Annotated in this window: 55 protein-coding genes and 4 pseudogenes (2 of these 59 only partly in view); 28 read left to right on the forward strand and 31 right to left on the reverse strand. The window is 60.2% G+C overall.

The window, feature by feature from the left end; all coding sequences use genetic code 11:
• From RG540_RS27115 to RG540_RS27160, 10 genes are all read left to right on the forward strand, one after another.
• Positions 1 to 109 carry the end of a hydantoinase/oxoprolinase family protein gene (locus tag RG540_RS27115; protein WP_051909836.1) on the forward strand. The gene continues 1,955 nt to the left of window position 1, outside the view, so only the last 109 of its 2,064 coding nucleotides appear in the window; the start codon falls outside the window, past its left edge; it ends in the stop codon at positions 107 to 109.
• Between the two features lie 4 nt (positions 110 to 113).
• Complete coding sequence (locus tag RG540_RS27120; protein ID WP_051909838.1) at positions 114 to 1,823, forward strand: hydantoinase B/oxoprolinase family protein; 1,710 nt, start codon at positions 114 to 116, stop codon at positions 1,821 to 1,823.
• Between the two features lie 10 nt (positions 1,824 to 1,833).
• Positions 1,834 to 2,946 carry a M24 family metallopeptidase gene (locus RG540_RS27125; protein WP_162182826.1) on the forward strand — a complete coding sequence of 371 codons (1,113 nt, stop codon included), beginning with the start codon at positions 1,834 to 1,836 and terminating at the stop codon, positions 2,944 to 2,946.
• Entirely contained in the window at positions 2,943 to 3,998 is a 1,056-nt protein-coding gene (locus RG540_RS27130) for an aminopeptidase P family N-terminal domain-containing protein (protein WP_041365130.1), read from the forward strand. Before RG540_RS27125 ends, RG540_RS27130 begins: the two co-directional genes overlap by 4 nt.
• A complete protein-coding gene (locus RG540_RS27135; RefSeq protein WP_041365131.1) occupies positions 3,995 to 5,281 on the forward strand; it encodes an MmgE/PrpD family protein in 1,287 nt (428 codons plus the stop codon). The genes RG540_RS27130 and RG540_RS27135 overlap by 4 nt, the downstream gene beginning before the upstream one ends.
• A 64-nt stretch (positions 5,282 to 5,345) precedes the next feature.
• Positions 5,346 to 6,329 (forward strand): ABC transporter substrate-binding protein, encoded by a 984-nt coding sequence (locus RG540_RS27140; protein ID WP_041365132.1) that lies wholly within the window; start codon positions 5,346 to 5,348, stop codon positions 6,327 to 6,329.
• Positions 6,330 to 6,392: 63 nt separating this feature from the next.
• Positions 6,393 to 7,187, forward strand: coding sequence for an ABC transporter ATP-binding protein (locus RG540_RS27145; protein ID WP_041365134.1), 795 nt, complete (start codon positions 6,393 to 6,395; stop codon positions 7,185 to 7,187).
• Positions 7,184 to 7,999: an ABC transporter permease gene (locus tag RG540_RS27150; RefSeq protein ID WP_041365137.1), complete on the forward strand. Its 816-nt coding sequence runs from the start codon at positions 7,184 to 7,186 to the stop codon at positions 7,997 to 7,999. The genes RG540_RS27145 and RG540_RS27150 overlap by 4 nt, the downstream gene beginning before the upstream one ends.
• A complete protein-coding gene (locus RG540_RS27155; protein WP_041365139.1) occupies positions 7,996 to 8,775 on the forward strand; it encodes an ABC transporter permease in 780 nt (259 codons plus the stop codon). Before RG540_RS27150 ends, RG540_RS27155 begins: the two co-directional genes overlap by 4 nt.
• 18 nt (positions 8,776 to 8,793) lie before the next feature.
• Positions 8,794 to 9,804 carry an amidohydrolase family protein gene (locus RG540_RS27160; protein WP_041365140.1) on the forward strand — a complete coding sequence of 337 codons (1,011 nt, stop codon included), beginning with the start codon at positions 8,794 to 8,796 and terminating at the stop codon, positions 9,802 to 9,804.
• An 11-nt stretch (positions 9,805 to 9,815) separates the two neighbouring features.
• Here the strand turns inward: RG540_RS27160 and RG540_RS27165 are convergent, their stop codons facing one another.
• The 4 genes from RG540_RS27165 to RG540_RS27180 form a co-directional block, all read right to left on the reverse strand.
• Positions 9,816 to 11,054, reverse strand: coding sequence for a D-arabinono-1,4-lactone oxidase (locus RG540_RS27165; RefSeq protein WP_041365142.1), 1,239 nt, complete (start codon positions 11,052 to 11,054; stop codon positions 9,816 to 9,818).
• Between the two features lie 14 nt (positions 11,055 to 11,068).
• Positions 11,069 to 11,836 (reverse strand): SDR family NAD(P)-dependent oxidoreductase, encoded by a 768-nt coding sequence (locus RG540_RS27170; RefSeq protein WP_041365144.1) that lies wholly within the window; start codon positions 11,834 to 11,836, stop codon positions 11,069 to 11,071.
• Between the two features lie 201 nt (positions 11,837 to 12,037).
• Complete coding sequence (locus RG540_RS27175; RefSeq protein ID WP_041365146.1) at positions 12,038 to 13,399, reverse strand: sigma-54-dependent transcriptional regulator; 1,362 nt, start codon at positions 13,397 to 13,399, stop codon at positions 12,038 to 12,040.
• Entirely contained in the window at positions 13,396 to 15,249 is a 1,854-nt protein-coding gene (locus RG540_RS27180; protein WP_244446712.1) for a sensor histidine kinase, read from the reverse strand. Before RG540_RS27180 ends, RG540_RS27175 begins: the two co-directional genes overlap by 4 nt.
• Before the next feature lie 209 nt (positions 15,250 to 15,458).
• Here RG540_RS27180 and RG540_RS27185 point away from each other — a divergent pair, with 209 nt between their 5' ends.
• Positions 15,459 to 16,805: a dicarboxylate/amino acid:cation symporter gene (locus RG540_RS27185; protein ID WP_155414829.1), complete on the forward strand. Its 1,347-nt coding sequence runs from the start codon at positions 15,459 to 15,461 to the stop codon at positions 16,803 to 16,805.
• Positions 16,806 to 16,906: 101 nt separating this feature from the next.
• Here the strand turns inward: RG540_RS27185 and RG540_RS27190 are convergent, their stop codons facing one another.
• From RG540_RS27190 to RG540_RS27215, 6 genes are all read right to left on the reverse strand, one after another.
• The gene (locus RG540_RS27190; RefSeq protein WP_041365150.1) at positions 16,907 to 17,128 is read right to left on the reverse strand and encodes a hypothetical protein; all 222 of its coding nucleotides are present in this window, start codon (positions 17,126 to 17,128) and stop codon (positions 16,907 to 16,909) included.
• Between the two features lie 127 nt (positions 17,129 to 17,255).
• On the reverse strand, positions 17,256 to 18,467 hold the full coding sequence (locus RG540_RS27195; protein WP_041365152.1) for a mandelate racemase/muconate lactonizing enzyme family protein: 1,212 nt from the start codon (positions 18,465 to 18,467) through the stop codon (positions 17,256 to 17,258).
• Positions 18,464 to 20,206, reverse strand: coding sequence for an ABC transporter ATP-binding protein (locus RG540_RS27200; RefSeq protein WP_041365154.1), 1,743 nt, complete (start codon positions 20,204 to 20,206; stop codon positions 18,464 to 18,466). The genes RG540_RS27195 and RG540_RS27200 overlap by 4 nt, the downstream gene beginning before the upstream one ends.
• A 7-nt stretch (positions 20,207 to 20,213) precedes the next feature.
• Positions 20,214 to 21,335 carry an ABC transporter permease gene (locus RG540_RS27205; protein WP_041365156.1) on the reverse strand — a complete coding sequence of 374 codons (1,122 nt, stop codon included), beginning with the start codon at positions 21,333 to 21,335 and terminating at the stop codon, positions 20,214 to 20,216.
• A 10-nt stretch (positions 21,336 to 21,345) separates the two neighbouring features.
• Positions 21,346 to 22,332, reverse strand: a complete 987-nt coding sequence (locus RG540_RS27210; RefSeq protein WP_041365158.1) for an ABC transporter permease — start codon at positions 22,330 to 22,332, stop codon at positions 21,346 to 21,348.
• A 130-nt stretch (positions 22,333 to 22,462) separates the two neighbouring features.
• Positions 22,463 to 24,412, reverse strand: a complete 1,950-nt coding sequence (locus RG540_RS27215; protein ID WP_041365159.1) for an ABC transporter substrate-binding protein — start codon at positions 24,410 to 24,412, stop codon at positions 22,463 to 22,465.
• 194 nt (positions 24,413 to 24,606) lie between these two features.
• Between RG540_RS27215 and RG540_RS32990 the strand changes: the two genes are divergently transcribed.
• From RG540_RS32990 to RG540_RS27240, 6 genes are all read left to right on the forward strand, one after another.
• Positions 24,607 to 24,768, forward strand: coding sequence for a hypothetical protein (locus tag RG540_RS32990; RefSeq protein ID WP_174479307.1), 162 nt, complete (start codon positions 24,607 to 24,609; stop codon positions 24,766 to 24,768).
• Entirely contained in the window at positions 24,768 to 25,502 is a 735-nt protein-coding gene (locus tag RG540_RS27220; protein WP_041365161.1) for a FadR/GntR family transcriptional regulator, read from the forward strand. Before RG540_RS32990 ends, RG540_RS27220 begins: the two co-directional genes overlap by 1 nt.
• A 36-nt stretch (positions 25,503 to 25,538) precedes the next feature.
• A complete protein-coding gene (locus RG540_RS27225; protein ID WP_041365163.1) occupies positions 25,539 to 26,369 on the forward strand; it encodes an NAD-dependent epimerase/dehydratase family protein in 831 nt (276 codons plus the stop codon).
• Complete coding sequence (locus tag RG540_RS27230; protein WP_041365165.1) at positions 26,366 to 27,247, forward strand: SMP-30/gluconolactonase/LRE family protein; 882 nt, start codon at positions 26,366 to 26,368, stop codon at positions 27,245 to 27,247. Before RG540_RS27225 ends, RG540_RS27230 begins: the two co-directional genes overlap by 4 nt.
• Positions 27,248 to 27,428: 181 nt before the next feature.
• Positions 27,429 to 27,776, forward strand: a complete 348-nt coding sequence (locus tag RG540_RS27235) for a hypothetical protein (RefSeq protein WP_041365167.1) — start codon at positions 27,429 to 27,431, stop codon at positions 27,774 to 27,776.
• Positions 27,777 to 28,151: 375 nt separating this feature from the next.
• Entirely contained in the window at positions 28,152 to 28,907 is a 756-nt protein-coding gene (locus tag RG540_RS27240; protein WP_041365169.1) for an SDR family oxidoreductase, read from the forward strand.
• A gap of 178 nt (positions 28,908 to 29,085) precedes the next feature.
• Here RG540_RS27240 and RG540_RS27245 read toward each other — a convergent pair whose 3' ends face one another.
• Together RG540_RS27245 and RG540_RS27250 are read right to left on the reverse strand one after the other, a co-directional pair.
• Entirely contained in the window at positions 29,086 to 32,226 is a 3,141-nt protein-coding gene (locus RG540_RS27245) for an efflux RND transporter permease subunit (RefSeq protein WP_046601843.1), read from the reverse strand.
• 1 nt (position 32,227) lies between these two features.
• Entirely contained in the window at positions 32,228 to 33,385 is a 1,158-nt protein-coding gene (locus RG540_RS27250; protein WP_041365172.1) for an efflux RND transporter periplasmic adaptor subunit, read from the reverse strand.
• Between the two features lie 183 nt (positions 33,386 to 33,568).
• Between RG540_RS27250 and RG540_RS27255 the strand changes: the two genes are divergently transcribed.
• The 4 genes from RG540_RS27255 (at position 33,569) to RG540_RS27270 (ending at position 37,814) form a co-directional block, all read left to right on the forward strand.
• On the forward strand, positions 33,569 to 34,240 hold the full coding sequence (locus RG540_RS27255) for a response regulator transcription factor (RefSeq protein WP_041365174.1): 672 nt from the start codon (positions 33,569 to 33,571) through the stop codon (positions 34,238 to 34,240).
• Positions 34,240 to 35,571, forward strand: a complete 1,332-nt coding sequence (locus RG540_RS27260) for a sensor histidine kinase (RefSeq protein ID WP_407668984.1) — start codon at positions 34,240 to 34,242, stop codon at positions 35,569 to 35,571. Before RG540_RS27255 ends, RG540_RS27260 begins: the two co-directional genes overlap by 1 nt.
• A 108-nt stretch (positions 35,572 to 35,679) precedes the next feature.
• Positions 35,680 to 36,567 carry a DUF3313 domain-containing protein gene (locus RG540_RS27265; RefSeq protein WP_041365179.1) on the forward strand — a complete coding sequence of 296 codons (888 nt, stop codon included), beginning with the start codon at positions 35,680 to 35,682 and terminating at the stop codon, positions 36,565 to 36,567.
• 422 nt (positions 36,568 to 36,989) lie between these two features.
• The gene (locus tag RG540_RS27270; protein ID WP_244446784.1) at positions 36,990 to 37,814 is read left to right on the forward strand and encodes a MipA/OmpV family protein; all 825 of its coding nucleotides are present in this window, start codon (positions 36,990 to 36,992) and stop codon (positions 37,812 to 37,814) included.
• A 102-nt stretch (positions 37,815 to 37,916) separates the two neighbouring features.
• Here RG540_RS27270 and RG540_RS27275 read toward each other — a convergent pair whose 3' ends face one another.
• From RG540_RS27275 to RG540_RS27295, 5 genes are all read right to left on the reverse strand, one after another.
• A complete protein-coding gene (locus RG540_RS27275) occupies positions 37,917 to 38,639 on the reverse strand; it encodes an amino acid ABC transporter permease (protein ID WP_041365181.1) in 723 nt (240 codons plus the stop codon).
• A gap of 3 nt (positions 38,640 to 38,642) precedes the next feature.
• Entirely contained in the window at positions 38,643 to 39,311 is a 669-nt protein-coding gene (locus RG540_RS27280) for an amino acid ABC transporter permease (RefSeq protein WP_041365183.1), read from the reverse strand.
• A 61-nt stretch (positions 39,312 to 39,372) separates the two neighbouring features.
• Positions 39,373 to 40,218 carry a transporter substrate-binding domain-containing protein gene (locus tag RG540_RS27285; protein WP_080725090.1) on the reverse strand — a complete coding sequence of 282 codons (846 nt, stop codon included), beginning with the start codon at positions 40,216 to 40,218 and terminating at the stop codon, positions 39,373 to 39,375.
• Between the two features lie 96 nt (positions 40,219 to 40,314).
• Entirely contained in the window at positions 40,315 to 41,085 is a 771-nt protein-coding gene (locus tag RG540_RS27290; RefSeq protein ID WP_041365185.1) for an amino acid ABC transporter ATP-binding protein, read from the reverse strand.
• 26 nt (positions 41,086 to 41,111) lie between these two features.
• Positions 41,112 to 42,260 (reverse strand): NAD(P)/FAD-dependent oxidoreductase, encoded by a 1,149-nt coding sequence (locus RG540_RS27295; protein WP_244446713.1) that lies wholly within the window; start codon positions 42,258 to 42,260, stop codon positions 41,112 to 41,114.
• A gap of 167 nt (positions 42,261 to 42,427) precedes the next feature.
• Here RG540_RS27295 and RG540_RS27300 point away from each other — a divergent pair, with 167 nt between their 5' ends.
• The 3 genes and pseudogenes from RG540_RS27300 to RG540_RS27310 form a co-directional block, all read left to right on the forward strand.
• On the forward strand, positions 42,428 to 43,546 hold the full coding sequence (locus RG540_RS27300; RefSeq protein WP_046601848.1) for a LacI family DNA-binding transcriptional regulator: 1,119 nt from the start codon (positions 42,428 to 42,430) through the stop codon (positions 43,544 to 43,546).
• A 110-nt stretch (positions 43,547 to 43,656) separates the two neighbouring features.
• On the forward strand, positions 43,657 to 43,953 hold the full coding sequence (locus RG540_RS27305; RefSeq protein WP_041365189.1) for an ROK family protein: 297 nt from the start codon (positions 43,657 to 43,659) through the stop codon (positions 43,951 to 43,953).
• 83 nt (positions 43,954 to 44,036) lie between these two features.
• A pseudogene (locus RG540_RS27310) lies at positions 44,037 to 44,569 on the forward strand (IS6 family transposase); the annotation flags it as partial.
• 347 nt (positions 44,570 to 44,916) lie between these two features.
• On the opposite strand, the gene RG540_RS27315 reads toward RG540_RS27310, so the two are convergent.
• Positions 44,917 to 45,342: a type II toxin-antitoxin system VapC family toxin gene (locus RG540_RS27315; RefSeq protein WP_041365191.1), complete on the reverse strand. Its 426-nt coding sequence runs from the start codon at positions 45,340 to 45,342 to the stop codon at positions 44,917 to 44,919.
• A complete protein-coding gene (locus RG540_RS27320; protein ID WP_041365193.1) occupies positions 45,342 to 45,596 on the reverse strand; it encodes a type II toxin-antitoxin system Phd/YefM family antitoxin in 255 nt (84 codons plus the stop codon). The genes RG540_RS27315 and RG540_RS27320 overlap by 1 nt, the downstream gene beginning before the upstream one ends.
• 195 nt (positions 45,597 to 45,791) lie before the next feature.
• On the opposite strand from RG540_RS27320, the gene RG540_RS31910 reads away from it, so the two are divergent.
• Positions 45,792 to 46,145 (forward strand): PAS domain-containing protein, encoded by a 354-nt coding sequence (locus RG540_RS31910; protein WP_080725091.1) that lies wholly within the window; start codon positions 45,792 to 45,794, stop codon positions 46,143 to 46,145.
• Here the strand turns inward: RG540_RS31910 and RG540_RS27330 are convergent.
• The 8 genes and pseudogenes from RG540_RS27330 to RG540_RS27365 form a co-directional block, all read right to left on the reverse strand.
• On the reverse strand, positions 46,126 to 46,401 hold the full coding sequence (locus tag RG540_RS27330; RefSeq protein WP_041365197.1) for a hypothetical protein: 276 nt from the start codon (positions 46,399 to 46,401) through the stop codon (positions 46,126 to 46,128). The two genes, RG540_RS31910 and RG540_RS27330, sit on opposite strands and share 20 nt — an antisense overlap.
• A 99-nt stretch (positions 46,402 to 46,500) precedes the next feature.
• Positions 46,501 to 46,830, reverse strand: coding sequence for a hypothetical protein (locus tag RG540_RS27335; RefSeq protein ID WP_407668929.1), 330 nt, complete (start codon positions 46,828 to 46,830; stop codon positions 46,501 to 46,503).
• A gap of 29 nt (positions 46,831 to 46,859) precedes the next feature.
• Entirely contained in the window at positions 46,860 to 47,084 is a 225-nt protein-coding gene (locus tag RG540_RS33300) for a hypothetical protein (RefSeq protein WP_041365199.1), read from the reverse strand.
• A gap of 133 nt (positions 47,085 to 47,217) precedes the next feature.
• Entirely contained in the window at positions 47,218 to 47,427 is a 210-nt protein-coding gene (locus RG540_RS27345) for a cold-shock protein (RefSeq protein ID WP_041366448.1), read from the reverse strand.
• 238 nt (positions 47,428 to 47,665) lie between these two features.
• Complete coding sequence (locus RG540_RS27350) at positions 47,666 to 48,724, reverse strand: sensor histidine kinase (protein ID WP_041365201.1); 1,059 nt, start codon at positions 48,722 to 48,724, stop codon at positions 47,666 to 47,668.
• Positions 48,721 to 50,163, reverse strand: a complete 1,443-nt coding sequence (locus tag RG540_RS27355) for an ATPase domain-containing protein (protein ID WP_041365203.1) — start codon at positions 50,161 to 50,163, stop codon at positions 48,721 to 48,723. Before RG540_RS27355 ends, RG540_RS27350 begins: the two co-directional genes overlap by 4 nt.
• A gap of 85 nt (positions 50,164 to 50,248) precedes the next feature.
• Complete coding sequence (locus RG540_RS27360; RefSeq protein ID WP_041365205.1) at positions 50,249 to 50,791, reverse strand: RES family NAD+ phosphorylase; 543 nt, start codon at positions 50,789 to 50,791, stop codon at positions 50,249 to 50,251.
• An 8-nt stretch (positions 50,792 to 50,799) separates the two neighbouring features.
• Positions 50,800 to 51,114 (reverse strand): annotated as a pseudogene (locus tag RG540_RS27365) (antitoxin Xre/MbcA/ParS-like domain-containing protein); the annotation flags it as partial.
• Here RG540_RS27365 and RG540_RS27370 point away from each other — a divergent pair.
• Both RG540_RS27370 and RG540_RS32595 read left to right on the forward strand, forming a co-directional pair.
• Positions 51,091 to 51,540: pseudogene (locus tag RG540_RS27370) on the forward strand (transposase); the annotation flags it as partial. The pseudogenes RG540_RS27365 and RG540_RS27370 overlap by 24 nt on opposite strands.
• A 136-nt stretch (positions 51,541 to 51,676) precedes the next feature.
• Complete coding sequence (locus RG540_RS32595; protein ID WP_155414830.1) at positions 51,677 to 51,829, forward strand: hypothetical protein; 153 nt, start codon at positions 51,677 to 51,679, stop codon at positions 51,827 to 51,829.
• Positions 51,830 to 51,884: 55 nt separating this feature from the next.
• Here the strand turns inward: RG540_RS32595 and RG540_RS31915 are convergent.
• Positions 51,885 to 52,788 (reverse strand): IS630 family transposase gene (locus tag RG540_RS31915; protein WP_155414878.1). Its coding sequence is split into 2 segments (ribosomal slippage): positions 51,885 to 52,451 and positions 52,453 to 52,788, totalling 903 coding nucleotides; the frame shifts between segments, so codons are not numbered across the junction.
• Between the two features lie 330 nt (positions 52,789 to 53,118).
• Here RG540_RS31915 and RG540_RS27385 point away from each other — a divergent pair.
• Positions 53,119 to 53,474 (forward strand): annotated as a pseudogene (locus tag RG540_RS27385) (DinB/UmuC family translesion DNA polymerase); the annotation flags it as partial.
• Positions 53,475 to 53,837: 363 nt separating this feature from the next.
• On the opposite strand, the gene RG540_RS31460 reads toward RG540_RS27385, so the two are convergent.
• The 3 genes from RG540_RS31460 to RG540_RS31920 all read right to left on the reverse strand — a co-directional run.
• On the reverse strand, positions 53,838 to 53,984 hold the full coding sequence (locus RG540_RS31460; RefSeq protein ID WP_065814453.1) for a DUF1127 domain-containing protein: 147 nt from the start codon (positions 53,982 to 53,984) through the stop codon (positions 53,838 to 53,840).
• 220 nt (positions 53,985 to 54,204) lie between these two features.
• Positions 54,205 to 56,103 (reverse strand): diguanylate cyclase, encoded by a 1,899-nt coding sequence (locus RG540_RS27390; protein WP_046602114.1) that lies wholly within the window; start codon positions 56,101 to 56,103, stop codon positions 54,205 to 54,207.
• A gap of 440 nt (positions 56,104 to 56,543) precedes the next feature.
• Positions 56,544 to 56,906, reverse strand: the 3' portion of a protein-coding gene (locus RG540_RS31920) for an acyl-CoA thioesterase (RefSeq protein WP_157884699.1). Its footprint extends 72 nt past the window's final position; 363 of the gene's 435 nt are visible here — the last part of the coding sequence; the start codon falls outside the window, past its right edge — the gene reads right to left on this strand; it ends in the stop codon at positions 56,544 to 56,546.

Raw genomic sequence — 56,906 nt, forward strand, 5'->3', positions numbered from 1 at the left:
CGTCATCGAGGAACCGAATTCCACCATCCTGATCCACCCCGGCGACGAAGTGGTCGTCCACGAGGCAGGCCATCTGCTGGTGACGCTCGCCAAGCAGAGCGAGGAATAAGAACATGACCCTCCAGAAAAACGATCCAATCACCGTTGAAGTCGTCCGCAATGCGATCGTCGCCTATGCCGACGAGATGGCCGAGGCGCTCTGCAAATCCGCCTACAACATGATGATCTACGAAGTCCGCGACTATTGCTGCGGCCTGATCGACACGACCGGCCGGATGATCTCGCAGAACCGCGGCGGCCTGCCGATCTTCCTCGCCGACCTCGGCATCGCTGTCGAGGACGGCATCAAGAAATACGGGCTGAAGGGTTTCGAAGAGGGCGACGTCCTCGTCATGAACCATGGCCATATTTGCGGCCAGCACCTGAACAACGTCGTCGTCTACGCGCCCTGCTTTCACGAGGGCGAACTGATCGGCTTTGCGGCCAACCGCGCCCACTGGGTGGATATCGGCGGCAGCCGCCAAGGTTTCGGGTCCAACGCGACGACCGACATCTACTCCGAAGGCCTGCAGATGCGGTCCCTGAAGATCTACAAGGCCGGCGAGCTCAATGACACGCTCTATCAGATCATCCAGGACAATATCCGTTATCCGGATGCCAGCCTCGGCGATCTGCGCGCCCAGGTCGCGTCCTGCCAGATCGGCGCCAAGCGTTATGCCGAACTGGTCGCCCGTTATGGCCGCGGCGTGGTGGAAAGCTGCGTCGAGACCATCTGGGACCAGACCGACAAGGCCGCCCGCCAGGTGATTGAACGCATTCCGGACGGCACCTATTCGGCCGAAAGCTTCCTCGACAATGACGGCCGCGATCTCGCGACGCCGCTTAGGATCGCCGTCAAGGTGATCGTGTCCGGCTCGACCATCACGGTCGATTTCCATGGCATGCACCCGCAGGTGAACGGCCCTTTGAATTCCGGCCGTTCGGGCGGCATCGCGGCCGCCCGTGTTGCCTTCAAGGCGCTGACCTCGCCGGAACTCGACGTCAACGAAGGCTGTTTCCGCGCGCTCAACGTCGACCTGCCGGACGGTACGATCCTCTCGGCCCGTCCGCCGGCCGCCCTCGGCCAGTGGAGCATCGCGCTGCCGACCGTGATCGACACGATCCTCAAGGCGTTGGCGCCGGCCGTGCCGGAGCTCATCCCGGCCGCCCATAAAGGTGACATGGGCGGATGCTCCTTCTTCGGCTTCTACGACGACGGTTCGCGCTTCCTGCTGATGAACATCTTTGGCGGTGGCTGGGGTGGTCGCCCGCATGAGGACGGCGAATCCGCAGCCGTCTCGGTCTGCCAGGGCGACGTGCGCAACACGCCGGTCGAGCTACAGGAGATCAAGTATCCGTTCATCGTCGAGAAGCACACCCTGCGGCCGGATTCCGGCGGCGCCGGCGAGCATCGTGGCGGCCTCGGCATCGAGCTCACCTATCGCTGCCTGCGCGCCTGCCGCGGCAACATCAATTTCGACCGCACCGTCACCCCACCCTGGGGTCTGCATGGCGGCCATACCGGCGAGGTCAGCGTTGCGATCATCGACCGTGCCGACGGTACTCAGCTGCGCGTCAACAAGGCCACTGACGTTCACTTCACGCCGGGCGACCGGATCACCTTCCTTACCGCCGGCGGCGGCGGTTACGGCGACCCCAGAAAGCGCTCGCGCACCGATCTGGACGAGGACATCGCCAATGGTCTGGTCTCCAGAGAAGCGGCTGTCCGCGACTACGGCCATGCCGAACCGCAGATGCCGCGTCGTATCGTAGTGAACGGCTGAGGACATGGCGATGATCGGCGAAATCCGCAAGAAACGGTTGATCGAGGCGATGCTGGAGGCGGGGCTCGACGGCCTCGTGCTCTACGGCAATGCCTGGCAGAACGACTACCTACGTTATGCCGCCGATTTCGGCATTCTCGAAGGCGAGGGTCTGGTCGTCGTCACCCGCGACGGCAATGTGACCCTCTATCTCGACGACGAGTTGGAGGGGGAACGCGCCGCGGTCGAATGTCCGGAGGTCAAGACCGTCGTTGCGGACGACCTGATCGGGACGGTGTCCGGTGTTATCGCCCGGCTCGGCAATAGCCGCATCGCCGCGGGGCCCAAGCGTCACCTGCCCTATGGGCTTGCCGCCCTGCGTGGCGATCTTCGTTTCGAAGACGCGACTGCGCTGGTCGACCGTCTGCTGATGGTGAAATCCGCCGACGAGCTGAATGCCGTGCGCAGCGCTGCGCGTCTGGCGGACGAAGGTTACGCGGTGTTCCGCAATGCCGCTGCTGTCGGCAAGAAGGACTACGAGTTGATTGCCGAGATCGAATCCTTCTTCCGCAACGAAGGCGTCGACGACAATTTCATGATCATCGGCGTCGGCGGTCCGGAAGTGCGCGGCATGGCGCCACCGCTCGGCAAGATCCTCAAGCCGGGTGATCTGGTGACGAGCGAACTCACCCCTTGCGTCAACGGCTATTACGTCCAGATCTGCCGCACGCTGGTCATCGGTGAGCCGAATGAGGCACAGCGCAAGGTCTTCCGAATCTACAATGATGCTCTCGAAGCTGGGCTTGCCGTCGTGAAGCCGGGCGTTACCGCGGCCGATATCGCCCGGGCGGAGAACGACATTTTTCGCGCCCATGGTTTGGGCGAATACGTGACCAGCGAATATACCCGCGTGCGCGGCCATGGCCTTGGCCTTTTCCCGGATACCAAGCCGCATATTCTCGAAGATGTGAACACGGTGATCGAGGAAGGCATGTCGATGATCGTGCACCCGAACACATATAATCCCGAGATCGGTTATTTCGTGCACGGCGACTCGCTGATCGTCCGCGCCGACGGTCCGGAAATCCTGACGAAGACGCCGCGCGAACTCTTTTCGGTCGGCGCCCGGAGGGCAGCGGCATGAGACACGGTCTGATCCTGTGGCGCGAGGACGAACTCTCCCTCGCCGACGTCACCGCCCGGCAAGTCCGCCTGCAGCAGGCGATCGCCACCGCCGGTCTCGATGGAATGCTGATTTACACCAATCATGTGCGCTCGGCCGGCGTTACCTGGGTTTCCGGTTTCACGCCTTACTGGTCGGATGGTCTCGTCCTGGTGCTGCGCGACGGCCTTCCGATCTTCCTGACGGCGCTGTCGAAGCGCGTCGGCGAGTGGGTCAAATCCGTCGCCCCGACTTTCGAAGTGGCCCACTCGCCCTTCCCCGGCAAGCTTGCCGGCGAACGCCTGGCCCAGCTTGGGGCGAAACGTCTCGGCGTGGTCGAATTCGACCGCATGCCCGGCGGCGTGGTCGATGAAATTCTCTCAGTCCTGCCGGTCGAACTCTCCGATGCGACGGAGCTTTTCACGGCGGTTCGCGGTCAGGCGGATCGCGCCGAACTCGATCTCGTGCGCCGCACGGACGATATCGCCCGCGAGGCATTCAAGGCGGGCGACATCAAGGGCAGATTTGCCGGAGATTTCACCGGCCCGGTCGAACGGGCCGTGCGGCTTGCCGGCGCCGAGGAATGTTACGTCGCCGTAGTGCCCGATCTTTCCCAGGATCTCCGTTTTATCCGCACCGGCAGGCAAGAACTCGGCCGCACTTTTGCGGTGCGCCTGTCGATCGCCTATAACGGCGTCTGGGTTCGCCGGATCGAAACATTCTCCGCCGTTTCCGAAATCGCCGCGCGCCTTACCTCCGTGAGCGCGGAGCTGGACAGGGTGTCTCCCGCTCTTCCCGCCGAGGGCTCGATTTCGGCATTCTATCTGCCTGACGGCGCCGAACTGATCGACTGGCATCTCGAGGCACCGCACGGCACCCGGCCGCTGAAGGTCGTGGCCGATGCGCAAACGCCGCTTGCCGCGCCGGTCCCCTACGGCATCCTGACAACGGCCTTCACGCTCGACGGCGAGACGATCGTCGCGTCGCGTCCGGTCGGGCTTGGCGATAGTTCAAGGCGGGAGGCCGCAGAATGAACGCACGCGATCTCGTTTCCATTCTTCTGACGACCGATGGCGGAGACCAGAAACTCCGCGATCTCGTCAACCTCCATACCGTCGACGCGCTGGCATGCCTGGCGGCCGGCGCCGGTGCGACCGAAGGCTCCTCACTCCTCGCCTTCTATCGCGAGACCGGTGCCGGCGACGCAGTCTCCTCTGCTGCGGGCGCGTCGGCGGTTATCCGTTTTACCGAATGGGACGCGATCCACGTGCCTTCCGGTGCGACGCCCGGTGCCATGGCGGTGCCGGCTGCGCTGATCTTCGCGCAGGACTATCAAGCCTATGTCAGGGCCGTTGCCGCTGGCCATGCCATCGGTTTGGCGCTGTCGGAAGCCGTCGGCGGCGTTTCGGCCTTGCCGGAAACCTGGCCGGGCCTGTTCGCAGCGCCAGCTGTCGCGGCTGTGAGCGCGGCGATTGCGCTTGGTCTTTCGGGCGAACAGGTTGCCCAGGCGCTGGTGCTGTCCATGGCCGGCAGTTCGGGACGCAGCGGTCGCCCTTCCGGCATGCCGTCGGCCCGCTGGCTGGTGATCGGCGAAGCCACATTGAAGGGTATCCGGGCGGCGCTTGCCGCGAAGGCCGGCATCAAGGGCGATCTCGAACTGCTGTCTCCAAGCTGGATGAAAGGACAAGCGGCGGCGGCGGTTGCCCTGGAGCCTAACCATGTCGATCCGCTGGCGATCACAGGGGTCGGCATGAAGCCCTTCGTCTCCGCCCGCCAGGGCGTCAATGCGATCCAGGCTTTCCGTCATCTGCTGGAGAAGGGTGTCGACCCCAATACCATCGACAGCATCGAAGTTTTTCTGCCACCGGTCGCGGCCCCCGTCGTCAGCCGGCTGCTTGTTGCCGAAGATCGTTTGTCGACCATCGCCCATCTCGGCCTGCAGCTCGGCATTGCCGCTTTCGAGCCCGCAAGGCTGATGGATGTCGACCGCTCTCGTCCCTTCAATGCGGAAGTCATGGCTTTTGCCAAGCGCGTGACGATCACGGCCGACGACACGCTCGCCGGCAAAGGTTGGCCGGCGCGGGTTGTCGTATGGGGAAAGGGACAGACACACGAGGCCGTCTGGCCGCAGACCTGCGGTGAGGACGCTCAGGTGATGCTCGACCGCAAGATCGACAGCCTTCCCGCGACCACGGTGCCGCAATTGCAGCGGCTGCAAGCCGCGCTTGCGGGTGCCGGCGCGCCGGCCGTTCAGGAGGCCCGCAGCCTCCTGCTGAAGTTTACGGACGCCTCTTTCCCGAGGAGCGAGGCGGCCTGAAGGGACACTGGAATTAACGAAAAGCAGATGCCGCAGGGAGTGTCGGCGTCACAAGGAGGAGAGAATGTTGAAATTTCTGAAAACTATGGCGACAGCGGCGGCTTTTGCCACGCTGTCCTTTCAGGCGGCGAGCGCCCAGGCGATCGAGAAGAAGGACATCACGATCGGCCTGCCGCTCAATACCTCAACCCTGTTGCCGATCTATGTTGCCGATGCACAGGGTTTCTTCAAGGAAGAGGGTATCAACGTCAAGATCGTCGCCTTCAAGGGCGGCACGGATCTAGTGCGCGGCATGGTCGCCGGCGCCGTGGATATCGGCGTTGGCGCCTTCTCGGAAGCGCTTGTCGGGGTCGAAACCGGCCAGGGCGTGAAGATCTTCTACGGCGGCTTCAACATGGCCGTCTTCGACTGGTATTCGGTGCCGTCGATCAAGACGCTCGAAGACGCCAAGGGCAAGCGTTTCGGTATCTCGACCTTCGGGTCGTCGACCGACTTCCTGACGCGTTATGCGCTGAAGACCAAGGGCATCGATCCAAAGAGCGAAGTGCAGATCGTCCAGGGCGGAGGCTCCGTGCCGCGTCTTGCTGCGATGGAAGCCGGCCAGCTGGAAGTCAATATCTTCGCGACGCCGGAAAAGTTCATGGCGGCCGATCGCGGCTTCAACCTGATCCTGCAACAGAAGTCGATCGCGCCGGATTTCCCGTTCCACTGCTTCTATGCGCGTGAGGATTTCATCAAGAACGATCCGAATGCCATCAAGGCCGTATTGCGCGGCTTTGCCAAGGCCGTCCGGTGGTCCAAGGCCCACAAGGAAGAGTCCGTCAAGCTCCTGGCCTCCAAGCTCGGCCTCGAGGAGACCTATCTCAACCGCGGTTATGACGACTTCATCGACGAGATCTTCGAAGACGGCCGTCTGGCGAGCGACGCGGGCATGAAGGCCTTCTGGGACGTCGGCATCATGAACGGCACCTATAAGCAGCCCATGCCGGTCGACAAGTATTGGGTCGGCACGTTCCACGATACCTACAACGAGTGGAAGCCGAAGTGAGCCTTCCATTTGCATGATAATATAACGAGAGCGGGCGGAGGCCCGCTCCAGGAGGAGAAAGCAGTGGCGCAGATTGAAATCCGCGATCTCGGGATCGATTATCGCAAACCGAAGAGCACCGAGGTGTTCTCTGCCGTCGACAGTGTCGCCTTGTCGGTCGAAAAGGGTGAATTCGTCACCATCGTCGGCTCCAGCGGTTGCGGCAAGAGCACACTGCTGATGGCGGTCGCGGGGCTCGTCGGCCTGGCGCGTGGTTCGATTGAGATCGATGGCAAGCGGGTTGATGGTCCGGGTCCCGACCGCGCGGTGGTGTTTCAGGAAGCCTCTCTTCTTCCGTGGCGTTCGGTCCGCGGCAACGTCAAGTTCGGGCTCGAAATGCAGCGCTGGAGCGGCGGCGACCTCAACGAGCGGGCCATGCAGATGATCCGCCTCGTCGGCCTCGGCCGCTTCTCCGACTATCATCCCCACCAGCTTTCCGGTGGCATGCGCCAGCGCGTCAACATCGCCCGGGCGCTTGCCGTCGATCCCGAAGTGCTGCTTATGGACGAGCCGTTCGGGGCGCTCGACGCCCAGACCCGCGAGATCATGGGCACCGAACTTTTGCGCATCTGGGAGCGCGCCAAGAAAACGGCTTTGTTCGTCACCCACGATATCGACGAAGCGATATTCCTTGCCGACAAGATCGTCGTCATGGGTCGCAACCCCGGTCATATCAAGGAAGTGATCAAGGTCGATCTGCCGCGCCCGCGCAATGAGGCAATCCTCGACAGCGACGACTTTCACGAATTGCGCAAGCGGCTGCGCGCCCATCTGGCGGAAGACATGTCCAGCATGCAGCTGGTGCAGGAGGTCGCATGAGATCGGCAGAGATAACCGCTGGACCGGCGGAAACGCGACCGCTTTCCCTTTCCTTCCTGCGTCCGTCCCGCTCGGCGATCATCGGGACGCTTGCCGTCCTTGCATTTCTTGTGCTGTGGCAGATCGCGCCGACCATGGGCTGGGTGAATGGCCGTTTCACCAGCCGCCCGACGGAGGTTTTCTTCGCAGCGATAGACATCTTCAAGAACGATAATTTCCTCTATCACGCCCGCATCAGCCTGACGGAATTCGTCGCCGGTTTCGCGCTGGCGATCGTGGTGTCCATTCCGCTCGGGGTGCTGCTCGGCACGTCGAAGATCGCCCGCTACTTGATCGATCCGCCGCTGATGGCGCTCTACATCGCCCCAACGCTGGTGCTGCTGCCGATCATGGTGATCTGGCTCGGCATCGACATGGCGCCGAAGATTGCGGTCGTTTTCTTAGGGGCGGTTTTCCCGATCGTCCTCAACACCATGGCCGGCATGAGCGAAGCCGATCCACGGTTCATCCGGATGGCGCGTTCCTTCGGGGCGACCAGGTTCGATATTTTTACCCGCGTCCTGGTGCCCGGTTCGCTGCCGGCGCTGCTGACCGGTCTCAGGCTTGCCGTCGGCCGCGCCGTGCTTGGCGTCATCGTCGGCGAGCTGTTCGTGTCGCAGGCCGGCATCGGCTACCAGCTCAATCTCTATGGTTCCGCCATGCGTATCGACCGCCTGCTCGTCTATGCACTGATCGTCAGCGCCTTCGGCTACACGCTGACCGTCATCGTCCGCTCCGTGGAGAACAAGGTCCGCGACTGGAGGTCGAAATGATCGCCGAACTTTTCTATCGCCGCCAGGCGCTGGTGCTCGGCACGCTGTCGATGATCGGCATCGTGGTTTTCTGGCAGATCGCCGTCGACACCGGTTTCATCAATCCGTTCTTCATCTCGACCCCGAGCCAGGTCGCCGTGGAATTCATGGCTCAGTTCGAAGATGGTTCGGTCGCCACCAATGTGGCGGCGACGCTTTATTGCTTCGTCTGGTCGCTGGGTCTTGCCGCCGTGGTCGGTATTGTCCTCGGCATGCTGGCCGGCTGGTTTGCGGATGTGGAATCGGCGCTCGAACCGTTCATCTGGTTCAAATATTCGGCGCCCACCGTCGCCTTCTACCCGCTGTTCGTCGCCTGGCTCGGATACGGCCGGCCGACGATCATCGCGATCGCCTTCCTTTTCGCGCTGACGCCGATTTATGCCAACACCCTGTCCGGCATCAAGAATACCGATCGCGACCTTGCCCGCGCGGCGCGCTCCTTCGGAGCCAGGCCGCTCGACATTTTCCTGCGCGTCGCGCTGCCGGGATCCGTGCCGGTGATGATGGCCGGCCTTCGCCTCGGCGTCGGCCGGGCGCTGACCGGTGTCGTGGTCGCCGAACTCTTCGGCGCCAATGCCGGTCTTGGCTACGCCATCACCTATTACGGCCAGCTGATGCAGACGACCAAGATGATGGTGTCGATCGTCATCGTCGTCGTGCTTGGTGTGCTGCTGACCCAGATCCTGTCGTTCCTGGAAACCAGGACCGATTCCTGGCGCGTCGATAGCAACCGCTAAAACTTCGAGGTTAGTCTTATGAAGATCATCGATTCCCATTTCCACTGGTGGCCGCGGTCGATTTTCGAACCGCTTCTGAAGCGCGAAGGCTTTCCGAAGGCGGTGGTCAATGCGCGCGGCGGCTATACCTACCACGGCGCCAATGGGCGCCGCGGCACGGTGGCGAGCTGGAAGGAATGGTTCGATCTCGACGAGCAGCTCGCCTATATGGACAGTCTCGGCCATGACATTTCGGTGGTCTGCTCGATCGGCCCGCTGTCGATCTACTTCTCGGAACTGCCGGTCGAGGAGGGCCGCGACGCTGCACTTGCCTGGAACGAGGAAATGGCCTGGGCGCAGCGGCGTTATCCCGACCGCGTCTGGGCCTCGGCGGCGATTCCGCTGGTCGACACGCGAGTTGCGATCGAAGTGCTCGACGATGCGGTCAATCGGCTTGGTCTGATGGGGGTCAACCTGCCCGGCAGCGTCGGCAAGGACGGCATGATCGACGACGTCCGGCTGGAGCCTTTCTACGAGCGGGTCGCGGAACTTGGCCTGCCGATGTTCCTGCATCCGACAGATGCGGTTTTTGCCGACGTGATGCAGGGTTATAACGATGCCCTGCACCTGAGCCTCGGCCGCGTGGTCGAAGTGAGCGCGGCCGCGTCGCGGCTTATCCTTTCCGGCATGATGGAGCGTCATCCGGGCCTCAAGATCGTCATGTCGCATACGGGCGGCGCGCTGCCATACCAGTCCGGCCGCATGGACAAAAATTCCAAGACCGCGGGCCTGACCAAGCCGGTCAGCCACTATCTCCACCAGATGTTCACCGATACGGTTTCGCCGCATTCCGCCGGCCAGAAGTTCGCGATCGAATATTTCGGCGCCGATAACGTCATGTACGGTACGGACTATCCCTGCTGGGATCCGGCTGTATGCCTGAAGCTTCTCGACGAGATCGAGATGAGCGCCGCCACCAAGCAGAAGATCTTCCATGATAATGCGGTGCGCATTCTCGGCCTCAAACCGCCCGAGGCTGCCGCTGCCTAGGCGCTTGATCCTTATCCAAACAACATCTTCAAGTGATCGTTCAGGAACCGGCCTTTCGGATCCAAATCCCGTCTGAGCGCTCGGAATTCCTTGGCGCGAGGGTAAAGCCTTGTGACGTCGTCGGTGTCGAGGAAATGCATCTTGCCCCAATGCGGGCGAGAATTGTACCTGCCAAGAATTTGGTCGACGTCCTTCAGGAAGGGCCAATAGTCGATACCCGGACCACCCGACACCGACAGGGTGATACTGTCCTGGTGATGAAAGGGGCTCATCCAGGCCGGATCGCCCGCGGTAAACCGGTATTCGATAGGATAGATGCAGTTGGTATGTTTGTTGAGCATCAGATCCCGGACAGCCCTCACCGCGGCCTTGCCGTGCTCCAGCGGAACCGCGTATTCCAGCTCGACGAAATTCGGCACGTATTCGATGGGATAAACTTCCGAACTATAGGCAATTTTCTCGAATTCGCCTTCCATCGGTGCTGCGTCGGTGATGTCCATGACCTTCATCTCGCAGACATCGGCCAGCTTGTTGGTACTCGACACCGCAGACGTGTCGGTAAGACAATAGAGATGGCGGCTTTCCGGCGTCGGGCACCAGAAGAAACCGAAATGGCGGTGTTGGGAGGCCAGCTCGTCATGACGTTCCATACAGGTCTCGAAATCGTCCCGCCAGAGACGTTCGTGCAAATTATAGGCGTCCGTGACGTTGAGCGTCAGCGAGGAGATAACGCCGAGCGTTCCAACCGAAACCTGGGCCGCATGTAGCCTGTCCCTGTCGCGACCGTCGATATCGAGAATGTCTCCGGTGGCCGTGACGATACGCATGCCGGCAATCGACGAGGCCAGGTTTCCGAGCTTGATCCCGGTACCGTGGGTTCCGGTCGTAAACGCGCCGGCGACAGCCTGGCTGTCGATATCGCCCTGGTTGACCAGCGAAAGACCGTGTTCTTTCAGCGTCCGGCCGACTTCGTTGATGCGTGTTCCGCCTGCCACCGTGATCTGCTTTCGCTCGCGGTCGATATTCTGCACGCCGCGCAGGTTTGCGAGCGACAGCAGCAGGCCATTGGTGCCGACGACGGGCGTGAAGGAATGTCCCGAGCCCGACACACGCACCGCCAGGTCACGCCGATCGGCTTCGTGGACAAGCTCCGCCACTTCGGCTTCCGTTTCCGGTGATGCCTTGAATTGTGAAACGCAATATTGATTGCCGACCCAGTTGCGCCACAGGCCGCCTTTTTCCAAAGCCATGTCTCCCCCTCTCCTCACATCGCTGTAAAACAATTATCGACAAACAGATGGGTGCCGCTGACGAAGCTGGCATCGTCGCTTGCAAGGTAGAGAGCCGCCTTGGCCACCTCGTCCGGCCGACACATCCTGCCTTGCTGGGCCGCGATCGCTGCATCCGAGACGTCCACCCCGTAACGGGTCAGTTCCTCGACCTCTTTCTGACCATGCGGCGTCTTGATGAAGCCCGGGCACACGGCGTTGCAGCGGATGTTGCGGTCGCGAAACTCGACCGCGATCGCCCGGGCAAACATGTGGCAGGCGCCCTTGGTCGTATCATAGAGAACTTCCATCGGTGTCGCGGCGACCGCCGAGATCGACGACGTGCAGACGATGGACCCGCCACCCGCCTTGATCATGTGCGGCAGGACCGCACGGGTCATCAGGAACATGCTGCGGACATTGATGGCCATCAGCCGATCCCAGTCCTCTACCGAGGTTTCGAGGAACGGCCGGATGATGATCGTTCCGGCATGATTGAACAGCACCGTGATCGGTCCGAGTTCGCCGGAAATCGCGTCTACCGCCTGTTTCACCTGCAGTTCGTCGGAAACGTCGGCGGGTGCAAAGGCAACCTTCATACCCTCTTCACGCAGGCGAGCGGCGACAGCCGCCCCCTGGCTATGCGGGAGATCCACGATCCCGACCGCAGCACCTTCCCGGGCAAAAAGCTCGGTCGCGGCAAGTCCGCATCCGCCCGCGCCGCCACTGATGAGCGCGACCTTACCGTCCAGACGACCAGCCATTCATCCTCCAACCATTATTGATAACCGCCGATCAGTAGCTGGATAGGGCTCTTTCGCGCCTCTTGTTCTCCGGCTGATGAAGGATGGCCATGCTTCTGCTCGATGGCAGCAAATTGGCCTATTTTTACGCCGCGGTCTATCGCTGACGTGGCCCCCGTGCGCACCGCGCGTACCGATAGAGCCTGCCTGCGCCCCTGGGTCCTATCTGGTCGGCTTGATACCCTGGTCGAAGGAGGCGCGCTCTATCCCGTGCCGTTGGAGCTTGTCGTAGAAGGTCTTTCTCGGAATTCCGAGCGCCTCGATCGTACGGCGGACATCGCCTCCGTTGCTGGCCAGCGTCTCCCGAAGGATTTCCGCTTCATGCTGGTTGAGGCGCCGGGGTAACGTCAAGGTGGCCGCCTCTGGTGAGGCCGTTGCCCTGTCGTCTTCGCCTGCAAGCCCGAGGACGAAACGCTCCGCAAAGTGGGACAGTTCGCGAACATTGCCGGGCCAATGGTGGGTTTCGAGGTGTTGGCGGGTAAAGGATGACAGAGCGGGTGTTTGACGGTTGAACCGCTTGGCGGCTCGTTCGCAAAAGAATCCGAACAGGAGGAGGATGTCGTCGCGCCGTTCACGCAGCGGCGGGATGGAGATGGTGACGACGTTGAGCCGGTAATAGAGGTCTTCCCTAAATGCGCCGCGTTGCGAGGGATCGCCGAGATCGACCTTGGCGGCGGCCACGACCCTCAGATCAATCGGCCGAGTCTCATTGGTGCCGAGAGGTGCCACTTCACGCGCTTCCAGGACGCGCAGCATGTGGATCTGCGTCGCGGGCGGCATGCTTTCGATCTCATCGAGGAAAAGCGTGCCGCCGCTCGAATATTCGATCCTACCGACCCGCTTTTTCTGCGCGCCGGTAAAAGCGCCGGGCTCGTGGCCGAACAATTCGCTTTCGATGATGGTTTCGGGAAGCGCGCCGCAATTGAGCGCGACAAAACTGCCCTTCGAGCGCCGGCTCCATCGATGGATCAGATTGGCAACGACCTCCTTGCCGCTGCCCGTCTCTCCGGTCACCAGAACGTCGACGTCGGTATCGGCAATCTGGCGAAGCGTTCTGCGCAGTCGCTCCATGGCGACGGTCTGGCCGATGAGCGGCAGGTCGTCGCGTGCCTGTTCGGCCACATCGCGGAGCGTCCTGTTCTCCAGGATCAGCCGCCGTTTTTCGGCAGCCCGGCGAATGGCCTGCACCAGACGGTCCGCCGGGAAAGGTTTGGTGATGAAATCGTAGGCCCCATCCTGCATCGCCTTGACGGCCATCGGTATGTCACCATGGCCGGTCATCAGGATAACAGGAAGGTCCGGATCGAGCTTGCGGACGCGGTCGAAGAGCTGCAGCCCGTCGATCTCGGGCATGCGGATGTCGGAAACGATGACGCCCGCGAAACTATCGTCGATCCGAACCAGCGCGTCGGAAGCCTTGGAAAATCGAGAGACTGCAAAACCCGCAAGCTCGATCGTCTGGGCGGTAGCCTTGAGAAGATCGGCGTCGTCGTCAACCAGAATGACAGGGGTTGGATTGCTCATGATGCCGCCTTGCGCAGATAGACAATGAAAGTCGTGCCGGTTTCGCCGCTTTCGACCTCGATGCGACCGCCGTAATCGGCGACGATATCCTTCGAAATAACCAGACCAAGACCAAGACCCTTTTCCTTGGACGTGTTGAACGGCGAAAAGAGCGAGCTTCTGATCGAGGGATCAATGCCGGGGCCATTGTCCGAGACGCGGATCACAATCTCGTCCGACAGCGTCTCCACGGAGACATTGACGCTTGCATCGATCCGGCCTTCCAGCGCTTCCAAGGCATTCTGGAACAGATTGATCAGTACCTGTTCGAGCCGGACGCGATTGCCGGTGACGGCAAGGCCGGACGGCGGCAGATCGATCGCGAGTATGTCCAGCCGCCCGGCGAAGCGGCTTCGCAAAAGAACGACCGCGCCTTCGATAGCACCCCGCAGATCGACGGCTTCGGGCGGCGTTCGTCCCTTGCGTCCGAAGGCCTTGAGTTCCTCGGTGATCATGCCGATGCGCTCCGTCAGCGCTGCGATCTCGCCGAGATTTTCCTCCGCCGAGGCTTTCCGGCCCCGTTGCAGGAAGATACGGGCATTGTCCGCATAGGCGCGGATTGTTGCGACCGGCTGGTTGATTTCATGGGCGACCCCGGCCGCAACCTGGCCAAGGATCGCAAGGCGGTTTGCCTGCACGAGCTCCTGCTGCACCACCTGGAGTTTTGACTCGGTACTGCGGTGATCGGCGATCTCTTCCTGGAGGAGGTCCCTGGCGCGGCTCAGATCGACGGTTCGTTCCGTGACACGACGTTCGAGCTCTTCGCGCAGGGTTTTCTCCGCAGCGATGCGAATGGTGATCATCTGCCGCCGCCTCAGAAGGAATGCGATCAGCGCCAGGATCGGAACAAGCACGGCAAGTGCAAGCAGCCGCGCCTCGCGTACCGCGGCTGCCACGGACGGCTCGGTCGGCACCAGATATTCAAGGCGCCAGGATGTCGAGGGGACCGGCGTCAGAAGGCGAAGATATTCGCCCTCGCTTGTTCCCGGCAAAACCGCCGAAACGATCGATGCGTCGTCGGAGAGAGGTTGCTGCCGCACGATCGGCAGAGGCGTCAAAGGGGCGTCGCCGAATTGCAGGCTCTGGCGGATGGCGCCGAGCCGCTCTGCCGGCAATGGCGCAGCCGTCGTGAAGCGCCAGGAGGGAACGCTGGTGATCAAAACGACACCATTGGCGTCGGTGACATAGACGGGACGGTTCGCATCCCGCCAATCGCTTTCAAGCTGGTCGAATTCCATCTTCACCACAACGACACCGAGGGCGCCGGCCTGGTTTTCGGCGCGCCGCGAGATATAGAGTCCCGGGCGCTTGCTGACGCTGCCCAAGGCGAAGTGCTCTGCCGTTCCGTTCTCCATTGCCCGTTGAAAATATTCGCGGAACGAATAGTCGTTGCCGACGAAGCTCAAGGGTTCGCGCCAGTTGCTGGACGCGACCGCGATGCCGTCCCTGCCGGTGACGTAGAGAACGGAGGCATGAGTGCCGGCCACGAGCCCTTCCAGTTTTCGGTCCAGGGCATCGACCGCTTCTGCGTCTCTCGATGCGAGCGCGCCGACCACCTGTTGATCCTCGGCCAGAAGCAGGGGAAGCGCGCGCGGTCTTTCGAGCACCGCACGCAACAGCGCAACCTTCAGATTGGCATCGGCGTGGCCCTGGGCGATGAGCGCTGCGACTGCGGAACTGCGGCCGTAATGACCGGCCGCATAAAGAGCGGATATCAGGATTGCGGTGGCTGTCAGGCCAAAGACGGGCCAGGTCGTCCGCGCGAACGCGGGAACCTTGACCGATTTCTCTCGATGACGCTGCTCAAGCATCGGTGAATTGTGTGCATAAATCCGCATGAAATGCAAAGGCTGATGCGGAAATCCGCACGGCCCGTCATGAAGCGGACCTTCCATGCCAAAATTTAAACGAGATAAATCAAATAGTTGGCAATATACGCCTCTTTGGCATGCATGTTGCTCCAGCAAGCCTGCAGCAACAGTAACGCCGCGCCCCGGGAGGCCGATTTGGTTGGGGCGCCATGGAGGATATGATGAACGCAACAATTTCCGATGCGCCAACGCACGGCAAGCTTCCTTTCTACCGCCACCTTTATTTTCAGGTTCTCGTGGCGATCGCCGCCGGCATCCTGCTCGGTCATTTCTATCCGGATACCGGCGCATCCCTGAAGCCGCTCGGCGATGCCTTCATCAAGCTGGTGAAGATGATCATCGCGCCGGTGATTTTCCTGACCGTCGCAACCGGTATCGCCGGCATGGCCGATCTGCAAAAGGTCGGGCGTGTCGCCGGCAAGGCGATGATCTACTTTCTGGTGTTTTCGACGCTCGCGCTTGCCGTTGGCCTGCTCGTCTCGAATATCGTTCAGCCGGGTGCCGGCATGCACATAGATCCGGCCACGCTCGACGCCAAGGCGATCGCGACCTATACGGCGAAGGCGCATGACGCCACGATCACCGGCTTTTTGATGAACATCATTCCGGATACGATCGTCGGTGCCTTTGCACAGGGCGATATCCTGCAGGTGCTGTTCTTTTCGGTTCTCTTCGGCATCGCGCTTGGCATGGTCGGCGAACGCGGTCGTCCAGTTGTTGACTTCCTGCAGGCGTTGACCGCACCGATCTTCCGTCTCGTGACCATCCTGATGAAGGCTGCCCCGATCGGCGCCTTCGGCGCCATGGCCTTTACCATCGGCAAATACGGCATCGGTTCGATTGCCAACCTTGCCATGCTGATCGGCACTTTCTATCTCACCTCGCTCCTCTTCGTTCTGATCGTCCTCGGTGCCGTCGCACGCTACAACGGCTTTTCGATCATCTCGCTCATCCGCTACATCAAGGAAGAACTGCTTCTTGTGCTCGGCACTTCCTCGTCGGAAGCGGCATTGCCCGGGCTGATGGCAAAGATGGAACGCGCCGGCTGCAAGCGCTCGGTGGTCGGTCTTGTCATTCCGACCGGCTATTCCTTCAATCTCGACGGTACCAACATCTACATGACGCTTGCCGCGCTCTTCATCGCCCAGGCGACCGACACGCCGATCGCGCTTGGCGACCAGATCCTGCTGCTGCTCGTCGCGATGTTGAGCTCGAAGGGAGCCGCAGGCATTACCGGAGCCGGCTTCATCACCCTGGCGGCGACCCTTTCGGTGGTTCCATCCGTGCCGGTCGCCGGCATGGCGCTGATCCTCGGCATCGACCGCTTCATGTCGGAATGCCGGGCGCTCACCAACCTGGTCGGCAATGCGGTCGCGACCGTCGTCGTCGCCCGCTGGGAAAACGAGCTGGACCCGACACAGTTCGCGGCCGCCATGGCAGGCAATGTCGACGCCGAAAACGCTGTGCTGATACCCTCAGCCCAGCCTGCCGAATAATCGTCTGCTTCTATCGCAGCCGAACAAAGGCCGCCGGCCAGCCGGCGGCCTTTGCCGTTTCCGCAGAACAGACGTGCTCTTGTCTCGGAATCAGCGCGGCTCTATTCTTCAGGCACGCCGTCGAGCAGGCCGTCATACACTTCGATGAGTGCATTGGTGATCGCCTGTCCCAGCGCATTGCCGGCTATTCGGACGTCGTCCTCGGTGCCGTCTCGTGAGGCTTTGGCCAGTTCAAAACCCTCTTCGGCGACGATCTGCTTGGCCACTTCGATAGCCCACAGCCCGAAGTCGCCGCGATTGTTTATGTTGATCGAGTCATCCATTGCGGTCTGCCTGTTGCTGGAGCCGCCTTCCTATATCGCCTCGGCAATGATGGACAGCGTCTATTCGCACAATATTTATCACCGCCGCGAACGATGTCCCGATCAATTCTTCATGGCTGGGCCACCCTCAGGCGTTGAAATAATGCCGGCGCGACAGGCGCGTCTGCACGTAGAGGCGTTCGCCGTAAGTCCCCGGCGCGTAGGCGCCGCCGCTTTCCTGCACCGGGATCGAGACGTTGCCGTCGCTCGGGAAGCGGGCGACGAATTCCTCATCGATATCGCAGCCGAGACCCGGCCCATTGGGGACCGCAAGCGACCCGCCTTCCTGGACAGGGTGCGGCACGATCGTGTGCTTACGGCCCTCCCAGTCGTCGTCGATCCGTTCGAGGATGAGTGCGTTCGGGATCGAGGCGAGCAGATGAAGTGCCGCATATTCCGCGACCGGACCGAGCGAGCCAGAATGCGGCGCCACCTGGATGTGATGCGCTTCCGCCATCGCGGCGATCTTCTTCATCTGGGTAATCCCGCCGGCGCGTCCGGTATCCGGCTGGATCACGTCGACCAGTTCCTCCTCGATCAGCTGCCGTTCGCCGAAGATGGTCGCGGTGCGTTCGCCGGCTGCGAGCGGGATATGGGCCGCGTCGCGGATACGCCGGTACCCTTCGACATTGTCCGGTGCGATCGGGTCTTCAACCCAAAGCAGTTCGTAGGGTTCGAGCTTGCGCACCAGACGGCAGGCATCGGCCGGCGTCATCCACGGCGGGCCGTGCAGATCGATCGCGATGTCCATCTCGTCGCCGACGGCATCGCGCAGCATGGCGACCTTGCGAACTGGATCGGAAACGCCGCCGCATTTGAGCGCCTTGATGCCGCGGTTCTTGAGGGAAAGCGCCTTTTCGACCGTGTTGGCATGCGAATAGATCGGAATTCGGTCGCGCAACTTGCCTCCGAGCAGGTTCCATACCGGCACGCCCAGCACCTTGCCCTTGATGTCCCACAGCGCCATGTCGATGCCGGTCACAGCGCCGCCACCGACCGTGCCGAGCATGCCGTGGCCCATCATGGCGATCGCCATCTTTTGCCACAGCTTTTCGATATGAGCCGGATCCTCCCCGATCAGAAGCGGGGCGAGATCCTTGATCGCGGTTTCGACGACACGCGGCCAGCCGGAGCATTCGCCGATGCCGGTAATGCCCTCGTCGGTATCGATTTTCAGGAAAAGCCAGTTGCGGGTTCCGCCGAAAGGCTGAGCCGACTTTGGCACCGGCACCGTCTGCCGTGTCTCAAGGTCGGGTGAGCCGACCTGCATGAGGAAAGTGCGAATGCCGGTGATCTTCATCCTGCCGTGCTCCCATTCTTGACCTGGCTGGGTTCGGTATAGCGGAACCGCCTGGAGCGATCGCGATCGCGCGGATCCGGCCGCGGAATGGCCGAGATAAGCGCTTGGGTATACGGGTGGTCCGGCGCATTGCAGACCTTGTCGGCCTCACCCACTTCGACAAGCTTGCCGCGATACATGACGCCTACCCGGTCGCACATGTAGCGAATGACCCCAATGTCGTGGCTGATGAAGATATAGGCGAGACCAAGATCGTCCTGCAGCCGCATCAGAAGATCGAGCACCTGGAAGCGCACGGAAACGTCGAGCGCCGAGGTCGCCTCGTCGGCGACGATGATGCGCGGGTTCAGCGTGATCGCCCGGGCGATGCCGATGCGCTGGCGCTGGCCGCCCGAAAACGCATGCGGGTAACGCTCGCGTCCGGCCGGATCGAGGCCGACCTGATCCATCAGGTGGCAGACCCGCTCGTCGAGTTCCTTGCCACGGGCGATGCCGTTGACCAGCAGGGGTTCGCCGATCACCTGTGCGACGGTCATGCGCGGATTGAGCGACCCGAACGGGTCCTGGAAAACCATGCGGAGTTCGCGCCGCGCGGCCTTCAGCTCGGCACCTTCGAGTTTGGCAAGATCGACGACCTTGCCGTCGGCGCGGCGATAAAGCATCTCGCCACCCGTCGGGTCGTAGAGACGCATGATCGAGCGGCCCATCGTCGTCTTGCCGGAGCCGCTCTCTCCCACGATACCGAGCGTCTCGCCGGGAAGCAGCGCGATCGAGACGTCGTTCAGCGCCTTCATGTCGCCGAAATGCATGGAAAGATTGCGGATGGTGAGGATCGGCTCGGCTGTCGTATCGAGCGGCGGGCGAGCAAGCCTGATTTCGGCCTTCTGCTCCAGCTTCAGCACCGAGCCGATCAGCATGCGCGTGTAAGGATCTTGCGGCGCATGGAAGATCTGCTCGACCGGTCCGTATTCCTTGGCGACGCCATGATGCATGACCAGCACGTCGTCGGCGATCTGGGCGACGACGCCCATGTCGTGGGTGATGAACAGCACGGCCATGCCAGTCGACTGCTGCAGCCGTTTGATCAGGTCGAGGATTTCGGCCTGGGTCGTCACGTCGAGCGCCGTGGTCGGCTCGTCGGCAATTAGCAGCTGCGGTTTGCAAGCAAGCGCCATGGCGATCATGGCGCGCTGACGCATGCCGCCGGAATACTGGAAGGCGTAGCGGTCGAGCGCCTTTTCCGGATCGGGAATCTCCACCTGCCGCAGCAGCGAGATTGCCTCCGTCCTTGCCTGCGCCTTGCTCATGTTGAGGTGCAGCCGCAGCACTTCGGTGATCTGGTCGCCGACCGTGTGCACCGGCGAGAGCGACGACATCGGCTCCTGGAAGATCATCGCGATGTCGCGGCCGCGCACCGAGCGGATCGCCCGGCTGCGCGGGTTGAGCTTGGCGAGGTCAAGCGACGTGCCGTCCGGGCGATGCAGTAAAATCGATCCGGAGGCAATCTCGCCGGGCGAGTCTATGATCTGCAGGATCGAGCGAGCGGTCACGGATTTCCCCGATCCGCTCTCACCGACGACGCAGAGCGTTTTGCCGGGCTCGATCGAGAAGGAAAGATCGTCCACGGCCCTGAAGACGCCGGTGCGGAGCGCAAACTCGGTCACCAGGTTCTTGACTTCGAGCAACGGCTTGCCCGCTGCAATCGAGGGGCGGGGGACGATGGAAAGGACATCGGTCATCGGCGCCTCACTTGTTATAGGGATCGGCCGCATCACGCAGGCCGTCGCCGAAGAGGTTGAGCGCCATGACGGCGACGACGACCGCAAGCCCCGGCATGAAGAGCCATGGAGCGGTGGCGATGGAGCGGATGTTCTGCGCTTCACGCAGCAGCACGCCCCAGGAGATCGTCGGCGGCTGCAGGCCAAGACCGAGGAACGACAGCGAGGTCTCCGCGAGGATCATCGCAGGCACCGCCAAAGTCATCGAGGCGATGATGTGGCTCGAGAAGCTTGGCAGCATGTGGCGGAAGATGATGCGACCTTCCGAGACGCCGTCAAGGCGTGCCGCGGCGACGAATTCCTCGGTGCGAAGCGACAGAAAGCGACCGCGCACGACGCGGGCAAGCTGCGCCCAACCGGTGAACGACAGGATGATGGTGATCATCATGTATTGGAGCGTTGCCGGCCAGCCCTGCGGCAATGCGGCCGCCAGCGCCAGCCAGATCGGAATCGTCGGTAGCGACAGCACGAAATCGATGACGCGCTGCATGACGAAATCGATCCGGCCGCCATAATAACCGGAGATGCCGCCGAGGACGATGCCGAGCAGCAGCGACAGGAAGACCCCGACCAGACCGATCGACAGCGATATCTGGGCACCCTGCACCGTGCGGCTATAGACGTCACGGCCGAGGCGATCGGCGCCGAACAGATAAAGCGGCTTGGTCTTGTCGGTGGTGGCGATCAGGTGAATGTCGGTCTCGAAAAGACCGAGTACCGAATAGGTGTAGCCTCGACCGAAAAAGGCGATCGGCACCTTCACCGTCGTATCTTCCGCGAAGACGGCGGCGAGCGTGTTCGGGTCCCGCGTCAGCTTCATCCCATAATAATGCGGTCCGATCTGGAAGCCGTTGGTGGTATCGAACAGGTGAAGGCTCTGCGGCGGGTGAAACGTCGAGCGGGCATTCTGCATGAACGGGTCGTTGATCGCGAAGAAGCCCGGTACGAGCGCAACGATATACATGGCAAGCGTGACGACGAGTGCCGCCATGGCGAGCTTATGCCGCTTGAAAGCCCACCAGATGAGCTGCCATTGCGAGGCAACGGCGGCGCGGTCCGGCCTGACATTGGTGATGGAGACATCGACCATGGGTGTTCTCCTATTCGAGCCGAATGCGCGGATCGACCAGCGCAAGCAGGATGTCGCTGACCAGCGAACCGATCAGGGTGAGCGCGCAGATCAAAAGCACGAAGGCGCCGGCCAGATACATGTCCTGTGCCATTAGCGACTGGAGGAGCAGCGGGGCGGCGGTCGGCAGGTTGAGGACGATCGCAACAACGACGGAACCGGAAATCAGGTTCGGCAGCAGCCAGGCAATCGTCGAGATGAACGGGTTGAGTGCGATCCGCAGCGGATATTTGATCAGCAGCCGGAACTCGGAAAGACCCTTGGCACGCGCCGTCGTCACATAAGGCTTCGGCAACTCGTCCAGCATATTGGCGCGCATGACGCGGATCAGGCTTGCGGTAGACGAGATCGCCAGGATCGCAACCGGCAGCCACAGATGCGTCAGCAGGTCGTACATCTTACCAAGGCTCCAGGAAGCCATCTCGTATTCCGGAGAGAAAAGCCCGCCGACGTCCGCGCCGAATTCGACAGCTGCGACATACATCAGCACCAGCGCCAGCAGGAAGGACGGGATAGACAGGCCGAAGAAGGTGAAGGCCGTGAAGGCATAGTCGCCGATCGAGTATTTCTTCACCGCGGAATAGACGCCGATCGGCAGCGCCAGCGCCCAGGTGGCGATCAGGCTTACGAGGGCCAGCACAAGAGTGAGCGCCATGCGCTCCCAGATCAGACCGGAGACAGGCTGTTGCCATTCGAACGAGATGCCGAAATCACCGCGGGTGAGGATGCCCCAGATCCATTTCAAATATTGTATCAACATCGGCTGGTCGAGGCCGAACCGCTCGCGCAGCTGTGCGGCGGTATTCTGGTCGACCACCTCGTTTGAAGACGCGAGAGTGGCAATGTAGGTGGTGACGAAGTCGCCGGGCGGGAGCTGGATCAGGACGAAGGCCAGGAAACTCACCGCAAACAGCGATGGGATCATCCAGAAAAGTCGCTTGACGATGAATTTCAGCATCGAACGCTCGCAATACGGATTGCACGGCATGCCGACGCGAGGCCAAAGGCTGTCGCTTCAACGTCCATGCAACGGGGCTGGAGGAGTGCCGCCGCCGATCAGACGGCGGCACCGGCGAGATAAATCCAGATCAGCTCGTGAAGGTGAACTGCTGTGGCAGAGCGGGACCCGGATTCGGCCAGGACCAGCTGTCCGGCTCCTTCTCAGGCACGTTGCGCAGATTGTTGCGGATGATGCCGAAGCCACCGACGGCAAGGCAGATCCCCATCACTTCGAAGTCCTCGGCAGCCAGATCGAAGATCTGCTTCATGACTTCCCCGCGCTTGGCGAGATCGGCCGTCGAGCGGGCGGCGTCGAAGAGCTTCATACGCTTCTTCTGGCTCTCCGGTGGTTCCTCACCCTTCTGGCCGTTCGACGTGTACCAGAGCGTCCACGGGATCGCGTAGCGCGAACCCTGTGGGTGGAACGCGAAGTAGTCGCGCGGATCGAGCATCGGATCGAGACCGCCCGGGCCCGGCCAGACCTGCGCGTCGTGCGCATTGTCGTCGCCGCGGGTGTAATACAGCGCGCGCTCGATCGTATTGACCTTCATGTCGATGCCGATCTTGGCCCAATGCGCCTTCACCAGTTCCAGCGTGTCCACGAGGTCCGGATAAAGCGTCGGGATGACGTCCACCGCAAAGAAGATCGGTTGGCCATCCGGCCGCAGCCGAATCCCGTTGCCGTTCTTCTTGTCCAGGCCCGCCTTGTCCAGGAGGGCATTGGCCTTGTCCGGGGCGTATTCGGTGAACTGCCGCGCAAGCTTCTCATGGTACCAGGGATGACCGGGCCGCGGACCGGTCTGGTAACCTTCGCTCTGGCCGAAATAGACGATGTCGATGATTTCCTGGCGATTGATGCCCGTCGACAGAGCCTGACGGAAGGACTTGTCGGCGAAGATCTTGCGCAACACCGGGTCTTTGTGGGTCATGTTCAGATAGAGCGAGCATTGCTGTGCCGCGGACGGCACCAGCGTCATCAGGCGATAATCGCCCTTCTTCATGTTCTGCGACAGGGTCGGCTTGTTGGCGAGCACGCTGATGTGGCGCTCCTGAATGTCGATCTTGCCGGAGATGACGTTCAGCATCAGGGATTCGACGTCCTGAGAGATGCCGAAATTCAACTCGTCGATATAAGGAAGCTGGTTGCCTTCCGTATCGACCTGCCAGAAGTAGGGATTGCGGGTCATGACGACGCGGGTTGCACCGCCCGAATAGGGCTCCTTGACGACCCAGGGATCCATTGTCGGCTTTTCGACATTCGACCAGCGAGACGGGATTTCGATATCGCCGCACTTGGAACGGAAAAGCTCCGTCCATCCTGCCGCTCCGGCCGCCTTCGCGTCCGCATCGAGATTCGGGTTATATTTCGGAAGGAACTTGCTGCAGTAGTGCTTGGCAAACAGCGTCGGATGCTGGCCAAGCGGGGTCGCCAGGTTTTCCAGATAGAGCGCGTTCGCAGCAGCGAAGGTGAACTTGACGGTGTAGTCGTCAATTTTCTCGACGAGCACCGGCTTGCCGGCGACGGCAAGCTGGGCCGGCGTGGAGCTGTAAAGCTCCTTGTTCTTGACCACATCCTCGATCGCGAACACCACATCGTCGGCCGTGAACGGATGACCGTCGGACCATTTCGCCCCCTTCAGCAGATGAAAGGTGAACTGCGAGGCGTCGGCATTGACTTCCCACTTCTCGGCAAGGTTCGGCAGTACTGCGGTAAAGTCCATATTCCAACGGACAAGGCCCTGGTTGCCGACCATGCGCAGGATGCCGTTGTGGTCGGACGAGCCGCGCAGGCCGCGTCGCAACGTACCGCCATACGTGCCGATTTTTTCCCAGGGCTTCACCACCATGGGGGTTTGCGGCAGCCGTTCGGCCAGCGGCGGAAGCTTTCCGTCCTTTACCAGAGCTGCCAGTTGCGGTGCTTCCTTGGCCCCGGCAGCGCTCGCGCTGCCGCCCGCCATGGACAGGGCCACTGCCCCGCTGACACCCGCCAGGAATGTCCGGCGGGTTACGCCGGAAGACATGATTTCATCGTCGCGCATAGATCTCCTCCCAATTCAGACCGTGCCGACCTGGTTGACGATCCGGCAGGTTTCCCAGCTAACAGACCGCCATGGACCTCCATCCCATCGGCAAACGGGACCATAACCGGTTTTCAGATGATTACAAGTATTGACAGATTTTGACAGGCTCAATAGTCCTACCTCCCAAAAGCATGCCGAACGGGAGGAGACGCATGACTTACTATCCTCAAGACGTGGCCAATCCCCAAGACGTAGCGGCGGAAGCCGTCGTCGAAGAATGGCTCAAGGCAGGCTGCAGGATTTCTGGTCTCCATCCTTCGGAAGAAGAAGCGCAGCCCGAGTTCCTCGAATGGGGACGTGAAAAGGGACGTTGATGAACCAGGCCGGCGTGATAGCGGCAGCCAAGGCGGAGCCTCGCTTCAGCGACATCATCTACGAGAGGATCGTGGAAATGATCGCCGATGGCCGTTTTCCAGTCAATGAAAGGCTTCCGTCGGAACCCAATCTCTCCGTGATGTTCGGCGCGTCACGGCCGGTCGTGCGCGAGGCCCTGGAGCGTCTTCGTGCCGACCAGTTGATCGTCTCGCGCAAAGGCTCCGGTTCATACGTGCGGCAGCGGCCCGACTCTTCAGTCCTCAACCAGGTCCCGGTCGGTTCACTGGCCGACGTCCAGCGGTTTTTCGAATTCCGGGCAGGCCTCGAGGCGGAAGCTGCGGCACTCGCGGCGCGCAACTGGCAGGTTAACGACAAGGTCCGCATCATGGCGGCGCTTGCGGCACTCGAGCACTGCCTGGAGGTCGGAGAACTGGGTGCCGAGGAGGACCAAAGGCTGCATGACGCCATCGCCATGGCGACCGGCAATCAGTTCCACATGATCGTCCGGGAGTGGTTCAAACCGCATTTTTCGATCGGCATGTCGGTGACGCGGAGCCTCAGCCTCAAGCGGACGCCGCTACACGTCCGCCATGTGCAGGACGAACATGCGGCAATCGTGGAAGCTGTCCTGGCCCGCCGGGAAACGGATGCGCACAACGCCATGAAAACACATATCCTGAATGCGCGCGCCCGCATGTTCCAAGGCGTCGAGGCTCAATCTATCGACGCCTGATGGTGGACGCGGGGAAACGCTGCAAGGAGAAGCATTTTGAAACGGATCGCAATAACCGGAGGGGCGGGCCGCATTGCCACGCAGCTCAGGGATTTTCTGCGCCCTGTCGTGCAGCATATCAGGCTGATCGATGTCAGGCCGGCGAACGCGCTTGCATCGAACGAAAGTTTTTTCGAAGGCAATCTCGCGGATGCAGATGCGATGCGCGCCGCCCTCGACGGGATGGACGGCGTCATCCATCTTGGCGGTCTGCCGAACGAGGCAGGCATCGACGACATGCTTCAGACAAATATCCTCGGTACCTACAATCTCTACGATGCAGCACGCGCAACCGGCGTGAACCGCGTTGTTTTTGCCTCCAGCAATCACGCAACCGGCTTTTATCCGCGGTCCGAAACGATTACACCGTTCGATGTTCCCCGCCCCGACACGCGTTACGGCCTGTCAAAATGCTGGGGCGAGATGGTGGCGGGTTTTTATTACGACAAGGCTGGCATCTCAACGCTGTCGATCCGCATCGGCAACGCTGCCGCCTATCCAAACAGCGAACGCACGGCTGCCATCTGGATCAGTCCCCGCGACCTTTACCAACTCGTCTGGATCGGCCTTACCCAACCGGAAATCGCTGCCGCTGTCGTATACGGCGTTTCGCGGAACGATTCCGGCTGGTGGCGCGACGAAACTGCCGAGCGCCTCGGTTATCGCCCGCAGGACCATAGTCACGATCACCTGCGTATCGAGCAGGCAACCGAAAGTGCAGTGGCCGCATTCTTTCAGGGGGGCAGCTTCTGCGAAACCGAACACGACGGGCAAGTCAGGCAGCGCGACAGAAATGGCCTGATCATTCCCAGGAGGGCTGAATCGTGAGCAAACCGGACATCATCACCCCGAAGGTGCGACGGGTCATCGACTTTCCGCTGAAAGTCGGCGAATCGCCCACCTGGGATGACCGCACCGGCGATCTCTGGCTGGTCGACATCCTGGCGCCGGCAGCGATCTGCCTGCGCGCCAACGGACAGGTCGACCGGTACGACATGCCGCACAAGATCGGCTGCCTGGCACTCTGCGAAAGCGGCGATATCGCCGTCGCGCTCGAAAACGGCGTTCATCTCCTGAACCCGAAAACCGGGACGATGAAGCTGCTCTGCGATCCCGACGGCGGGCGCCCCGACAGCCGGCTCAATGACGGCAAGGTCGGCCCCGACGGCTGCTTCTGGGTCGGCACCCGTGACGAGGCTATCCCGCAGACCGGCAATGCCCGCCTTTATCGCGTCATGCCCGACGGCTCCTTCACCACGATCATCGATGGCGGGCTGCTGACCTCCAATGGCCTTGCCTGGAGCCCGGACGGCCGAACCATGTATCACTCGGACAGCAGCGGCCTTTTTGCCCAAGTCTTCGATTTCGATCCGCAGAAGGGCGTCACCGGCCCCCCTCGCCGGCTGCACGACTTCGCCCCGGAAGAAGGCCGGCCGGATGGCGCCGCCATGGATGCGAATGGTTTCTACTGGATCGCGGGCATCCTGTCTGGTGGCGTCAACCGGCTGTCGCCGGAGGGCGAGGTCGTCGAGATCTACAAAATGCCGGCGAAATCACCGACCATGCCCTGCTTCGGCGGGCCGGATCTCGCGACGATCTACGTCACCACCCTCTCCACCGACAACAACGGCACGTTCGAGCACGGGACGCTCTTCGCCTTCGAGGCCGGCATCCGCGGCACACCCGTCCACCGTTTCAGGATTTGAACCCTTGGCCGACCGTTGAAGCAGATTTGTGCGCATTGATGAAGACCCGCCATGGGGCAAGCCGCCTCCGGCCAAGTTGCGTCTCAGGGTTTCGACTGTTTCAAATGGTTTCAGCGCAGAGGGAACTTTCGATGCTACCCGCGGTTAGGAGGCCGTTGAGATAACCGAGAGGAAACATTTCATGATCGTAAAACTTCTCACTGTGAGCGCTCTTGCACTTGGTCTTGCTACTTCCGCATTCGCACAGGGTACTGGCGGCGGCACCGGTTCCGGGGGTTCGGGTTCGACCGGCACTTCAGGCACCGGCACATCGACCGATGCCACCGGCACTGGGGCCACTGGCACTGGAGCCGGAGGCGTGATAGCGCCCGATACGGCAACGACGGGCAGCACCAACGCGCAAGGCGCGGGCAATGCGGGCAGCACCAACGCCAATTGCGGCAAGAGCCCGACCACTGCGGGGGCAAACGGCACCAACGCGTCGACCTCCAACCCGAACAGCCCGACGAACCAGGCAAACTCGTGCTGATTCCGATCCCGCAACATTTCGTTGCCTCAAGCCCCGTAACCCTAACCGGCTACGGGGCTTTTTGATATTCTCAAAAGTAAGCACCGCTCGAGCAACGGCGTTGACCGGGCGCGCTGGCTCGGTTAGTTGTTTGGCCGCAGCGATGAAACCCGCGCTGTCGTAGGCGTTACCGTCATCCAACGCGTCCTTTGTCGAGAAGGTCCCAGCAGGGAGGACTCGACTTTGAAGGCGCGCGGTATGGATTTACATTGTCACCCAAGGCCGATCTTTCGCCAAGACCAAGGAAACCTGGTCTTCGATAAGGGCGCTCGTATGGGTTTCGGTGACTACGCCGTTGCCTTTCCTTGAACGTAATACTTTGGAAAGGTTCCAACAATGAGAATGACCGACAACACTATACTGATCACCGGCGGCACGAGCGGGATTGGCCGTGCGCTTGCCGAAGCTCTTCATGATCGAGGCAACCGCGTCATCGTAACCGGACGGCGGCAGGACCTGCTGGAAAGCATCGCGGCCGGTCGCCCCGGCATTGTCGGGATGCACCTCGACTTAGGCGATCCCCACTCGCTGACGCGCCTGGCGAGCGACGTCCGCGGGCGGTTCCCCGACTTGAACGTGCTGATAGCCAACGCCGGGATTTCTCGAACTGAGGATATTGCGTCTGGTGATTGGAAGGTGGCCGAGGCCGAAGCGATTGTGCAGACGAATATCCTCGGTGTGCTGCGCGTGATTGCCGCCTTCCTGCCGACATTGAGGAAGCAACGTCAGGCAGCTATCATGGCAACCAGTTCCGCGCTCGCCTTCGTGCCTCGCGCCGACTTTGCCACATATTGCGCGAGCAAGGCGTTCCTGCATTCATGGCTGGTCTCGCTGCGCCACCAGCTTCGCACCTTGCCTGTCGAGGTTCTCGAATTGTCGCCGCCCTATGTCCAGACCGAGTTGACGGGCACCGCACAGGCTGCCGACCCTCGCGCGATGCCTCTGGGCTCTTATATTTCGGAGGTGATGGCGATGCTTGAGCATGGCAACCACCCGCGCGGCGAGTTGCTCCTCGAACGCGATCAGGCCCGCCGCTGGGCTGAACGCGACGGGACTTACGACAACATGTTTGCCGCCATCAATCGCGCCTAAAAGGGGGCCGCACGATCCCTTGGCCTGCCAGCCGACTTACCTCCAACTGAGCAAGTGAGCTACATGGCGAACCGCCTGGAGACAAGAACCAGGAGTACAAGCGGCCCTCCAAAAAGGGCCGCCATCATGATGGCGGAGAAGAGAAACCTGCCGAACAGGCGGAGAAGGGTTTTACGGGTCATTGCTTTGCAGATTTCGGCGATTGAAGTTCGTTTTCGCTGGTCGAATGCGTCCGCACCCTCCCCCCAATCCAGTGCGCCAGACTGTCGATGTAGGAGAGGATGACAGGCACGACGATCAAGGTCAGCAGGGTAGAGCTGACAAGGCCGCCGATGACGGCATGCGCCATCGGGGCCCGTTGCGCGCCACCGCCGCCGGCCGCCATCGCGAGCGGGATCATGCCAGCGATCATCGCGAGCGATGTCATGATGATCGGCCGGAACCGTACCGCGCCTGCATTGACCAGCGCCTCGCTGAGGGCCAAACCCTGCCGGCGCTCCCGATTGGCAAAATCGACCAACAGGATGCCGTTCTTGGTAACGAGCCCCATCAGCATGATGAAGCCGATCATCGAGAACATGTTGATGGTACTTCCCGCGATCATGAGGCCAATAAGCACGCCGACCAGCGACAGGGGAAGTGCCGCCATGATCGCGATCGGCTGGGTGAAGCTTCCAAACTGGGACGCCAACACGACATAGATGAAGATCACCGCCATCGTCAGCGCCTTGAACATGCCGCCTGTCGCTTTCTCAATGTCCTCGGAATCGCCACCGAATTTTATGCGGTAGCCCGCCGGAAGATCTTGCTTGGCTACCATGGCTTCCAGTTCGGCTGTGACATCCCCCGCCGCTCGGCCAGATATATCCGCCGAGATCAGGATCTCTCTGGACATGTCGAGACGACGGATTTCGGAGGCCGCCGGGACGACTGCAATGTCCGCGACCTGATCCAGCCGGACCATGCGCGGGCTACCGCTTGCGTCATCGCCTGGGACTTTGATCATCAACTCCCCGAGAGCGGCGGTGTTGGAGCGCTGGTCGCGGGGAAGCCGGACGACAACGTCGTAGGTCTGTCCGCGCGTATCGGTCCAGATGGAAACGTCTTCGCCGCCGATCAGCGGCGAGAGCATTCCGGCCAACTCGGAGATACCGATGCCCAAATCACTCGCCTGCTCACGCTTGAGCCGAACGGAAAGGATGGAATTTTCCTCGCCAGCGCTTGAATTGATGTCCACCATGCCGGGCATCCCGCGCATGCCTGTGATCAGATCCGCCGCGATCTTCTCCAGCACCCGCTGATCGTCACCGAGGATGCTCAGTTGGATCGGACTAGCGCCTCCGCCCAGGCCCTCCTGGATGATGGCGATCTTGATTCCCGGTATGACGGAAAGGCGTTCCCGGATGGGGCCCGCGATGGCGGCAGGCGTCCGTTTGCGTTGCTCCAGCGGCACGAGGCTGACGAGAATAGCGGCTTTATGTTTGCCCATGGTGCTGCCGGTGTTGATCGTCGAGTAGACCGAAGCAACTTCCGGAAACTCATGCAGCGCGTTCTCGATCTGCCCCACCTTGGCGCGCGTGTAATCCAATGAAGAACCTGCCGGCGTCGTCACGTTGATCTGGAATCGACCTTCGTCCGCATTGGGAACGAATTCGACACCCACCAGAGGAACCATCAAAATGCTGCCGACGAGGATGCCGCCAGTTAGTGCGAGCGTGATGAAACGATGTCGCAGGGTCCAGCGGATGATCTGCCGATAGCGATCGGCGAGCCTTTCGAACCCGGCATCGAAGCGCGCGATCAGCCGTCCGACCGGTCCGCGCCTTGCGCCGGGCTCGGCGTCGGGATCATGCCAGACGCTGGAAAGCATCGGGTCGAGGGTGAAGGCGACGAACAGCGAGATCAGCACGGCAGCGGAAACTGTGACCCCGAACTCGTAGAAAAAGCGCCCAATCATGCCTTCCATGAACGCGACAGGCAGGAAGACCGCGACGATCGTGGCGGTCGTCGCCGTCACGGCGAGCCCGATTTCGCTGGTGCCATCGAGAGCCGCCTTGAGATGCGATTTGCCCATGTGAAGATGACGCATGATGTTCTCGCGCACCACGATCGCATCATCGACAAGAATGCCGATCGAGAGCGTCAATGCCAGCAGGCTGAGCATGTTGAGCGTGAAGCCGAGAAAATCGATGACAGCCAGCGTGCCAATCATGGCGATTGGAAGCGTCAGCCCCGTGATCACCGTGCTTCGCCATGAGTTGAGGAACAGGAAAACGATGGCGACCGCCAATGCCGCTCCCTCGATCAATGTCGATTGCACCTGGCCGAGCGACTCCTGAATGAGGGTCGAGGCGTCCGTGATGATTTGAAGCCGCATGTTTTGGGCGCTGAGTTCGGCGTTCAGCTGATCGAGCCGCTTGCGTACATCGCTCACCACCTGCACGGTATTGGCATCCCGGACCTTGACGATGGCGACGGCGAGCGCTGATTCGCCGTTATAGATCGCACGACTTTCCGGATCCGCGGCGCCATCCTTTACGGTGGCAACATCGCGGAGATAGACAGCTCCACCGCCGCGGCGAGCGACGATCATATCCAGGAGATCCTTCGGTTCCGCAATCCGCCCCTGCACCTGAATAGTGCGGTCCGTCAGACCACTGATCACGCTTCCGGCAGGCTTGTTCTGATTGGCAGCCCGGAGGGCCTTGATGACTTCGTCAACGCCGATCCCCAATGCGCGCAGCCGCGTCTCATCGATGCTGATATCGACCTGCCGTTTCTGCCCGCCGATCAGCGTCGCCTGCCCGACCCCGGCTATCGTCGTCAGTTGGCGCAACACGCGCTGGTCGGCGATCGTTGTGAGTTCGGGCATTCCGAGAGAGGGCGAACTGATCGCCATCGAAAGTATCGGTTCGTCCGATGGATTGAACCGCGCCACCACAGGTTTGTCGGCTTCCTCCGGAAGGTCTGCTTCGAGGGCTGCTATCTTGTCGCGGACGTCCTGCGCTGCCGTCGTGCTCTCCACCTCCAGCTTGAACTGGGCGATTATGACCGACCGTCCTTCGTAGGAGGTCGACGTGATTTCATCGAGGCCGCTGATCGTATTGAGCGCCTCCTCGACGGGCCTGGTCACCTCCGTCTCGATGGTTTCGGGCGTCGCACCTGGATAGGTCGTCGTGACCACGACAACCGGGACGTCGACATTCGGAAACTGGTCGACGCCGAGGCGCTGGTAGGAAAACGCGCCAAGCACAAGTAGCACCACCATCATCATGGTGGCGAAGACGGGATGACCGATCGAAATGCGGGTCAGAAACATGTCAGCCCGCCTTCGGGATCGTGACGGTGACGTCCGGTCGCAACTCAGGCAGCGGTACGGTCACGATCGTGTCGCCGTAAGCCAGGCCCTCGGAAATCTCCAGGCCGTCACTCCCGCCTGATCCCGATCCGACAGTCACGGGCTGGCGGACGAGGTGGCCTTTTTTCAGCTTGAGGACATACTCTCCCGCCTCGTCCTTGCGCAGCGAGATAGCCGGTATCACGATCGCGTCTTCATTTTGCCGGACCAGGATCGTGCCCGTCGCGAACGATCCGCCCCGCAGGCGGGCGCCCCCATTGGAGAGCCGGACATAGACCGGAATGAAGCGCGTGCCTTGATCGGCGACGGGACTGATACGATCCACGCTTCCGACAACGGTTTGCCCGTCAAGCCCGTCGATGTGCAACTCTGCCCGTTGGGCGATCGCAACGCGGTGCACATCGCGCGTGGAGACCAGGACTTTTGCTTCCAGAATGCTCGTATCAACGATCGTGAAAAGTTCGGCGCCAGCGCCGACACGAGAGCCCTGATTGATCGCCCGGCTTGCGACGACCCCGTCGAACGGCGCCAGAACTTCGGCCTCCCGCAAAGCGGTGCGTGCGATATCCGCCTGGGCTGAAAGGCTTTTCTGTCTGGCAGTCGAGGCGGCAACGTCGCTTCGTGCCTTGTCGAGCTGCTCCTGGCTCGCGATGTTCTTTTCCGCGAGTTGTTCGATCCTGTTGAGCGACTGCATGGCAAGCAGCATCTCCGCCGCTGCGACATCGCGATCCCCTTCACGCTGCTTGAGGAATGACTGGAGATCGTCCGTCTCGAAACGAGCCAGCACGTCCCCCGCCTTGACCGCCTGTCCCGCGACGGCGCGAACCTCGATGATCCGGCCTCCATCCTTGGCATGCAGGACGGCACGATTGATCGGCTCGAGGTCTCCGCTGACACGCAGCCGTTCCACCATCGACATGGGCCGGATATCAGCAATTTCCGAAGGAGCCAGTTCCAGCGGTTTGTCGAGTTGGTTCGCCGCCACCGCCGCGACAACCTCTTTCACCCGTTCATTCGCATCGACCGTTCCGCGTGCGGGATCGATAAACACGACAGCGAGGTAGACCCCTCCCAGAAGCATCCCTGCCTTGGTCAATCTGATCGTCCATTTCAAAGCCATAGCGACATTCCTTGGATCTAAAGCACGGCCGCCTGCGGGCGGCGCCTCGCGTTTTCGCGACTGGATGGTTCCGGTTGCTAGGCTTTGAGAATTGCAGCAACATTACCTGATGGTTCCTTTGTCCCCGTAATGCTGCCGCAATCTTCGCGGCGGAAAAGAACGGGACAGGAGAGCCAAGGGACGATGAGACTTCTATTGATAGAGGACGAGAGAGAGCTGGCTGACGCTCTTTCAGCGGCGCTGAGCAAACACGGCATTGTCACCGATCACACCACGCGTCTTGCGGACGCTTTCGAATTGACGCGCCAGAATACCTACGATGCAATCCTTCTCGATCGGCGGTTGCCTGATGGCGAAGGGCTGACCTTCATTCCGATGTTGAGGCGGACAGGCACCGACACGCCGGTCATTGTGCTGACGGCGCGCAATGAGCCGTTGGAGCGTGTCGAAGGGCTGGATGTCGGCGCGGACGATTATCTGGGCAAGCCGTTTCTTGTGGACGAGTTGATGGCGCGATTGCGGGCGGTTTTGCGACGACCGCCAAGTCTGACGGAACTTCAAATCACGGTGGGCCGGATGGTGATCGATCCCCTGCATTTGAGCGTGACCGTCGAATCGATTCCGCTCGACCTGCCCCGGCGCGAACTTCTCGTCCTAGTGGCGCTGGCCAAGCGGAAAGACAAAACTGTCCTTCGATCAACCCTGGAGGCCGCAGTCTACAATTACGAAGAAGAAATCCAGTCGAACGCGCTCGATGCGCATATTTCAAGATTGCGCAAACGACTGCTGGATGCCGGTGCCGGCGTCGCGGTCCACAATATCCGCGGCGTCGGGTATCTCCTGAGGGAAGAATGATGCGCCGCAGGTCTACCCCTTCCCTTTGGTGGAAGCTGAGTTGGCAACTCAGCCTGGTTATCATCGCGGTGGTTACCGCAGTCATCATCGGGCTTTCCATCTATGGTGCCATGATCCTCTCTCCGAACGTTGCCGTGGAGGACAAGATCACCGCCGCGTTGGCGGGGGCGGCGGAACGCGATGCGCAAGGACAATTTCAATTGCGCGATATACCGGAACTGAGGTTGCTCAAAACACAGAACAGCGGGCTTTGGTTTGTTGCGGCCACGACAGACGGTGCTTCGGTATCCTATGGCACCGTCCCCGCGTCCTATGCTGAACTCGCCCATCTGGTGCACCTGTTCGAGGACGCAGATATACGAGGGTCCGTCGGTACAAATGAAATTGCATCGGTCGAAAACGTGCAGACTGCCATAGGGGAGGTCCGAATTCTGTTTGGCGGCTTCGCTGACAAAGGTTGGCCCGTTCTCGCCCTTCTGGCCGGCACCTACCCGATCTATGTTCCTTTACTCGTTGTCGCCTTGCCTGCGATCTTCCTTGCGGTTCCCCGAATTGTGCGGCGTGCGCTTGCACGGGTGAGCGATGTCGCTGACAAAGCATCGCAGATCCAACCCCGCCAGCATGGAGCACGCCTGCCGGTGGAGGGTATTCCCAAAGAAGTTGCTCCGCTGGTGATTGCGTTCAACGGTACGCTGGAGCGGCTCGAGAATGAATTGAAGAAACGCCAGCGCTTCCTGATCGACGCGGCGCATGAGCTCAGAACACCGATCGCCATCATGCAGACCCGAATCGACGGGATGCCCGAAGGTCAAGAACGCAGGCGATTGCTGAACGACGTTGCGCGTTTGGCCGAGACGGCCGAACAGCTGCTCGACTTTGAGCGCAACGACCAGGCGACCGATCTCCATGAAGCGGTCGATCTCGTCGAGATCGCACGGACGGTGGTTGCCGACCTGGCGCCTCAGGCGATCGCTGCCGGTTACCAGATCTCTTTTCAAAGCGAGGTGGAAAGCGTTGAGCGGCGCGGCAGCCCTTCCGCTCTGCCAAGAGCGGTCAGCAATCTGGTCCGCAATGCGATCGACCACGGCGGCGATAGGGGAATGATCACCGTTTCGATCTCGGCCGGCGGGCGGATCACCGTGGCCGACGAAGGGTCAGGCATACCGGCCGAACATCAGGAGCTGGTTTTCGAGCCCTTCTACCGCGTTACCCCCAAAAGCAAGGGCGCAGGGCTTGGTTTGAGCCTGGTGAAACAGATCGTCGCAAACCATCGGGGACAAGTCAGTCTCCAAAGCGGCTCGACCGGAACGCAGATCGCTATCGATCTCTGACAGACTGCCTGCCGACGGCGCCCGCCGCTATCCAAAAGCCTTGTAATGTTGCGGCAATCCTTGGCCCCCACTGTCATCCCAGAACATCCGTGACGGAGGCCAGAAAGCGTGCGCAGCAATCCATCCATTCAATCGTTTCCCCGATGTGTCGGCCCTTCACGAATTCTCGCTTTCAGATCTCTGGGTCTCGCTTTGTCTCTGACCCTTGCGGTAAGCGGATGCGCTTCGGTACCTCTGAAGGAAGGAGGCACCCTGACCTCCTACGGCAATCTTGGCGCACCGAAAGGAACGCTGGCCAAGAAACGTCTCTACATTGATGGTGGACATATGGCCACGGTGAAGACCGTCAGCATCGTGCCGACGACGTTCTCCTTCAGCGCTGCCTCCCGCATCAAATCGGAAGCCGACCGCTCGCTGGTGTCGAACGTTCTGGACCGGGCGCTCTGCGTCGCGCTCAGCGACAAATACCAGATCGTCCCGGCTGGCCAAACGGCGGATTTGACGATCCGATCCGTCGTCACCGATATTGTCCCGACGAATAAGGCGATGGCCGGGGTGGCAACCGCCGTAACCGTTGGCACCGGCTTTGTCCTGCCCGTTAGCGTGCCACGCTTGCCCCTCGGCCTCGGAGGATTGGCCGTCGAAGCGGAGGCTGTCGATGGCGGCGGCATTCAGAGCGCGGCGATGGTGTGGGCCCGCGGCGCAAATTCGATCCAGGACAAGCCCCGCGTTTCAGAAGTCGGGGACGCATACGGCCTCGCCTCAAAGTTCGCGTCCGATTTTTCGCGAATGCTCATTTCCGGCAAGGAGCCGAAAGGATTGAACATCTCCCTTCCTTCAGGGCAAAGGATGCGGTCCTGGCTCGGCGGAAAACCGAAATATCCGGCGTGTGATGCCTTCGGGCGAGCGCCTGGATTGGTGGGAGTCGTGGCGGCCAAGTATGGCGCGCCGCCGGAATGGACCGACAAGAAGCCGAGACCGGTCATTACACACTGACATATCATCCAAGTGGCCCGGCATGCGCGTCAGCGAAGCCGTTGCACTTTTTACGGAGGAACGGCGGTCGAGCCCTCCAGCGACCGGCGGGCTCCGTAAGGCGGCATGGACGGACGGAGCAATGGCCAGCACCCCCAAAGCCTTGCTCCGTTCGTCCGCTGCTCGCCGGCATTCACAGCAGGATTAGTGGCTATCGCTTGGCCTTGGCGCACCGACATTGCCGGCTGATTTTCATCTCGACTTGTAATGCTGCGGCAATTCTTCAACCGCAACTTCTCCCCGAAACCATACCCCGGTTTCTTTAGCTTTTATAATCAGGAGTTAATTTGGTGAGCCAGCACGATCAACATCATCCGGAAGACCGGCACCGCAATACGGTCTTAAGAGGTGGGGCTTCCGACATCATTCAGCGAAGGTGGACGATAAAAATCTCGATCGCGGCATTGGCCGCAGCCTCGGCACTCTTCTCGGTCCCGGCGTTTGCTGCCGACCTTGAAGCAACGGACGTGGCGATTGCCCCTCCCCAGCAGTTCGATAACGGACGCTACGGCGGCATTCGCGGCAAACTGCATGACTGGAAGGTGACGATCGGCGTCGGAGCAATCTATATGCCCGAATACGAAGGATCCGATGAATTCGAGGTGCAGCCGTTTCCGCTTATCTCCGCCCAATTTGGGGAGCGCGTGCACCTCGATACCAGTGGCCTCACTGTCGATCTTTTCGAAACAAACGGTTTCAGGTTAGGTGTTACCGGTGGCGTCGAGATGGGGCGCAAGGAGGACGACTCGGACTATCTGCGCGGCCTGGGCGACATCGACATGGGCGGCGTCATCGGAGGGATCGTCAGCTATGACGTCGGTCCATTCGGGGTCTACGCCAAGTTGGACAGGACCATAGGCGGCAGCGAGGGACTGACCGGCACTTTCGGCGCGAAAGTTTCCCATCGCTACGAACGGTTCATCTTCTCCGCCGATGTGTCCGGCACATGGGCCGACGACAAGCACATGGAGTCGTATTTCGGGGTGACGTCGATCCAGTCAGCTCGGTCCGGCCTGGCGGAATACGAAGCGAAGGCGGGGATCAAGCGCGTCGATCTCAAGGGCTCGATCACCTACATGATGACCGAGAACTGGAGCGTCACGGGCGCCGGCGGGGCCGGCTTCCTGCTCGGGGATGCCAAGGACAGCCCGATCGTCAAGGACGACGTTCAACCCTTTGCAATGCTGGCAGTCGGATACAAGTTCTAAAAGCGAGTAAAATCGTGCGGCAGCTGTGACGGCTGCCGCCCTTTTGCGGCAATTTCGTGAGCGAGGGCGAACCGGCCCGCTCGATATCGTTCGGACTGCAGCTCAGGTCATGGTGGCTTGCAGGGCAACCGTAGGCGCCGCTGGCTGAGTCTTGCCGTTCGCCCGCAGGTATGGTTTCGCGAAATGCCGCTCGAGCTTCGCGCCCAAGGCAGATATCGACCAGCAGAGAGCGAAATACACGATCAGAATGGAACCATAGACCAGATAGGCCGGGCTTCCTCCACGCGCGATGGTCGTCTGCTCGATCAGGATCTGCGCCGAGCGCAGCAGTTCGTTGACACCGAGGACCGCACCGAGAGAACTCGCCTGGGTGAGGCTGGTGATAAGGCTGACGTAAGGGGGCAGAATGACCGGCATCGCCTGCGGGAGGATGACCAGAAACAGTCCTTTCCAGCCGCGCAGGCCGGATGACAGCGCCGCTTCCCGCTGGCCGCTCGGTACGGACAGCAGGCCGGCACGAATAATATGCGCGCCGTTCGCCCCGCCCCAGACCGACACGCTGAGTGCGCTCGACCAGAACGGATTGAACGACAGCCCCGCATGCGGCAGCACGAAATAGACCATCAGCACCGTGACCATCAGCGGAATGTCGCGAAGGCATTCGACGAGACCGTAGACAGGTCGTCTCAACCATGCCGATTGGGCGGAAAGACCGGCTGCGAAGATCACCGCGAAAAACGTGCCGCCTGCGATCATGACCGCCGAGAGAAACAGGGTATTCAAGAGACCGTCCAACAGGAAGGACTGGAATTCCAGAAGCAGCATCGTCTACCTCCCGCCGAAAGGTCGGCTGAGACGCCGTTCGACCATGTAGCCGAGGCCAGAGATGGTGAAGACGCAGAGCAGATAAATCACGCAAATCGAAGCGAACATCTCGATCGCCCGGAAATCGTAGGCGATCCGGTCGACAGCGACAAAAGTCAGCTCCACCAGGCCGATCGCCTGCAGGTATGCGGAATTCTTCACCGTAGCCACGATCGTATTCATAGCCGACGGCAGAGCGGCGCGGGTTGCCAGAGGCAGGATGACAAACACCGAATGTTGCCATCGTTTGAGACCGAGCGACGCCGACGCATCATGCATTCCTCTGCCGACAGCCGCGAGACCGGCCCGGAAATTTTCGATCTGAAAGGCACTTGCCCAGGCCGTCAGCGCAATGACTCCGGACCAGAAGATGCTGAACCGCATCCCCAGGCTCGGAAGGCCATAGAATATGAAGAAGATCTGCACGAGGTAAGGCGTGCCTCGGATGAATTCGACATAGGCCGTGACAGCATATTGCAGCGGTTTGACCCCGCTTGTCCGCAAAACCGCGCCTAACAGGCCGATAAGGCAAGACAGGAATATTGCGAGAAAGCTGACGATCAGCGTCATTTTGAGGCCGGTCATCAGATCCGGCAGGGCCTCGAGAATATAAGCAAAATCCATGGCCGTCATCCTGCTCGAAAATACCGGTGAACATGGGGTCCTGACGGTCGAACCGTCAGGACCAGGTCGTTCACTTTGCGGCTGGCGGATCCGTTTCGAAGGATTTTACCATTTCCGCCGCGACAATCGGATCCTTGACGAAGGTCGGCACCGTCTTCGAGTAAAATTTCTCGTTCTTCAGTTTCTTGAGGACGCCATTGACGAAAGCCTTGAGCTCGTCTTCCCCCTTGCGGACGCCGACGCCATTGAAGCCGAGATCGACGGGCTCTTCCAGCGTGCGGAATTCAGGATAGTTGGCCGCAAGCGTCGCGATGGTGATCGCATCGCCCACATATCCGTCGGCACGACCCTGCTGCAGGGCCTGCAGATTGTCGGCATTGGTGTTGAGTTGGACGAATTCCAGGCTCGGAATGCGTTCCTTCAGCCACTTCAGCTGCGACCCGCCCTTGATGATGAGCATCGACTTGCCGTCGAGGTCGGCCAGCTTCTGAACCTTGCTGTCCTTCGGCACGATCACCCGGCTGCTGCCCCAGTAGTAAATATCGGAGTAATCGATCACCTGTTCGCGAGACGGAGTCTTGCCGAGCGTGGCAATGATCAGGTCGATCTTCCCACTGGTCAGGGAAGGAATGCGGGCGTCCGTCGCCACGCAGCTCAGTTCCGCCTTTTCGGCGGCCCCGAAGGCGGCAATGCCGATCTGCTTTGCCATTTCGATCTCGATGCCGGCCGGCTTGCCGTCGGTGCCGGATGCTCCAAATGGAGGAGAATCGCATTTGACGCCGATCCGGACCACGCCGGCGTCCTTGATCGCCTTCGGCAGGGCCTGAGCCGAGGCGGACAGCGCCGGAACCACGAAGGCGGCAAGGGTGCCGAGCGCTATGGCCGAACGGCGAAGCATGCTGATGGATATGTACATGGCTGTTGTTCCCTTTGTATCATTGTTTTGTCCACCGAACGTTTTCCCGTCCGTATGCTTTTTGCCGCAAACCGCGCCGGCTGCAGAAATAACCTGCTAGTGCAGTATCTGGTTGAGAAACGCCTTAGTCCGGCTTTCCCGTGGATTGCTGAAGAACTCCTCCGGAGGCGCGGTTTCGACGATCCGTCCCGCATCCATGAAAACGACCCTGTCCGCCACCTGCCGCGCGAAACCCATTTCATGCGTGACGCACACCATGGTCATGCCGTCGCTCGCCAGCTGCGCCATCGTGTCCAGCACCTCGCGCACGAGTTCCGGATCGAGTGCCGAGGTCGGTTCATCGAACAGCATGATCTTCGGGTTCATGCAGAGCGATCGGGCGATCGCCGCGCGCTGCTGTTGTCCGCCCGACAGCTGGCTTGGATAAAAATCGGCTTTGTCGGGAATTCGCACCCGTTCCAGATAGGCGCGCGCCACAGCCTCAGCATCCTTTCTCCCAACGCCCTTTACCCAGCGGGGAGCCAGCGTGCAGTTCTCGAGCACGGTAAGATGCGGATAGAGATTGAAGTTCTGAAACACCATGCCGACATCCTGCCGGACGCGGTCGATGATCTTCCTATTGTCGGTCAGCTCCGTCCCGTTGACGATGATACGGCCCTTCTGGTGCCTTTCCAGATAGTTGATGCAGCGGATCATGGTGGACTTGCCAGAACCCGAGGGACCGCAAACCACCACTTTTTCGCCACGCCTGACGGTGAGGTTGACGTCATGCAACACCTGGAGGATGGAAAACCATTTGTCGACGCCGGACAATTCGACGGCAATTTCCGGATCGGTCATCTCCGAAGTCTTCTCCTTCGCCGTCATCTACGATCTCCTCCCGAACGCTCGGCTTACGAGGCCAAAGCCTGACTTTTCTGCGCGAAACGGGCCGGCCGGAAATTTGCAAGCAGAGAACTCATCTCACCGGTCACGATTTCGCGGGCGATGAGCTCACCGGTAATCAGCCCCAGTGTCGCGCCGCTATGGCTGAAGGCGACAAAATAGCCCGGGATGTCCTCGAGCGGGCCGATCACCGATTCCCCGTCGCCCGGCACGGGCTTCGGTCCGCAATGATAGCTTTCCAATTCCAGCGCGGGGTTGCCTTCGAGCACGTTCGAGGCTTCCGAAAGAAGGCGACGAAGCGTCTCATCCTTCACCGCGTAAGTCCCATCGGAGCCACGATTGAGTTCTTCCTCCGACCATGCGGAATCGCAGACGACCGCGCCGTCCGGCGTGGGGCGCAGCGCCACGTTCGGTGTATTGAGAACCGCGCGGACTGCGGGCCTGAAAGGCTTCGATTTGACAAGAAGCGCGATCGGCGTGTCATCGGCAATGATATGGCCTGCCTGTTTTGCCATCTCAGGCACGGCCGCACCGGTGGCGACGAGAACCACATCCGCCTCTATATGCGTGCCGTTTGCGGTCGAGACCCCGGCTACACGTCCGGCTTTGATATTGACGATGGCTTTGCCGGCATGGGTTACCACCTGGCCGCCGAGGGTTTTGAATTCCTGCACCAAGATGTCGATCAGGGAAGGTAGATCCACCCAGCCCTCACCCGGATTGAAAATCGCGCCCTGACGCGAAATCGCGGCCGCATTGATGCCGGGCGTGACCTTCGCCACGTCTGCTGCGTCAAGAAGCTGGCAGTCATAACCCATCGCCTGTTCGTGAGCGTAGGCTTCCGCAATCCGGTTCGACGCGTCGTCCGCATCCCATGTCAGGCCACCGCCGAAGCGAAGCCAGGCAGCTCCTTCATTGCGGCTTGCCAGCGTCCGGTAGCGATCGATGCCGATAACCCGAAGACGGTGATATTCGGCGGAGCGGAAACGTGCCGAATTGAGCCATGCGAGGGACCGACCGGACGCGCCGCTGGCGAGCGCCCCTTCCGTGACAAGAGTGACGTGCACGCCCAGCCGGGCCAGATGAACCGCCGAGGAAACACCAAAAATTCCGCCACCGATGACGGCGACCCGCTTGCTTGAGGATGGGGCTGTCAAATGCATGTTCCTTCGTCTTTGATTGTCGTAGGGCTTTGTCCATCCAAGGCGGAAAAGCGCCCGTATTTCCCAATGAGACCGGTATCAACCGTATTTGAGACCGGTCTCACATGTCAATGGTGTGATTTTCTTGACGCCATTTTTTTCTCAGCCTATGTCACGGACCCATGATGAAGAGAACGGCGTCAAAGCGGCTGGTAACCATCTCGGACGTTGCACAGAGCGCGGGTGTGTCCAAGGCGACGGCCGCACGTGTTCTGGGCAGCTACGGCACGGCAAGCCCTGTCGTGAAGGAGAAGGTTCGCGAAGCCGCAAAGAGGCTCGGTTATCAGGCCAACGAGCTTGCGCGCAGTATGACGACTGGAAAGTCGAAGACGATCGGCGTCGTCGTCGGCGATATCGAAAACCCGTATTTCGGTCAGGCCGTGCGCGGGATCAGCGATGCGGCGCACGCCGCCGGATTCGATGTCATCCTGTCCAATTCCGGCGAGGATGCCGCCAAGGAAAAGGCGGCCGTACGCGTGCTGATGGGTAAGCGGGTGGACGGATTGATCGTTACTCCAGCTTCGGTATTCGAGACCCAGCACCTGCACGAGGTCCTGCGATCCGGTCGACCCCTCGTCCTTCTGGACCGGACTATCCCGGATCTTGCGGTCGATGCCGTCGTCACGGACGACCGGCATGCAGCCGAGGCCGCTACCCGAGCCCTGATCGAGGCCGGCCATCGCCGTATCGCCTACATCTCTGCCACGGAATCGGACGACCCGATCTACCGGGGACCGCACCAGATCAATCTGAGCACGGTGATGGAGAGAATAGAGGGCGTTGTTGCGGCAAGCCGTTTGGCCGGCATCGAGCATCCTGAACGTTATATCCGGCTCGGTGCCCATCGCCGCGGTATGGGTGACAAGATCATTGCCGAATTGCTTCAGGGCGCCGACAGGCCGACTGCCATACTAGCGTCTGATACCGTGGTGGCGCTTGAAGTGTTCAAAACCCTTCGCAGGCTGGGAATGTCCATCCCCGGCGATTTGTCGCTTGTCGCCTTCCACGATGCCGACTGGACAAGCGTGACCAGCCCACCGATTACGGTTATCGCCCAGCCGGTCTACGAGCTGGGATTTGAAAGCGCGCAGATCCTTGTTCGGCGGATTACCGGTATGGGCGATACGCCGCGCTGCCGGGTGCTTGCAACCACACTCATCAAGCGACAATCGATAGGGGCTCCGCCCGCGCATGAGGATAGCGGCGCGGTTCTCCAGGACGATGCCGCGAAAATCGGTTGATGCACGTCGCCGTCATTGCCGTTCATTTCAGCGCTGCAAGCTGACGGCTGGCGCCGCACCTGATCGAGCGGCTCAACCGCAACGGCATCGACGTTCCCTCGATCCACTAGATGCGCGAGCATTTCGACTGCGGTTGGCCGGGCCTCGCCGAATGGGTGCAGGATGTGACGCCGGCCTATAATCGCCTAATCAATGCCATCCGTGCCGTTGTCGACCCGCAGGCCATAGTGTTCGCTGGCCAGGTTCCCTCGGAACTTGCGAAGATGTTTATCGACCGCACCCACATCTACGACCGCCCGCGATACGGTGTTCATCGCCCCTGTCCAAAGCTGATCATTTCGGAAATCGAAACGGATGCCTCGGTCATGGGGGCGGCGATCATTCCCTTCCGCCCCGCGTTCTATTGAGGGTAGGGACGTTTCCTCTATATCCAATGTTCCAGGTACCGTGACGTCGACCGGGCATCGAGCAAAATGTGAGATCTGGCGGCATGACCAGATTTCCCCGTGATCCTCTTTATCGTTGCCACCGATTTCCGGCGGAGGTGAGTGCCCATGCCGATTGGCACTATTGCGGTTTCCGCTCAACCTGCGGATGGTCGAGAATATGCTGGCAGCTCGTGGCGTCATCGCCTCTCATCAGACCGTGCGACTTTGGGCTGAGAAATTCGGGCAGACACTTTGCCAATGATATTCGGAAGCGATCAGCCGGCGGGCTCAGCGACAAATGGCACCTCGATGAGGTTCTCATCACCATCGGTGGAAAGAAACACTGGCTTTGGCGCACCGTTGATCAGGACGGGTTTTTTCTCAACGTGTGGGTGCAAAGCCGTCGCAATGCCAAGGCGGCAAAGCGCTTGATGCGAAAGCTTCTGGAAGGCAAGGCCGTTCGCCGCGTGTGTTGATCACGGACAAGCTTCGATCCTACGGTGCGGCGAAGTGGGAGATCATGCCAGGCGTCGAGCATCGGTCGCACAAGGGCCGTCTTGATGAAGGAAGTCACCACCCGCCAATTGCGCGGAAGGCGGGGTGTCTTCACGGGTCCACTTGCGGACTGGCGCGGACGATGAGCCGGCTTCAGGGCCCGATTGACCGGCCTGGGGCGACGATGTCATGGGGCGAACAAAGGGAAACGCCCCGGAACAGGCCTCATGCCGGGTGCGAAGCAACCCGACGGAAAAGCGATCGGGATCGGGATCGTCGGAGACGGTGAAGGCGGCTCCGTCCCCTCGGCATAGCGCGCGATCGATTCAACGAGCGGATGGCCGGAACAGAGCGAACGATCTTGGAGACATACCCGGGGAGCCAGGTGGTCGTTTCCAACTCGCTACGCGCATCACGCGAGCGAGCGATGTGGGATCTTTAAGAATGCTATGTCGGGAGATCCCATGGATTCACGAGTGCCACTCCCATATTCTCGAAATCTTTGATATTGCGCGTAACCAGTGACATACGTCGGGTGAAGGCCGTTGCCGCAATGTAGGCGTCGTTGATCGGCTTGGGATTGGGCACATGAAATTGGGCCGCCTGAACGGCCGCCGCCTCGTCCAAAGGCAGGATGCGGCCGGAAAACGCAGTGAGAACGGTATTCTCCAGCCAAATGCGCAGCCCCTTCCCGGCGGCGGGATCATTGTGCTCCACCAACCGGACGCCAATCTCCAGCTCGTGCAGGACGACAGACGAAATGAAGGTCTCGGCGGGATCGACGGTTTCGTTCCAGAGGGCGACATTAGGATGTGCCTTGCCACCCGCAACCTTACGCAGCTCGGACACGACATTGGTATCGAGCAACAGCATCAGGACAGATCAACCGGCTGAGCATGTTCCGTGCGCTCAGGGAGCGGCAAGTCAACGTCTTCCACCCCCGGCGCAGCGAGCAAGTCACCGAGCGTCCGCATCTTGCTGGTAAGCCGCTTGTATTCGTCGAACGACAAGAGGACATGAGCAGGCCGTCCCCTGTCGGTGATGATGACAGGCCCATCCTTGGCGGCGCGCTTTGCGCGGCCAAGGTCCTGATTGAGCTCTCGGCCTGAAAGCGTGGTGACGGTCATGGCAAGCCTCCAGCATTCGTGGTTACGTAACCACATTTAGTTCGCATGAGCCGGAATTGCAAGCGGCGCATTATTCGATGAAATCGTTTGAAATTTCTTCACGGACAACGGGAATGCAAGATTTTTTACAACCTTACCTGCGGGAATGTGCGACAGTGCAAGATGCTTTGGTGATTGATTCGGAGATGTGCCTTAATGGAATCTCGCCCGCGCCAGCAAAAACCTCGCAAGAAAACCTCCGCAGAAACCGTGCTGCGACTTGAGGGTATCGTTGCCTCGGCGATGGATGGGATCATCACCATCGACGACCAGCTGCGGATCAGCATGTTCAACCCGGCCGCCGAGCGCATATTCGGCCTCCCGGCCGCCGCAGCGCTCAACCAGCACATCGGCGGGTTTATGCCGGAACACCATCGCGCTACTCACATTGCTCACATTCGCCGTTTGGCCGGCGCTGGCGCCACTCAATTTGAGGCGTGCGTGACACCAGTATCGCAAGGAGATCAAGATCCGGCTTATAGGGTCAATCTCAGGCACGATCATACGTGAACGATGTCAGTAGGGTGGTTACGAAATTGCACGCCCGTTCCTTGACGAGGACCTCCGTCCATTCATCGGTGCCGCGCAGCCTGAGGTCGGAGTGGATGCTGTCGACCGCTGCTTCCTCGATCCGTTTGATATGCGTATTGAACGCGGCTTCGCCGCCGGCGTGATACATGTCACGGATGACCATCCGCAAGATTTCCTGGATTGCGATCTGCCAAGATGTGTTGATTGCCTGAAGCTCATTCTTATCCGGTGCCATGAAGGCTCCTATGATTGGGGTTAACCTTGGTGTGACGAGTCACCTCGCCGTCGGGTTGTCGCCACGGCCGGGCCCGATGATCGTGGGCCGAGATCGGATTTAGGCGTGTCTTGCCTTGCGCTTGGCGCCGATCGCGTTCGGCCTTTCGCTCCGCTTAGTCATTGATGGGCTTCGCGATGCGAGCATTTTAATAATCTCAAGCGCTTCAGTTTCGGTAAGCGCTGCGGCGTCCGCAGGTGCTCGATCTTCAGCGCTCGCGTTCGAGGCGTCGTCCCGGGCAGACGCGATGGCCGCACGGTCTTCCAAGGTTGCAATTTTTGCTGGTTCGTCTGCAGTCTGTGCCGCCCGATAGGCGTTGAGGAGAGCATTTCTGGCATCCACCGCTGCGGCGCGTCGGTCAACAAGCTCGTTGTTTTCAAGGTTCTTCAAATTTTATCCTCAGCATGTGGTGGCGGTGATCATCTCGCGCTGGCGCGTCTCGCGAGAAGAGCGGACGTTGCCGAGGCGCGATCGTCCAGTTCCTTGGTAAGGCGCGCCTCACGAAGCCGTAATGTTTTCGCCTCACGGGACTGGGCGAGGGATAGGAGTTCTTCGACAGCCTTATCCTTCGCGAAGAATTGCGCTTGAGTGTTGCTGAAGGCAATTTCAGCCTGTTGGCGGGACTTGCTGCATGTCTCTGTCATGGTGGTTCCGATCAAGAGGCTCGACGGACGAGCGGAAAACAAAAAGGCCAGGCAAAATGCCTGGCCTTGAATTGATAACGTGCTTCCCGGCAGTGCCAGTACATCCGTGGTCAAAGGGAAAGCAGATACCGAATTAAGCGGACTGGAGGTTGCATGCAGACATCTTGCCCGACTTGTTGTCACGCTCCATTTCGAACCCGATCTTCTGGCCTTCGACGAGCTCGCGCATTCCGGCGCGCTCCACGGCCGAGATGTGAACGAACGCATCGGCGCCGCCGTTGTCAGGCTGAATGAAGCCGAAGCCCTTGGTGGAATTGAACCATTTAACTGTGCCGGTGGTCATGACGAACCCTTTCATAGCGACATTGAAGAATCGCAGCGCCATGAGCGATACGATGATGATTAGCGATTTTTGAAAGGAAAGTTCGTTCAGAGCGCGGTGCCAATCGCGCGGTAACCAAAGCTCAGCAAGCAAATATCGATGACCACTTCCGTATGGCATTCCACCTGGCGCGTCAACGAATAGTTTTCAGAAAGCACTATTATACTATCACGGATTGTCCCGAATGCGAGCTTGAAAGCTAGTCGGGGTCGCCTTGTTGTTGCGGTGCGAGGCGCAACAGCGGCCCCCTCACGCTGCACCGAAAACCGTCCGGAGCGAAGGCGATGTCGGGAACCGATCCAAACAGAGACCCGAACGCCGAGCGCACATATCTGGTGCCATAACCTTTCCGCGTCGGTTCACGGACCGGCGGACCTCCCGCTTCTGCCCAATTCAAGTATAGTTCAGGACTATCCCCTTCAGAAATGGTCCAGACGATTTCGACCTCGCCACCGGGCTGTGATAGAGCACCATATTTGATGGCGTTGGTGATGAGCTCGTGCAAACAGAGCGCTATTGTGGTTCCAGCGTCCCGATTGACAATGATCCCCGGGCCGCGGACGTTGATGCGGCTCATGCCATCGCTGTTGTAGGGAGCAACGGTCAGGTCCACGACTGCCGAGAGCGAGACTTCTTCTCCGCCGGCCTCGAAGACGGCCGTGTGGACGTTGGAAAGCGCTTGAAGGCGAGTTGTAAAATCGCTGGTTAACTCGTCGACAGATGCCGCACCGCGCCTCGTCATATGGAAGATTGAGGCGACGCTCGCGAGGATGTTCTTTACGCGGTGATTAAGCTCCAGACGCAGCTCCCGCTCTCGTTCGATGGAATCCCGAACCTGGCGTTGGCGCAGTCGCACCAGCATATTCGACTGGATTGCGTTCAAGAATTCCAAAGCCGCAATCGGGCGCGTGTAGAACAGCAAGCGAGCATCCGGCCAGGAAGCTCGCAGCTGGTTGCGTATCCTTGCAACCGCTGCGGTGCGCTCCAACAAGATAAAAATCGGTACTTCGGACCAATCGGGCTGCTCCGCGAGATGCTCGGCGATTGTCGCGACAACCTCAGACGTGAGCGCCTCGTGCGTTACGACGATGATCCCAGGAGACAAGGCCAGATGCTGGACCAGATTGCCGTCGGCCTTAACACCTTTGACCTCGACCTCCTGCTCACGGAGCGAGGCAGCTATATACTCGGCGTCCTTGCGAAGGGGAGCGAGGATGAGAACCCAGTCCAGTTCGCTTTCGGTCGGAATGGCGTTCATTTCGGATCAGGAAGGGGATTGTAGGCCACGACACTGACGCTTCCGCTCTCGATCAGCAGCTCGCGGACGTTAAGGTCGTGCGGACCATGACGCTTTTTTACGACCGTGATGTTTCGGCGCAGGCGCCCTTCGTGCTCCATGATCCGAAGCAGAAGTACCGTGTCGCCGAGAAAGCTGACATCGACATCAATCCCTACGTTTTGGCCAAGCAGGCCGTGCTGGGCTACGATCAGCATGGTGAGGACGCCCGATCGGGCGAGATATTTCAAGAGCGACTGGATATCCCGAACGGCCTTGTCCCGATGCGGCAGGGAGCTAAGGTAACCTGTCAAACTGTCGATTACAACCACCCGCGACTTGTTCTGCGTGACCGCCTCCTGAACGATCTGACCGAATTCACCGGGCGAGATTTCGTTTGGGTTGAAATCTCGCAGAACCAGCTTGCCGTCTTTGTGGAATTGCCGGAGCTCCATGCCCAAGCCCTCAGAGCGGCGGAAGAACGTCTCCAAGCGCTCCTCGAACAGAAACAGGGCGACGTTCTCGCCTCGTTCCAGTGCGGCAGTGGCGTAAAGCGATGACATCGTTGATTTGCCGGTGCCCGATTGGCCAATTACTAATGTCGTCGTTCCGGCCTCCTGACCACCACCGAACATCTCGTCGAGTTCGGCCACGCCGGACTTGATCAGCTGTGGTTTGGCGATTTCTGGCGCTGTGCTCGGCATAATACGAGGAAAGACGACAACGCCCTCACCTTCACGTATGGCCATATCGTGGTAGCCGTCAGCCACAGGCACGCTACGCATCTTCGAGACCTCAAGTCGGCGACGCACACCGCCATACTCCTCCAGCGACTTGTCGAACCGGATAACACCGTGGGCCAGACCCTCGACCTCTTCACCACTACGATCGTTGCCCGCTGTCTGCGTGTCCAGCAACAGCGCCACGACGTCTTGTTTCGCGAGGAAAGACTTGAAGCCGATCAATTCGCGACGGAAACGCGGGGAGTCACCGGTAATCAAGCGGATCTCAAGCAGTGAGTCATAGACGAGACGGCGAGGCTTATGTTTCTCGACCGCGGCTTCTATGGCTTTCCTGGTTTCGTCCAGCCGAAGATCCGCCGTCAGGAAAATGCTCTGGTCGTCGGCCTCGTTGACCGTGCCGGAGGTGGACAGCTCCTCGACGCGGATTCCGTCCAGCGTCCAGCCATGGGAAACGGCAATGGCTTCGAGTTCCGCGGCCGTCTGCGAAAGCGTTACGTAGATGCAGCTTTCGCCCGCCTCCACGCCGGCCCGCAGGAATTGCAGCGCGGCCGTGGTCTTGCCCGATCCTGGCGCCCCCTGCAACATGTATAGATTGGATGTTGGAAGTCCCCCGCGGAGGATCTCGTCGAGTCCGGCAATCCCGGTGCTGACGGTTGAGGACTTGTTTCGCTTGGCCATATTCGTCTTCCGCTAGATGCATTGCGCATGTTGAACCGGGCGCGCATCGTCCGGGGAAGAGACGCATTTCTTTTATATTTGTGTTTCACAAAACATCAACAGCGCGAGCAGCCGCGGCCATCAGGTCGACTTGACGAACCAACTCGACAGCCGGATCGTAGACTGCCACACAATCTGCCGCTGTGAGGCGCGAGGAATAGAGGAGTCCATCAACGGCATAGGATCCGTAGATCCTCTCGCCTAGTCTCTGTCCTTCCCGATGTTCCTTGGCTCGGGCCGCGTCCGTGCTGACCCCCAACCTGAGGAGGCCCGTCATGCGCAGATCGACAAGAATGAGAGGATCGGTGGCTGTCACCTCGACAACCACCCAATCGTTGACTTCGCTCTCATCCAGCACACGCTCCTGGGTCCCCTCGAAGCGGTCGCGTAAGATCGTCTCTGCGATGGCGGTCGCGAGATCACATGCGGCATAAAGCAATCGGAACATCTGGTTGGAAATTGAGAACCGCGATTGACCAAAACCCATGCCCAGCGGAGTCGACATGTGCGCTATAGGCGTGATGCTGAGATAAGATTCCGGGCGAAATGCAATGGCGAGCTCCCGAACCGTTTGGGTATCAAGTTTCACGGTTCAGCTCAACCAAAATCGCGCTCGGCTGCATCCAGAACTTCGTCGAGATTGCCCATCTTGAGATTGTCGATCGGCCTCCCGCCGATACTCGGTTTTGGCTGGATCAGCCATTGCCACGCCACACGCGGATTGCGAGTGATTTTGGTGACCTGAGGCATGCCCTCGACCGGCCGGCCATCCACAAACTGAGCCAGAGGAAAGACATGCTTTCGTTCGCCCTTGAGCAGACCGATGACGGCTCCGCGCTTGTGCCAGTCATGCAATGTCGATCTCTTCGTGCCGAACTTCCTCTCGATATCGCCCGGACCAGCGACCGGACCGCCGGGGAAGCAAAACAAAGCGATATCGTTCAACGGCTGCAGAAAGTGCCAGGCATCGGGCCGATCTGCGCGATGGCAATCACTGCCTTCGCGCCGTCCATGGCGGAATTTCGGAGTGGTCGTGATTTTGCAGCCTGGCTTGGCCTTGTCCCCCGCCAGCATTCGAGCGGAGGCAAGCAAAAGCTCGGCCGTACCTCGAAGATGGGCTAACGAGATATCAGAAGACTTCTGATTATAGGCGCGATGCCTTTTGTGCATTGGAAGGGCCGAGGTGGTGGAAGACCGGGTTCTTGGCTCTCGAATATGCTGGGCCGAAAGCCGCGCATTCTGGTGGCGATCGCGATGGCAAACAAGCTGTCGCGGATCGTCTGGGCAATGCTCGCGCGCAATCAAGATTTCCGAGATCCAAGCGGAGCGGTCTGCTGAGGGCAGACGTTCTAACTGGAGTGCCGGCGATGTGAGGAGGACATGATCCGCATGGGAGCGAACTAATCGACGCGGTGGCCTCGTCATCCAGCGAACAATCGTCTGCAATCGGTCAAATCACAACACTGCGCACCTTATGGACGAAGTCACGCAGCGCAACGCCGCCATGGCAGCCGAAACCAACGCCGCATGCATTGGCCTCAGCGATCAGGTTCAGGCGCTGGAGACAGTCGTCTCCGGATTCAAAACAACAGACGTCCATCCAAACACCATCTCGCGCGCCGCTTGAAGGAAAATATTCGGCCGACTCCTCACGCACTCAATAATACTAAAGCGTGTCGCGTTTAATCTGCCTCGTATCCTGCGGCTTTGAAGTAGTTTCTGCATTCTGTGACGGAGAAGAGATTGCAGATTTCGCCGAGGGCTTGGGTGATGGCATCGAAGCTGCGGGCAGCCCGCTTTCGCAGCAGCGTCTTGAGTTTTGAGAAGGCCATCTCTATGGGATTGAGGTCGGGACTATAGGGCGGCAGAAACAGCAGCCAGGCTCCCTTTGCCCTGACCAGTTCTTCGGCCCGTTCGCTCTTATGAAAGGCGACATTGTCGAGAATGACGACGTCTCCAGGCGACAGGTTCGGCGCGAGTTGGGTCTCTATCCACGCCTCGAAGATGCGGGCGTTCATTGCGATGAAGGTTTGGGATTTCCACGAACCGAAGGGTGAATGCGTTCGATAGCGCTGCCCTCGCGCAGACCATCCCGACCGCTTCGTCAGCTTTGTGTTCGTCGATGTCTCGTCGATAAAAACCAGCCGGGCCAATCCTTTGTTGAAGAAAGGCTTGCGCCGTGCGGTCCACAGTTCACGCGCCCGCGCGATCTCCGGGCGCAACTGCTCGGCGGCCTGCAGGCTTTTTTTTATGGCTCAACCCAAGCCGATGCAGAAGCCGTCCGACACTGGAGCGATGGACGATGACGCCACGTCCGCAAAGTTCCACGCAAAGCTCGTCCAGCGTCAGTTCGCCATTCTGTGCCAGCCGCTCTCCAACCCACGCGTGCTGTGCCGAAAGCTTACCGCCGCCAAGGTGCCCCTGCCGGCGGGGGAGAAGCGAACCTGTCTCGCGCTTCAGGATCACCAGATCGTTCACGAAACGCGGCGACACCCGAAAATGCCGGGCGGCCTCCCGATGCCCATGGCCTTCTTCCACAAACGCTACGACACGCTCACGCAACGCAATCGGATGTGACTTGCCCATGGCGATCTCCCTTCACATCAAAGGGAATCACCGATGGACTGATTTGAGAACCATGAATCGCAAAAACAGCGACACGCTTTAGAGGGCGCGAAGTCCACGTCGTACGTGGGTCTTACGGCGCCGCATGCGCGGTTGAAGCCGTTGAAATCTGGATGCTATTGGCACGCCTCACAGTCCCGTCCGCTGTATCTTTAATGGCTAATGTAGGTCTCTATGGGAATCGAACCGCCGTCTGCTCATCACCCGTAGTTTGTTAAATATGGGCGTCAACTGTGAAACCCGAGTTTCTTGCAACTTACCCGCTCGGTAGGACAACACTGGCTGCAAGGTTGCATCCGCAAATCGGTTGGCGCTGAAGACACTTTCGTTGAAGACATCGACAATTTCGATTTCGCCAAGCCGAGCTGCGACCATTAGCCGAGAAAGTCCGGCGCTACTGCGAGGCGCACGACAGCACGGGAAAGACCGTAACAGTCAAAATTAAATATTTGGATTTCAGCCAGGCGACACGCAGCCAGACAGTGTCGGGAGCCGTCTCGGGCATCGACCAGATGCTGGAAATTGCGGAGTACCTACTTGCCTCGGTGTTCCCGTTCAAACGTCCAGTGCGGCTCCTGGGGATCACCCTGTCGTCCCTTAACACGGAAGAAAACGGGAAAGAACCGCAGCTAGCTCTCGGGCTCTGATCAGCAAGTCCGCAAAACGAAAAAGCCTGCCGCGGGAGGAGGTGCGGCAGGCTTTCCGAAAAGAACCGAACAACGGCTGCGAGGAGGAGTGCCGCTGTTCCGACAGACGCCCCTTGGGAGGAGGAGTGGGGCCGTCTGAAATCGAAGCTCTGCGGGAGGAGGTGCATCGCTTCGATGAAAAGCAGGATACCCATTCTCGCCGCACATTAAATAGACTTTGCCGCAGTGCAGCTATGCGGCAAATGCACGGCCCGATTCCGATGAGAGTGACCTCCAGCACAGCGCCTCGCGGCGGCCAGACACAAAAACGCCCGCGTCATCAGCGGGCGTAGTGTTAATCAGGATGGTCAGGAACAAAATCGCTTAGCGAGCGACCGACTGGCGAGCAACGCGGTGGATGTCGGCACGATTGATACCGAGGTCCTGCAGTTCACGCGAGCTCATGCGGCCAAGTTCGGTGACGGTCTGACGATACTTACGCCAGTTGTTGAAGGAGCGTGCTACGTTCATGATGATCCCCTTTCGTGAGGTCTCTTGACGCCAGCAACCTTGCTTCGGTTCCAACGCCGTTTCGATGGTTGTGATATAGGCTTTTGGAGGCTCATCGATAAGGCACAAGGTCTCAAGTCGGCCATGCTCTCACAGCATGGGTCAGATATGGGTCGAGAGGGCCCATCAGGCGCGGAAGCGATCGAAGGCTCAGACCAACAGAAAAGCAAATTCCCTCCGTTTAGGCTCGCGCTTTCGCCGGATCGTCGGGCTGGTCGCAGCTTCTCACACAGTCCCGCCCCGCCGCTTTTGCAGCGTAGAGCGCTTCATCGGCTGATCCTAGCAACTCCTTCTTGCTGCGGACGCCGGCTGCATTCATCGTCGCTGTTCCGATGCTCACGGTTACCCGTCCCTTTTCACTGCCGTCATGCGCGATTTCCAGTGTCCGTATCTGAGCACAAAGAAGTCTTGCCACTGAAAAAGCGGCAGCGCTGTCGCATTGGGGTATGATGACGGCGATCTCCTCGCCGCCGTACCGTGCAACCACGTTGCGAGGATAGGGCGCCATAATCTCGGCGACGCGATTTGCGACCCTCTTCAAACAGGTGTCGCCAGCCGGATGTCCGTAGGTGTCGTTGTAGGCCTTGAATTTATCGACGTCGATCATCAGAAGGCTTGGGCCGGCGGCGGTCTGCGGATTCCGGGAGACGAGGTCGTCGAGTGCACTATCGAATGCTCTCCGGTTGAGCAGCCCCGTCAGGCCGTCGGTGTGCGCCATGACTTCAAGTCGCTCGTTCAAGGTACGAAACTTCTCCTCGGTGCGCTTAGTTGTACTGATGTCGGAAAACACGATCAAGCTTCCGCCTTCCTCGGTTGTGCGGGTGCGCGCTTCGATCCAGCGTCCATCGGCAAGCCGCATCTGGCGGTCGCCAGGGCGCAGAATTGCATCCGCAGATCTCTCGATGATGTTGTCGATGTCTCCACTGACAGCCATCTCCTCACCGCGTTCTATAGCGGCTCGAATGATTGCCCGCAGACAAGCACCGGTCGACCGCACGTCAGCCGTCAATGGGAAGAGTTCGAGGTATCGCGCATTGTTGAAGACCTGCGCACCTTTGCGGTCGAACATGGCCAGGCCATCGGCCATGCTGGCAAGCGCGTCCGCCAGATGTCGCTGGGTTTTCGCCAACTCGCTTTCCAGCCGCTTCCGGTCGGTGATCTCCCTGTTGTGCGTGATGATGCCGATCGGTTCGCCATCGTCATCGTTGAATGGCGCTTTTAACGTGGCAAGCCACGTCTCAGCGCTATCCGTGCGGGTGAAGCGTTGCTCGATTACGATGGGATTGCCATCGCGCAGAAGAGCCTCTTCATCCGCGCGGAATGCCCGCGCCGTTTCCTCCGGATAGAAGTCAAAATCTGTCTTTCCGATAAGGTTTTCAGCGGTCCCGGCGCTCATCAGCGCGGCCGTCGCCGGATTGGCTGCGATGAACCGACCCTTAAGATCCTTGGCGTTCAGACAGTCAGGCAGAGCCTCTATGATCGCCCGGTAGATGCGGTTCAGGGTGGTCGCCTCCTGCCGCTTTAGCTCCTGGGAAATCGCAAAGCTTGAAATCATGGCGGAAACGAAGAGCAGCAGCGCAAACGGCGCGACGACCGTTGGCATGACGACGGGCCATTGTTCAAAAGGAACTTTGATGAAAAATCCGGCCGTACCGCTGAAGACTACTGCCAGCGACACCACGGAGATGCTCCGGCCGTCCGGAATGCCACGGATGAACCTGTGGGCGATCAATCCACTTGCTGTCGCCATGAATATCAGCGGCAGCGCAACAGAGAGTCCGGTTCCGCCGCTCATGGCGCGGCTAGCGACGGCCACAATAAAGGGAGCGGCTGCAGCGACGGGGCCACCGAACAGCCCGGAAATGGCCAGAAATGTGTAGCGAAGATCGAGTAAGACGCCGGAATGAAACTGAAACGGCAGCGACATTGCCCCGACCGTTCCGCACGCCATGATCCCGCCGAACACTGCTGACCTGGATCGGGGCGTAAAGCGCGCCACGTGTCGATGGCCAAATGTCCACAGCGATGTCGTTATGGCGACAATCGCAAGGTTGGCAAGCAGTTCATTCCAGGGGTTCATTGATATGGGTTCCAAACACACGTTCTCGGCAGTGATGATAGTCCGCCGATCTGAACGACTCGTTGAGACGAGCGGTAGTTCGAGCAAAGTTCGCCGCGCCGCTGCATACGCGTCATCAGGTGAAGGTCAAACGCCTGAGGATTAGTAAAGCTCGCACTTCGCCTCTGGCCAAGAGTGTTGCAACGCAACATCGTTCCGTGCAGTGCGAGGTGCCGACCCGCTACACTGGTCTCCTCCCGACCGCAGCTCATTCCTATGAATCCATCTGGCGATCCTGAGCGAACCCGGCGCTGCGCGCGTCGGTGATACGGATAGCTTCATCGTTATCCTCAAGTGCGGAACCGTCCGTAAACGGCGGAGCGAAAACAGGCCAGTGTGGCGGAGTAACCCAGGCCTGGCAGTATGCCGGCGTTCACTGGTAGACTATGTCACCGCCCTGCTCACACCGCGTTTCGTTCGGCGCCTTGGCGCAACGATGCCGGCGGCAAAAATACCCGCGCGATATCGTCAGCGATCCGGCGTGGTCGCCGGGTTGATGCGTCCACGCAGCACCATGAACTGCGCACCTCTGCCGCGATATCGTCACCGCGTTTAAACATCGTCGTAAAGGATGCCCTTGATCCGCGTGTTCCGGTGGCCGTGACCAACGCTGCAACTCTGTCACCCAGGAATAGCGGCCTTCGATAGATGACTTGGTGCTGGAGTGCGACCCAAAGAAGCCGGCTTCGCACATCGGGAGGCGATACGTGTTCCCAATATTGAACGACAGCGTCCTGCACCCATTGGAGGTATACCGTGTTGTT

Source organism: Neorhizobium galegae bv. orientalis str. HAMBI 540 (assembly GCF_000731315.1).
GTDB lineage: Bacteria > Pseudomonadota > Alphaproteobacteria > Rhizobiales > Rhizobiaceae > Neorhizobium > Neorhizobium galegae.

Coding starts and splice junctions, on each gene's coding strand:
- RG540_RS27120 (WP_051909838.1), top strand. CDS start 114: ATGACCCTCCAGAAAAACGATCCAATCACCGTTGAAGTCGTCCGCAAT.
- RG540_RS27125 (WP_162182826.1), top strand. CDS start 1,834: ATGATCGGCGAAATCCGCAAGAAACGGTTGATCGAGGCGATGCTGGAG.
- RG540_RS27130 (WP_041365130.1), top strand. CDS start 2,943: ATGAGACACGGTCTGATCCTGTGGCGCGAGGACGAACTCTCCCTCGCC.
- RG540_RS27135 (WP_041365131.1), top strand. CDS start 3,995: ATGAACGCACGCGATCTCGTTTCCATTCTTCTGACGACCGATGGCGGA.
- RG540_RS27140 (WP_041365132.1), top strand. CDS start 5,346: ATGTTGAAATTTCTGAAAACTATGGCGACAGCGGCGGCTTTTGCCACG.
- RG540_RS27150 (WP_041365137.1), top strand. CDS start 7,184: ATGAGATCGGCAGAGATAACCGCTGGACCGGCGGAAACGCGACCGCTT.
- RG540_RS27155 (WP_041365139.1), top strand. CDS start 7,996: ATGATCGCCGAACTTTTCTATCGCCGCCAGGCGCTGGTGCTCGGCACG.
- RG540_RS27160 (WP_041365140.1), top strand. CDS start 8,794: ATGAAGATCATCGATTCCCATTTCCACTGGTGGCCGCGGTCGATTTTC.
- RG540_RS27165 (WP_041365142.1), bottom strand. CDS start 11,054: ATGGCTTTGGAAAAAGGCGGCCTGTGGCGCAACTGGGTCGGCAATCAA.
- RG540_RS27170 (WP_041365144.1), bottom strand. CDS start 11,836: ATGGCTGGTCGTCTGGACGGTAAGGTCGCGCTCATCAGTGGCGGCGCG.
- RG540_RS27175 (WP_041365146.1), bottom strand. CDS start 13,399: ATGAGCAATCCAACCCCTGTCATTCTGGTTGACGACGACGCCGATCTT.
- RG540_RS27180 (WP_244446712.1), bottom strand. CDS start 15,249: ATGCTTGAGCAGCGTCATCGAGAGAAATCGGTCAAGGTTCCCGCGTTC.
- RG540_RS27185 (WP_155414829.1), top strand. CDS start 15,459: ATGGAGGATATGATGAACGCAACAATTTCCGATGCGCCAACGCACGGC.
- RG540_RS27190 (WP_041365150.1), bottom strand. CDS start 17,128: ATGGATGACTCGATCAACATAAACAATCGCGGCGACTTCGGGCTGTGG.
- RG540_RS27195 (WP_041365152.1), bottom strand. CDS start 18,467: ATGAAGATCACCGGCATTCGCACTTTCCTCATGCAGGTCGGCTCACCC.
- RG540_RS27200 (WP_041365154.1), bottom strand. CDS start 20,206: ATGACCGATGTCCTTTCCATCGTCCCCCGCCCCTCGATTGCAGCGGGC.
- RG540_RS27205 (WP_041365156.1), bottom strand. CDS start 21,335: ATGGTCGATGTCTCCATCACCAATGTCAGGCCGGACCGCGCCGCCGTT.
- RG540_RS27210 (WP_041365158.1), bottom strand. CDS start 22,332: ATGCTGAAATTCATCGTCAAGCGACTTTTCTGGATGATCCCATCGCTG.
- RG540_RS27215 (WP_041365159.1), bottom strand. CDS start 24,412: ATGCGCGACGATGAAATCATGTCTTCCGGCGTAACCCGCCGGACATTC.
- RG540_RS32990 (WP_174479307.1), top strand. CDS start 24,607: ATGACTTACTATCCTCAAGACGTGGCCAATCCCCAAGACGTAGCGGCG.
- RG540_RS27220 (WP_041365161.1), top strand. CDS start 24,768: ATGAACCAGGCCGGCGTGATAGCGGCAGCCAAGGCGGAGCCTCGCTTC.
- RG540_RS27235 (WP_041365167.1), top strand. CDS start 27,429: ATGATCGTAAAACTTCTCACTGTGAGCGCTCTTGCACTTGGTCTTGCT.
- RG540_RS27240 (WP_041365169.1), top strand. CDS start 28,152: ATGAGAATGACCGACAACACTATACTGATCACCGGCGGCACGAGCGGG.
- RG540_RS27245 (WP_046601843.1), bottom strand. CDS start 32,226: ATGTTTCTGACCCGCATTTCGATCGGTCATCCCGTCTTCGCCACCATG.
- RG540_RS27250 (WP_041365172.1), bottom strand. CDS start 33,385: ATGGCTTTGAAATGGACGATCAGATTGACCAAGGCAGGGATGCTTCTG.
- RG540_RS27255 (WP_041365174.1), top strand. CDS start 33,569: ATGAGACTTCTATTGATAGAGGACGAGAGAGAGCTGGCTGACGCTCTT.
- RG540_RS27260 (WP_407668984.1), top strand. CDS start 34,240: ATGCGCCGCAGGTCTACCCCTTCCCTTTGGTGGAAGCTGAGTTGGCAA.
- RG540_RS27275 (WP_041365181.1), bottom strand. CDS start 38,639: ATGCTGCTTCTGGAATTCCAGTCCTTCCTGTTGGACGGTCTCTTGAAT.
- RG540_RS27280 (WP_041365183.1), bottom strand. CDS start 39,311: ATGACGGCCATGGATTTTGCTTATATTCTCGAGGCCCTGCCGGATCTG.
- RG540_RS27285 (WP_080725090.1), bottom strand. CDS start 40,218: ATGTACATATCCATCAGCATGCTTCGCCGTTCGGCCATAGCGCTCGGC.
- RG540_RS27290 (WP_041365185.1), bottom strand. CDS start 41,085: ATGACGGCGAAGGAGAAGACTTCGGAGATGACCGATCCGGAAATTGCC.
- RG540_RS27300 (WP_046601848.1), top strand. CDS start 42,428: ATGATGAAGAGAACGGCGTCAAAGCGGCTGGTAACCATCTCGGACGTT.
- RG540_RS27305 (WP_041365189.1), top strand. CDS start 43,657: ATGCGCGAGCATTTCGACTGCGGTTGGCCGGGCCTCGCCGAATGGGTG.
- RG540_RS27315 (WP_041365191.1), bottom strand. CDS start 45,342: ATGCTGTTGCTCGATACCAATGTCGTGTCCGAGCTGCGTAAGGTTGCG.
- RG540_RS27320 (WP_041365193.1), bottom strand. CDS start 45,596: ATGACCGTCACCACGCTTTCAGGCCGAGAGCTCAATCAGGACCTTGGC.
- RG540_RS31910 (WP_080725091.1), top strand. CDS start 45,792: ATGGAATCTCGCCCGCGCCAGCAAAAACCTCGCAAGAAAACCTCCGCA.
- RG540_RS27330 (WP_041365197.1), bottom strand. CDS start 46,401: ATGGCACCGGATAAGAATGAGCTTCAGGCAATCAACACATCTTGGCAG.
- RG540_RS33300 (WP_041365199.1), bottom strand. CDS start 47,084: ATGACAGAGACATGCAGCAAGTCCCGCCAACAGGCTGAAATTGCCTTC.
- RG540_RS27345 (WP_041366448.1), bottom strand. CDS start 47,427: ATGACCACCGGCACAGTTAAATGGTTCAATTCCACCAAGGGCTTCGGC.
- RG540_RS27350 (WP_041365201.1), bottom strand. CDS start 48,724: ATGAACGCCATTCCGACCGAAAGCGAACTGGACTGGGTTCTCATCCTC.
- RG540_RS27355 (WP_041365203.1), bottom strand. CDS start 50,163: ATGGCCAAGCGAAACAAGTCCTCAACCGTCAGCACCGGGATTGCCGGA.
- RG540_RS32595 (WP_155414830.1), top strand. CDS start 51,677: ATGGACGAAGTCACGCAGCGCAACGCCGCCATGGCAGCCGAAACCAAC.
- RG540_RS31460 (WP_065814453.1), bottom strand. CDS start 53,984: ATGAACGTAGCACGCTCCTTCAACAACTGGCGTAAGTATCGTCAGACC.
- RG540_RS27390 (WP_046602114.1), bottom strand. CDS start 56,103: ATGAACCCCTGGAATGAACTGCTTGCCAACCTTGCGATTGTCGCCATA.